A 57,671-nucleotide genomic window follows, 5' to 3' on the forward strand; every position below is an offset into this window, starting at 1 on the left:
AATAATAGAATCAAACCCCTTTATTTAAAACTTACACACTTTACGGGATAGTGTCCTATTTTTAAATTCTCAACAGGCATTCTTGAGACAGACTGCCGTTATAGGCTATTTTCTCACTCAGTCTATTTATTCTAAAGCGTTATATTTGGAGAAACCGTAAATCCAAAATGTCCAAAAAAAATTTTAACACTAACTTTTTTTTAGAAAAAACACACTTTCAGAAAGCTTTTGAGTTAGTAAAATTACAATTAGAAAATAAAAACAATTCTTTTAAAACTCTTGAACTAGAAATATATCGAAATCTTGATATTTTAAAAACATTCGATGTCGACGATTATTATAAAAAATATATCAAAAAAGACATTTTTTATAACCACGTAGATAAATTTTACAACATTTCTTATCTGATACCTAAAGGTTTCTATGGAGTTAGAAATTTTAACTTCCTTTCATTTGAAATGCTCATTCTCTATTATGCACTAGGTTTTTATCTACATGATCTTATAAATGAATCTTTTAAGACAATAGAAGAAAAAAAAGATAATCGAGATAATATAAATACATATTACGGTGGTAAGATTAATTTTGGCACCCCAAAAAATTCTGATTTATACTACTTAAAAGATTATATCCACTTCAATCAGTCAGTAAACGGTCAAATAAAAGATATACTAAGTAAAAGGAAAAAAGCAATTGTAATTAAATTAGATATTCAGGATTATTTCAAGAGTGTCGATTTCGATATACTTATAGAAATCCTTGAAAAATATTCTGTTCCATCCAATAGAAAAACTCATAATTTTGATCAAACAACTATTCAAGAAATAAAAAATTTATTTCTTTTTATAAATAAAAATAAAATTGGGCTTCCTCTATTTTCACAAAATATTATTTCCAATTTCCTCAGTTATATATACTTATACGAACTAGACAACTATATACAAAATTTAGATGTAGCTAAGGAAAAGGAATTTATATATGCTCGTTATGTCGATGACTTCTATCTTATTTACAAAAGAAACAAAGGTTTAAAAAATGATTTTATTGGAAATGAAATTTTTGAAATATCAACTGGCATCTCAAAATTTTTAGCAAGTGAGTTAAATTTAAAAATTAATAATTTAAAGTCTCAAGAATTAATCATATCTGATCAAGATGATTTCGATAAATTCATCAAAAAAGAAAAGGTTGTAAGCTTACCAGAAAACGAAGAAGAAGATGAGAAAACTCCTCAAGAAAAATTAAAGGAAATTCTAAATATAATTCGGAAACTTAAAAAGGATTATAAGTCCTATGGTAAAGCCTACATAAATACTGATGGTAATAATAAACTTAATGATATCTTTTCAAATAATTTAAAGAATTACTCCAATTCAACCACAGCAAAAAAAGAAATTGATAAAGTATTCAAGGACTGGAATCCTATACTAACTCTAGCGAATACTTCTACACTAACTTTTCTAATAAAATTATCCTCTTCAAATTCAGAATTCAAGAAATTCTTATTTGAACAAAATGAATCTAATTTTCAAAACCCTCAGTATCTCTATCTTTTAGAAAAATTTATTTTAAATAATAATTTAAAGGAATCTGATAAACAGAAAATTATTGAAATCAAAAGAAATAATTCATATCTAGAATTAATAAAAAAAGTTTTGGATTCAGATTATAAAATGGCTCTACCATCTAATTTCAATTTAAATATTAGAAATAAAGACTTAAAAACATATGATTCAATGTGCCAACAGTTGAAAATGCTAGTTCTGGCAGAAACCGAACAGAAATTTAACTTAGCTTTTAATCACCTACTAAACATTTTTCACCTTCATTGTTTCGAATTCGATAAGAATAAAAATGATAAGAAATTGAAAAATTACAATCAAAATTCTGTAACTAATTATCTAGATGACCTTGGTTTGTCCATTGAATACATAAATTTTTCAATTCAGTTTTTTAACCGGAGAAATAAAAATAATATATCACACCCAGGCGAAAAAGAAATGGAGAATTGGACTGTTGATAAAGAAGAATACTTAAAATTTAAACTAAAACTTAATGATGTTTTTGGTAAAATAGAAAACAGCCTATAACATGGTATAATTCAAGTTTTTTCTAAATTTAGAATGCTGTTTTTTATTTTTCGTGATTCTTTCTTGAAGTAGATTTCGCGGCTTCTTTCTCTGCCAGTTTTAATTTTAATGCCTTCATGTCATCACTAATTTTCCGGTCTACAATCTTAGCATAATGCTGTGTTGTACGTAGATCCTGGTGCCCCAGCATCTTACTAACAGATTCTATAGGCACACCATTGGTCAGAGTAATAGTAGTTGCAAAAGTATGCCGGGCGAGGTGAGTGGTGAGTGGTTTCTTTATACCACATAACGCTGCGATCTCTTTTAAAAAGGCATTGGATTTCTGGTTGCTCAATACAGGTAAAACGTATTTTCCGTCTTTTACTTCCGGATGGTCTTTGTAACGATCTAAGATTTCCTCGGCAACGGGTAGGAGTGGAATACTGCTCAGGGATTTTGTTTTGGTTCTCTTGATGCGAATCCATTTGCCACCATCGATGCCTTTAGTGATATCAGTGCTGCTCAGTTTTTTCACATCAGAGTAAGCTAGGCCGGTATAACAACTAAATACAAACATATCCCGAACCAGTTTAAGGCGATCCAGATGTAGATCTTTATCGATTAGCTTCTGTACTTCCTCTTCGTTTAAATATTCCCTCTCTACCGTTTCAAATTGCACCTTGTAATTATAGAACGGGTCGCGGTCCATCCACTGGTTAGCCAGGGCAATTCGAATGATCTTTTTAAAATTGTTCACATACTTCAAAGCGGAGTTATGGTTACATTCCCTTTTGGTCTTTAAAAAATACTCGAACCTGGTGATAAACTGATGGTTGATATCATTCATCGGGTAATCAGCGACCTTCAATTCTTCATTAATGAATTGTTCCACATGGTTATAACAGGTCCAGTAACGATTTGCGGTACTTTTAGAGATGCTTTTGCCCGAAAGCCGATCCATTTGTTCATTATGCTCATTAAAGACCTCCAGGGTCATTTTAGCCTTCTTTTTATTTACTCCTTTAAATTCATCAAGTATGCTTTTTGAGGAAACAGATTTTTTCTTCTCAATGAGGTCCTGGTGTATATTCTTGATTCTATTCCTAATTACATTTATGTAATTGTTCAATTCTATCGCTTCAGGGCTTTTTCCCAGCATTTTTTCAGATTTTGAATGCCATTTCCTGGGATCCACTTTGCGGTTAATTGTCATGGCAGACCGCTTATTATCTACCGATATTCTTAGGTAAATGTCACTCTCAGAAGATTTATTGCTTCTGCTTTTTCGAAGGTAAAAACTAAGTTGGTACGAAGTGCTCATATTTTTGGTCATAAAATTGGCACTTAAAATAGTGAAAAATGATATACGAAATGAAATTTTAATATTTCGTAAAGAATTGATATTAAGGGTTTATGGGTGCTTCTGGTGACCAATTTTTTCGGAAAAAATTGGTCACCAGATTGGTAACCAAAAATGTGTTATTATTTGATATTAAACGACATTCTTAAAAATGAAAAACCCCGTAAATCCTAGGATTCCGGGGTTTTTGATTGAGATTGATACTCAAAAAGTGGAGTCGGAGGGGTTCGAACCCTCGTCCAAACAAGCAATTCAGATGCTTTCTACACGTTTAGTTTTCACTTGATTGTCGATGCAAAGCCGGCCGAAAACCACCAACTTTACACGTATCCTCACTTAAGTTTCGGAAACTCATCAAGGCCCTGAGCTTCCTATATTTACTTTATCGGTGCCCCGGTTGCGAATGCCGTAAATCAAGGCCTTCGCGGGACATCTTGGCCTCCTGCCTTGCAGGAGTTAAGAGTAACCTACTATAATTCGGTTACGCAGCCAAGGCGTAGTTATTCTCGCCGTTTAAAAAAGTGTGAAACATGAGATTTAAGAGCTATATTCCGGCGCTCTACGTGCTTACAACTCAATTAGACTCGCTGTCAAAACCAAGTCGACCCCATAAAATAATGAACATCTTGAAGTACGAGTTCCGAAGTTAGAATTACGAATCTTTAATCATTCGTACTTCGTATTTTATACTTCTAATTTCAATGATGGCGTTCCGCTCCTGCTTGCGCAGTCGCGGCGGGCTATTCGCTTCAATCTTTTTAAGATGCTTTCTAGCTTTCGCTCGTAATCCCTTAAAAAGGATTTCCGCTGCTATCCCTAACGCGAATGTGAACGGTTAAAATTGTTTGATTTTAACCAGTTCGAATTCGTCCTGAATTTATTTCAGGACCTCTTCTAAAATCCGTCAAGCTGTTCCGATAGCTATCGGAATTGATTCAGCTTCTCAAAATAAGATTCTGAAACAAGTTCAGAATGACACCATTAAAAAATAAAATTTCAAAGAATACCAACTGTTATTTCCAGTTGGGCCAGCAAAGATACTCATTTCACTAACAATTAGCTTATCCTGTCTAATATTTCCTATTTCACCTCTCTCTTGGGAGAGGTCGGAACTACTTTTTGTAGTCCCGGGTGAGGGTTAAAAAAATTTTTCGGAATTTTTTTATTTATATCTTTGAGACACTACAAAACTACACAAAACCTATACCAAAATGATAAAATTTGCCCTGATCAAAGAACGAAAAACTCCGCCCGATCGCCGCGTCGTTTTTTCTCCACAAATGCTTAAAGAAGTGGTTTCTCAATTTCCGGAAGCTTCCTTTAAAGTGGAAAGTTCTGATATCAGGATATTTAAGGATCAGGAATATCGTGATGCAGGTTTTGAAGTTTCCGAAGATATTAGTGATTGTGAGGTGCTTTTAGGAGTAAAAGAAGTGCCCATCCCAAATTTGATACCTGACAAAAAGTACTTCTTTTTTAGTCATACTATTAAAAAGCAGCCTTATAATCGTGACCTGCTACGAGAAATTCTGGAAAAGAATATTGAGTTGTACGATCATGAGGTGATTACCGATAGAAATAATGCCAGGCTTATTGGATTCGGTAGGTATGCGGGTCTGGTAGGCGCTTATAATGGTATTCGGGCTATCGGGATTAAGGAAAGGAGATTTGAACTACCCCGCGCCGAAGATCTTCCTGATCTGGAGGCGATGCTGGCAGAATTAGGAAAAATTACGCTTCCAAACTATAAATTTGTACTAACGGGAAGTGGAAAAGTAGCCCGTGGAGCGAAAGAAATTCTTGATCATTTAAAGATTAAGAAAGTATCAGCAGCGGAGTATTTAAAGAATGAATTTAACGAACCTGTTTTTTGCTGTATCGATGTATTGGATTATGCCAAGCGAAAAGACGGGGCTCAGGGTAGTAGAATGGAATTCTATAAAGTTCCGGAAAACTATGAATCAGATTTTATGAAATTTGCCAAAACCAGCGATGTTTTTATTGCAGGTCATTTCTATGGAGAAGGGGCACCCATATTTTATTCAGAAGAGGATATTAAAAATGAAGATTTCAGAATTAAATATGTGGCTGATATTTCCTGCGATATTGCAGGGCCTGTGGCTAGCACAATCCGACCTTCAACTATAGCTGAACCATTTTATGGCTATGATCCTGAAACAGGTTCAGAAACAGATTTTATGAATTCCGAAGCTATCTGCGTTATGGCGGTAGACAATCTGCCTTGTGAACTGCCGAAAGATGCCAGCGAAGGTTTTGGGGAAATGTTTCTCGAAAATGTAATTCCTGCATTTTTCAATGATGATAAAGATGGGATCCTGGGACGTGCAAAAATGACCGAAAATGCCAGGCTTACGCCTTTATACTCCTACTTGGAGGATTTTGTAGAAGAATAGGTGTAAGTATTTTGATAATATTCTAAAAAGTAGCAAAAAATAATTCCCAGGCTGTAAGCTAGTAGGTCCCATACTGAGAAACTACTACCTAAAAGGATCATAACAACTGCAGGTGGTTGATATTGTAATACTTTAACGATGTTGATCAGCTGGAAGAATTCTACGGCAAAAGAAAAGATCAACACGATCAAAAGCCCTTTCAGTACAGAAATTCTGGAGACTGCCATCAGGAAACAGTAGAGTAGGATCACTACCAGGAAATCGCCCAGGTATGGACGAATAAAAAAGTCTGAAATATACATTTCGATCAGGATCTCGATGATCAGCAGGGCAAGAAATCCTAGTATATAATTAAGTTTCTTATTCCTTTTAAATCTCTGCATATATTAAATAAGAGCCAGTGATTAGAGTGATTAGACTGTCTCCTTTTAAAGATATCCAATAATCTTAATAATTATTCCAGTCTATTTTGCGTGAGACATACATCACGCCCGCCAGAATGATAAAAAGACCTATACTGCCCACTAATAAAGCATAGCTTTCTAATTGAATGATAATATAAATGAATGAATACAGCGCTAAAAGTGAAGCACCAATAAATAATGAAAATTTCCAGCCCTCAAGAATACTTTTAGAAAACAGGCTGATCATGAGGATGACAGAAATTCCGGCGATGAGATATGCTTTTAAAAAACTACTGTGTTCAGAAATAGAGATCAATAAAGTGTAGAACATCACCAGACCTAAACCTATCATGAGGTATTGGAAAGGATGGATTGGGATCTTACTAATGGTTTGTATTAGGAAGAATAGAAGGAAGGTGAGCCCGATCACCAAAAATCCATATTTTGTGGCTCGTTCACTCTTCTGGTATTCATCTACGGGAACCATAAGGTCCACTCCAAAAGAATATTGGGTTAGATCTGGTAAATGATTCTCGAACACCTGGGGGAATGGCCGGTTGATATCTAAAACCTTCCATTTTGCGTTAAAACCATTTTCAGTTATTTTGTCAGCATTAAAAGGTAGAAAATTACCTTTGAAACTGTTCGTTTTCCAGTCTGATTTTATGGTCGCTTCTGTGGTCTTGCCTATAGGGACAAAAGAAATTTCAGAACTCCCATTTATGGAGATCTCCATTTTAAATTCCAGCGGGTTATCCTTATTGAACTCCATTTCTGAAAATGCCGCGCTTTCCATGAGAAATAGTTCTTTCCCTGGAAGCTGCTCTCGATTCTGTGCCTGATATTTAGACGAGAAGGAATATATTTTATTGTTAATTTCAATATTCATCTGTTCATTTACTCCCTTCAGATTAGAAGTGTTTAAAATGATCTTTGTTTTTTCCCATAGAATATTCGCTTCCGGGTTATCCTCATTTTGTATTGCAGAAACTGAAAAACTACCCTTGAGCTCTGACGAACTTTTATATACCACTGTTTTATAGATTCCGCGTTTTTTCAATTCTGGATCCACGCTGGAATGAATGTTCAGGTGATCGGGAAAAAGATAAAGATGTTTAATTTCTTCAATAGTTTCCGTAGTCATTCCATTTTTTAAATTGGTAATTTGTTTCTCACGGAAAAGCCGATAAGGGATCTTGAGCACTGGACCGTATATAGTAACCGGTTCGCCCCATTTCTCCGTGATTTCGTTTACTACAGATTGCTTTCTTTGAGATCTTTCTTTGATGAGGTCTTCTATCATGGCGAGCGGGATTAGAAGAACTAAGCTTAAGATCCCGATGACAAACATCCTTGCGGTAATAGAGTTCTTTAACCAGCGTGCTATTTTGTTGGTATTTGATTCGTTGTTCATTTTTTGATTTTTAATGATGAATAATGGATGGAATCAGGCAGGTGCGCGGTCCATAGACCTTATTTCCTCTTGATAGGCTGAGGGTAGGACGAGTGATTTTAGTAGCCAGTCCAGTTTCATGATCCGGATGATCTTGTAAATCAGAATGACAGGATGTAAAAGGGAAAAACTTCTAAACAGCAGGAGTTGCCTAACCTTCTTCGGCGTGATGAGTATCTGTGTTTCAATGAGCAATCTATAGCGGAACCAACCGAGCTGTTGGCGATACCGTTTATATAAAGCTTCGGAAAAATTACCATAGTGAAGATGTTGCTCCAGATGATTTTTCCGCATGCGCTGAAATTGTTCAAAACTCTGCGGAAGATCTTTTATGCGCATACGCTTACCAAGTCGGTAGAATACCTGAAAGACTTCACGTTTTTCAGCAAGGCTTAAAGTTCTTTCCAGTATTTCATAGGACCTGATGGAGTAATCTATCAGCATAAGCAAGACATCACGGTATGCCCAATCTGGAATGTTCCTGCCACGACTTGTTTCTACTGAATTGTGTATGGTATTGATATTTTCAATGGCTTTTATAGCTGCCTGTTTTTCTGAAAAGACAATCTTACGGGCATAACTAACCGTAGAAAACAGCCTGCCGAGTGGATCCTGGGGAAGTTTTCCTGTGTAGAATAACCAGTCTACCGCTTTGTTTAAAGCGAATTCTGCAGAGGCTCCGGCAAAAATGAAAAGAATGGTATCGCCCTTTCCCCAGATTTCTCGAACAATAGAATTTTCCCTTACAAAGTATTCCATGATATGATTTAACTTCCTGCAAATGGAGTACCGAAGATTCCTACCGCCAACTCGGCCCAAATGACAAATAATATGAGTAAGATTACTGCACAGGCAATGATCCTGCTTTTCAAGGTTTTGAATTTATTCAGGGCAAAATTGATAGCGAGGCCGGTAAGGAATAACAGAATTCCCATAATTACAAAATCTGAACTGCTCCAGTCTACTTCATTCGAGACCTGCATTCCAATAAAAGGGATGAGTAAAATGCCGGCAACGGCCATCAGGATAATTGATAAATTTTTAGTTTTCATGATTAAATAATTTAGTTAGACAATTTTAAGTACTTTGAAATTCAAAGTTGATTAATAAAAAAATATAGTTGAATTGTTTATTTAAGTCACCGTGAATTCATTTCAGGGTCTATAAATTGTAACTCATTACTTTTGAATTAGATTCTGAAACAAGTTCAGAATGACGTTATTTTTTCAGTTTAGAACATTTAATTAATAAGCGATTCATATTTATTGTTTCAATTTAATGTTTAAATATTCAGTTCATTTTTAGTCTTTAAAAGCTTTTCAAGTGCATCAAGATGTTCCCTGAAAGCCTTTCTGCCTTTATCTGAGGCAATATATCTGGTATTTGGTTTTCTATCTATAAAAGATTTTTCCACTTTTATATAGTTTTGTTTCTCCAGGGCTTTGGTATGACTGGCAATATTACCATCGGTCGCCCCGAGTAGCTCTTTTAGCGTTTTAAAGTCTGCATGATCGTTCACCATCAATACACTCATAATTCCAAGTCGTATCCTATGATCAAAAGCTTTATTTATATTGCTTATAATATTCTTCATTCAGCAGTTTTTCTGTCATATTTATTATGCATCCAGATGCCGTAAATAATATGAAAGACTCCAAATCCAACAGCCCAGAAATAGATTCCGAAACCTATAAATTGGGTAGCGATTAAACCAAGGATTAGGTTTGCATACCCAAGGCTTTTAAGATCTGCAAAGGTATATTTACTTCCGTGAATTAAAGCCAGTCCGTAAAAAACTAACATTGCAGGAGCGATTAAACCAATAATGCCGTATTGCAATAGCACCAGGCAGAAAACTCCACCTGCTGCAAGAGGAGCAAAGAAGTTTATTAGCAGACGTTTACTGGTAGCATCCCATATTTGCTGATCATTTTTTCTCGCTTTTCTCGTGGTAAGAAGAATAGCAGTCCCAATGGCCAGTATCAAAACTGCTATGGCTACAAGAAACAATTGTTGGGTTAGATCAGGATTGATATAGGTTGCTGAATATGAAGTGTATTCTTCGCCATACATTGAATTATTTTCGTTTAATATCAATTTTGCGATCACTGCACCAATAAGGGCATAGCAGCCCGCGAATACACCAGAAAGTCCGCTAAGCGATATAAATCGTGACGAGCGATTCATCATATTTTTGATCTCGCTGAGGTCTTTAAGATACTTTTCGTTTTCCATTTTAAAGTACTTTGAAAAACAAAGTAAAATAAAAATCTTTAATCCAGGCCATAAAATTTTAATAATTTTAAAATCACTTTCAGTTTTAGCAATAATGCCGAACTTTATAGAAAATAAATCTTATGCGAAATCTATTTTTAATCATAGGTGTTTTATTTAGCCTTCCCGAAATGCAAAGTCAGGAGATGAAGCTTATGACCTACAATATTAAATATGCGAATGAAAATGACGGGGAGAATAGCTGGTCTAAGAGGAAGGACTGGATCACCAGTCAGGTTCAGTTTTATGAACCCGATATTATGGGAGTGCAGGAAGCAGTTAAATCGCAGTTGGATCATTTTACTGAAAATGTGGAAACCTATAAGGTCCTTGGAGTAGGAAGGGAAGGTGGGGACCAGGGTGAATTTAGTGCTATTCTTTATAAGGATGAACAGTTTGAGGTGCTTGAATCTGATACTTTCTGGCTTTCTGAGACGCCTGATAAAACAAGTAAAGGTTGGGATGCAGATTTTAAAAGGATTTGCACCTATGCCTTATTCCAGAATAAAGAATCTGGTAAAAAATTCTTCGTTTTTAATACACATTTTGATCATGTAGGCGATGAAGCCAGGCTAGAGAGTGCTAAACTGATCATTAAAAAAATTGAAGAATTGAATAAAGAGGGCCTACCGATATTTTTGATGGGCGATTTTAATCTGGAGCCTGAAACCGATGGAATTGCTATTATTCGTAATGCTCTGGATGATTCAAAAACGGAAGCCGAATTTACTTTTGGACCGAATGGGACTTTTAATGGCTACAATTTTTCTGAACCGGCCAAGCGGCGTATCGATTATATTTTTGTGAATGATAAAGTGAAAGTGAAAAAGTATGCGGTACTAACCGATTCCAAAGATCTCAGGTATCCTTCAGATCACTTTCCCGTAATGATCATGGCAACTTTAAAATAGATCAATAAAAAAGCCCTGCAATTTGCAGGGCTTTTCAATATTATAGATTTAAGCGTGGATCGTTGGGATCGTTGGGATCATTAGGTTTATCCGGGTTATTAGGATTTGCCGGATCATTAAGATCTCTTCTTGGGCTTGTAGGATCGTATGAACCAGGAGGAGTACCTGAATTAGTTTTTGGCCCATCCAGGGATTTATCATCCTTAAATTTCTGAATGATCTCCTTAAAATGTTCTCCTGCTGCTTCACGACCACCAAGACCGTAACTCAGGGCAACCGCCACAGCAATAGCTCCAAGGATTAAACCAAAAGCTAGTTCAACAATCTCATTGGCAATTCCCATAGTTCTCAAGGCAATAGCAAGGAATAACGCTAAAGATGCCCACCTTACCACACTCGCAATAAAATTATTGCTTCTGGATTTAGACATGGTATTGTAGATCATTATAGATATATAATTACCTACTGCCAGAATAATTAATCCGAAGATAATTTGACCGGTAACTTCAAGGATCTCATCAAGTATTTCAGAAAGTTGTGTAAGGTCTAAAATATCTACGGCGGTTATAATTCCGAAGAAAACAAGGAAGAAATAGATCAAATTAGCAATGATCTTTGAAAGAGACTGATTGGCTCCAATCATATTTTGGATTTGGATCTTTTCTGCTGCACGATCTAATCCCATACTTTTAAATAGATCTTCCAGGAAATCTGCCAGATACTTTCCTCCCCAGATAAACACCATCAATACTAATCCAGCAATAATGATTTCTCCTAGCATTTCAGTGAAATCATACAAAATGTCATTTGCAGGCTGGGAAATGGCATCTAATTGTAATGCATTGAAAGCCTGTATAAGAAATGGAATGAAAATTACGATGAAAACAATTTTTTTAAGGATATTAATGAGCTTGTTAGTATCCTTAAATCCTGTTTTATCTACCCAACGGTCCAAAAAGTTCCCACTTATACTTATGAGATTGGCAACAAATTTAGCCAGAATATAACCGATAAAGGCAATCAGGATAGCACCGATTAAATTAGGAATAAAGCTTAAAAATTCACCGACCATGTTTTCCAGGGGCGTGAGTACCTGTTCTACTCCCAGGATTTCCAGCACTACAAGAATCACGACGATCATTATGACATAGTACACGATATTTGCCAGAAAAACATTGGTGTCTCCAACGTCACTTTTACCAAATACCCTTTCGTCCCAATTGGTTTTTCGGAGCAATCTTACAATTAAGGATTTAATTCCTTTGGCTATTAACCATCCTACCAGTAATACCAGTAATGCACCAAGCAAATCAGGTAAAAAGTTAGCAACCTGATCTGCAAAATTTTCTAGTTGGTTTTCCATTTTTATATTCAAATTTTAGTTAGACCAATCAATTTAGATAGATTCCTTCAATTTAGGTGATTGATTAACAATTGTTTAAACAGCAGCAGGAGAATTATAGGAAAGATTTAGCATTTGACATAAAAAAAGCCCCGATAGCGGGGCTTTTATGGGGTGTTTGGAATTTGCTATAATGAATTAATCGTTTTTCTAATAGCGACAAGATTACTCAGCAGTTTTTCAAGATGAGCTAGATCAAGCATATTAGCTCCGTCACTTTTAGCATTTGACGGGTCAAAATGAGTTTCAATAAATAAACCATCAACCATATTTACCACGCCCGCACGGGCAATGGTCTCAATCATATCTGGTCTTCCACCGGTAACCCCTGTACGTTGATTGGGTTGTTGCAAAGAATGGGTAACGTCTAATACCGTTGGTGCATAATCACGCATGGTTGGAATCCCGCGAAAATCGACAATTAGATCCTGGTATCCGAACATAGTTCCTCGATCTGTTATCATTACTTGCTCATTATTGCAGTCGGTCACTTTGGTCACGGCATGTTTCATCGCCTCCGGACTCATAAACTGGCCTTTTTTAAGGTTTACGACCTTTCCCGTTTCAGCCGCGGCCACCACAAGATCTGTTTGTCTTACCAGAAAAGCAGGGATTTGAAGTATATCTACATATTCCGCAGCCAGCTTAGCATCATCTATTTCATGTATATCTGTAACCGTAGGTACTTTAAAGGTTTCTGAAACTTTACGAAGGATCTTTAGCGCTTTTTCATTGCCAATTCCTGTAAAACTGTCTATCCTGCTGCGATTTGCTTTTTTGAATGAGCCTTTAAAAACATAAGGAATGTTCAATTTGTCAGTAATGGTAACTACTTTTTCGGCAATTCTTAAAGCCATTTCTTCACCCTCAATAGCGCAGGGGCCAGAGAGTAAAAAGAAATTGTTAGAATCAATGTGTTTTAAATTCGGAATTTTACTTAGATCCATTTCTCAAAATTTGATGCAAAGATAAATGAATTAATAGCCGCTTCCAATTCAGCTGTTTTTTATAAAGCATAAAATCAAACCTAATTTTCCCTAACTTAGAAGGTGCTTTAATTCTAATACTGAAGAAATTATGGAAATTCATGAGTTTTTAATTCCTCAATTGCAACAGGAAGTTGCCCTGACCGAAAAATTTTTAAAGCGAATCCCGGAAGATAAAATGGAATGGCAGCCTCATGAAAAATCCATGACCATAAAACAAATTGCCAATCATCTTGCTGAAATTCCTGCCTGGATAACAGGAACTATGGAAGCAGAATCTCTGGATGTAAAAGGTTATAGCTCCCCCAGTTTTGATTCGGTTAATGATATTATTCAGGAGTTAAAACAGAATACCATTTCTGCTGAAACTTCATTGCGCAAACCCGATTCTGAATTTCGTAGGAGTTGGAAAATGACTAAAGAAGGAGAAACTTTGTTTGAAATGCCCAAATTTAATGTTTTACAGGCTATGGTGATGAACCAATTCCCCCATCACCGGGCGCAACTGGGGGTTTATTTTCGACTCCTGGATATTCCGGTGCCGGCAACTTATGGTCCCTCGGCAGATGAACAATAAAAAAAAGGTTTATGGGTGGGAGGCCAAAAATGAAACCCTCAAAATATCCCCAAGGAGATTTCGTTTCTTGAAATTTTTTATATTTCGGCTTCATAAAATTCAATATGTATAAGTATTTGGTGAATTTTTTAATCCTCGTTGGATTCGGGTTATTTTTCTATTTCAGAATAGGAATGGACTGGAAACTCTATATTTTGATTTTCGCTGCGTTGGTGCATCTCTCGATTTTCTTCATTAAACTTAAAAATGATCAAAAACAGACTGATTAACAGTGAATTAAATAATTTATAAACCACGCTGGTTTAGCGAAAAATAGCTGTACATTTGCAGCCTTAAAAATAAGGCTACATGACAGCTATAAGAAATATCGCGATTATCGCACACGTTGACCATGGTAAGACTACCCTGGTTGATAAAATTATGCATCACTGTGAATTGTTCCGTGATAACCAGTCTACAGGTGAACTTATCCTGGACAATAACGATCTTGAGAGGGAAAGAGGAATTACTATTACTTCCAAGAACGTTTCGGTTACTTACAAAGACACAAAGATAAACATTATTGATACGCCTGGTCACGCCGACTTTGGTGGGGAAGTAGAACGTGTTTTGAACATGGCTGATGGTGTATTGCTATTGGTGGATGCTTTTGAAGGGCCAATGCCTCAAACCCGTTTCGTATTGCAGAAAGCGATCGATCTTGGTTTGAAGCCATGTGTGGTAATCAATAAGGTAGACAAGGAGAATTGTACTCCAGATGAAGTTCATGAAAAGGTATTTGACCTGATGTTTGAACTTGGTGCTGAAGAATGGCAATTGGATTTTCCAACCGTTTACGGTTCTGCGAAGAACAACTGGATGAGTGACGACTGGAGAAATGAAACTGATACTATTGAGCCTCTACTTGATATGGTAATGGAGCATATTCCTGCACCAAAGGTAGATCTTGAGGGAACTCCACAAATGCTTATTACTTCTCTTGACTTTTCTTCATTTACCGGCCGTATTGCGATAGGTAGATTACAGAGAGGAATTTTGAAAGAAAATCAGCAGGTTTCTTTAGTGAAGCGTGATGGAAGCATCAAGAAAACAAGAATTAAAGAATTACATACTTTCGAAGGTTTAGGCCGAAGAAAGATAGAGGAAGTACAGGCTGGAGATATCTGTGCGATCGTAGGTTTGGAAGGTTTTGAAATTGGTGATACCGTTGCCGATTTTGAAAATCCTGAAGGATTAAAGACAATTGCTATTGATGAGCCTACCATGAGTATGCTTTTCACAATTAACGATTCGCCTTTCTTCGGAAAAGATGGGAAATTCGTGACTTCAAGACATATCAAGGAACGTTTGATGAAAGAGCTTGAGAAGAACCTTGCGCTGCGTGTTAACGAAACAGATAGTGCTGATAAATTCTTAGTGTATGGTCGTGGAGTACTTCACTTATCTGTTCTTATCGAAACTATGAGACGTGAAGGTTACGAACTTCAAATTGGACAGCCGCAGGTAATTATCAAGGAAATCGACGGAGTTAAATGTGAGCCTGTTGAAGAATTGACGATAGATCTTCCGGAAGATGTTTCTGGTAAAGCCGTGGAAATGGTTACCATGAGAAAAGGGGAGATGCTTTCTATGGAAGCTAAGGGAGATAGAATGAATATTCAGTTCCTTATTCCGTCTCGTGGAATTATTGGATTAAGAAACCAGTTGCTTACTGCTACTGCAGGTGAGGCGATCATGGCGCACCGTTATAAAGAATATCAGCCGGTAAAAGGTGGAATTCCGGAACGTCAGAATGGTTCTTTGGTTTCTATGGAAAAAGGAAAAGCAATTCCTTATTCTATTGATAAATTACAGGATAGAGGTAAGTTCTTTGTAGATCCGGGAGAGGATATTTATGAAGGTCAGGTAATTGGTGAAAACTCTCGTCAGGATGATATGGCGGTGAATATCACCAAGACAAAGAAGCTTTCTAACGTACGTTCTTCGGGAGCAGATGACAAAGCGAAAATTGTTCCGGCAATTAAGTTCTCCTTGGAAGAAGCTTTGGAATATATTCAGAAAGATGAATATGTGGAGGTGACTCCAAATCACCTGAGATTAAGAAAAGTGCTTCTTACTGAAAATGAAAGAAAAAGATCTAAAGCGATCTAAAACCACTTTCATCCTGAGCATAATTGGAGGTCATCCTGAGCGCAGTTGAAGGATAAATAAGAGATAAATAAATAAAAAGCCTGCCGTAAGGCGGGCTTTTTCATGAATAAAAATTTTTAAAAAAATGACTGAATTTCTAGGAGTTTCAATTACTGAATGGATAGGATATTTTGCCTCCTTCTTCGTCCTTCTTTCATTTCTAATGCGAAATATTGTGACCTTGCGTTATGTGAACAGTATTGGGTGCTTGTTTTTCGTAGCATATGGAGTTCTCCTGGATTCCTGGCCAATTATTATTACCAATGTCGCCATTGTAAGTGTGAATTTTTATTATCTGTTTATTAATAAGAGAAAGCCTTCTGAAGCTTAGGTCGCAGATCAAAAAAGGTGTTTATTTTTAGCGGCGATTGCAGCTCCCAGGATTCCGGAATTATTTCTTAATTCAGCAGGGATAAGAGGAGTATCTACCTTTAGATATTTTTCAAATTTGTCCCAGTCGTTAGAAATTCCACCGCCTACAAGAATAACATCAGGATTTAGAATTTTGTGAATATAATTCAGAAAAACATTGAAGCGTGAACCCCATTCCTCGTAGCTTAAATTCTGTTCCGTTTTAATGGAAGAAGCGGCCCATTCTTCAATTTTTTCAAAATCTTTATACGGAATCTGGCCAAGTTCAAAATTAGGGATGAGTTCACCATCTATATAAGCACCACTTCCCAATCCGGTTCCTACGGTGATCATCAGCACAAAACCTTCTTTTCCTCTCCCTGCTCCAAATTTTACTTCAGCAAGTCCGGCAGCATCGGCATCATTGATCACTGTAAATTGTGTTCCTGTCGTTTTTTCGAAAAGGGCATCAACATCAACATTTACCCATTCTTTACTTAGGTTTCCTTCATGTTTACAAATGCCATTTTTAACGATAGTTGGAAATCCACAGCCTACGATACCGGTATAATTAAAATGATCCAGCATTTGTTTTACAGCTAGAGCTATGCCTTCGGGTTCTCGTGCTTCGGGTGTAGGAATACGATGGGTGGCGGTGTTTATTTCTCCGGTTTCCACATTTACTATAGCCCCTTTTAGACTGGAACCACCTATATCTATTCCTAATATTTCCATCGATTAAGTTGAAGAGCTCACAAGGTATCAAAAATGTTATTCTTCAGGAAGAATTTTAGGAATGATTAAGACGATCAAATAAATTGCGGATGCTTTTAGAGGTTTATTACTTTGAATTAAGTAGAGATTACAATTCTACATTGAGACTGCTTCGTTTCACTCGCATTGACAATTGTTTGGGAGTCATTGCGAACGGAGTAAAGCAATCTCGCTTTATTACACCGATTTCTGAACCACCTCAAAAACACGTTGCCCATCACATTTTAAAGTTTTAGAAGGATATTTGAGTAGAAGCGCGTAATCATGTGTGGCCATTAAGATGGTGTTCCCATTTCTGCTAATTTCCTGGAGTACTTCCATTACTTCTACGGAAGTTTGTGGATCGAGATTTCCGGTAGGCTCATCTGCAAGGATGAGTTCTGGATCGTTCAATAACGCCCGGGCAATTGCCACTCGTTGCTGCTCGCCACCCGAAAGCTGATAAGGGTATTTAAAACCTTTGGTTTTCATTCCTACTTTGTCCAGTACTTCATCTATCTTACTGTCCATACCTTTCTGGTCTTTCCAGCCGGTAGCTTTTAAAACGAACAGGAGGTTATCCTTAATATTCCTGTCTGTAAGTAGTTTAAAATCCTGAAAAACCACCCCCAGTTTTCTGCGCAGGTAAGGAATGTCTTTTTCTTTTAAAGTTCTAAGGTTAAAATCCACAATATGGCCTTCACCTTCAGTAAGCGGAAGATCACCGTAAAGAGTTTTCATAAAACTACTTTTCCCTGTTCCCGTCTTTCCTATGAGATATACAAAGTCACCCTTGTAAACAGTGACATCTACTTCAGATAAAATAAGACTTTCGCGTTGGTAGATCGCTGCGTTTTTTAATTCCAGAACTGTTTCAGCCATGAATTTCTAACGTTGATTTGGGTTGTAAAATTATACCCAAATATACATTTTCAAAAGGCTTGACATACTTTTTTTTCCATTAACATAATTATAAAACTTTATCGGCGTTATAGAAGCAAGCTTTAAATTATCTTTGAATTCCAATCTAAAACACAATAAATGACACTTAAGAGAGCTTATCTGCTAGTCGTTTTTATATCTATCTCATTTTCGGCTATTTGTCAGCAAACTGCTACCTATACACATGATTTAGTTGACTTTAATCGTGCTCTGGAATTATATAATAATGAGCAATATCTTGCGGCCCAGAATCTTTTTGATGATGTGAAAGACAAGACCGATGATGAAAAGATCAAAGGAGATGCGGCTTATTATATTGCCAATGCTGCGGTAAGGTTGAACCAGCCCGGAGCCGACAGGTTAATGGAAAATTTTGTTACAAGATACCCCACCAGTACCAAAACAAATTCGGCATACCTGGATGTGGCCGATTATTATTTTCAAACCGGAAAATATGCACTTTCCAGAAGATGGTATGATCGTGTAGACGAAAAAGCCATGAGCAAAAAAGACCGGGAACGTTTTTATTTCAATAATGGATATGCATATTTCAGGGCTAATCAGTTCGAGGAAGCGCAAACTTATTTAAACCGGGTTCGTGATTCCAAAGGATATGGGGCTCAGGCAAAGTATTATCTTGGTTATATCGCTTATGAAGGTGACGACTATGAGGAAGCCAATGAATACTTTGAAGAAGTAAAAGGCAACGATCGTTATACCGAAGATCTTTCCTATTTCCAGGCAGATATGAATTTTAAACTTGGAAATTTTGAAAAAGCCATCGAGCAGGGACTTGAACAGCTTCCGAAATCTAACCGACAGGAAATTCCGCAGTTAAATAAGATTATCGGTGAGAGTTATTTCAACCTTGGTAAATATGAAGAAGCCATTCCTTATTTAAAAGGATATAACGGAATGGGCGGCAAATGGAATAATACCGATTATTATCAGTTAGGCTACGCCTATTATAAGCAAGGAAATTACGAAGCTGCCATCAATGAATTTAACAAGATCATTGACGGGAACAACGCCATTGCTCAAAACGCTTATTATCACCTGGCACAATCCTATCTGGAGTCAGACCAAAAGCAACAGGCATTGAATGCATTTAAAAATGCCAGTGAGATGGAATTTGATGCAAAGATCCAGCGGGATGCCATGCTGAATTATGCCAAGCTAAGCTATGAGATAGGAAACTCGTATGAGAGTCCGTCACAGGTATTGATCAATTATTTAAATAAATATCCAGATTCTGAACAACGCCAGGAAATGGAAACTTTACTTATAGATTCTTTCATTACTTCGAAGAATTACGAAGAAGCAATGCGATTGCTTGAGAACAACAGGAATTTTAGCGATAAACAGGCTTATCAAAAAGTGGCTTATTTCTACGGACTGGAACTTTTTGAAGAAGGTGATTATTACGCTGCAATCGAGAATTTTGACAAGGCATTAAAGGAACCAAGGGATCAAAATATCACAGCAAAAGCCACATTCTGGAAAGCTGAAAGTGAATATAATGTAAACAGGATGGATGATGCCATTCTGGGTTATCGCGAGTTTAAAGGAATGAGTGCTGCCAGGAATACAGATGAATATGAAGACCTTGATTACAACATTGGTTATGCTTACTTCAAAAAGAACGATTATTCGCAGGCTGTAAATTATTTTAAATCCTATGCTTCTAGTTCTAATGCTGAAGGAGCGAAAAAGAATGATGCGCTATTAAGATTAGGGGACACTTATTACGTTACCAGCCAGTACTGGCCGGCCATGGAGGCTTATCAAAATGCTATTAATAATGGGGTGAGCAATGCTGATTATGCCGCTTTTCAAAAAGCGATCAGCTATGGATTCGTAAATAAAAATGATACTAAGATTGAAGAATTGAACAGTTTTACAGGAAAATATCTGCGTTCTCCTTATCGTGATGACGCGATGTATGAACTGGGTAATACCTATGTGGCAAACAATAACAGCGATCAGGCGATACAATCTTATAACAGGTTGATCAGGGATGTTCCTGAAAGTGCATTGGTACCAAAAGCCATGTTGAGACAGGGGCTTATTTACTATAATAATAATGAAGGAAATAAGGCGCTGGAAAGGTTGAGAAAGATCGTTGCTGAATATCCTAATACTCCGGAAGCCAAACAGGCAGTTTCAACAGCAAGAAACGTTTATGTTGATTTGGGAAGAACCGATGAATATGCGAGTTGGGTTAGAAACATAGACTTTGTAGAGGTAAGTGATTCAGATCTTGATAATGCCACTTACGAGGCTGCAGAAAATCAATATTTAAATAATAATACAGCGAAAGCTATTGCAAATTTTGAAAAATATATTCAGAATTTTCCAAATGGGATCCACTCTATAAATGCCAATTTCTATCTGGCACAGTTGTATTACAGAGATGGGAAAATTGAAAAATCCATTCCGAATTATAAATACGTGACCAGCAAGCCTAAGAATGAATTTTCTGAACAGGCACTGGCAAGATTGTCCCAGATCTACCTGGAGAAGAAAGATTATACCCAGGCACTTCCATTACTTGAGAAGTTGGAGAAACAGGCAGATAATGAGCAAAATGTGGTATTCGCCCAGCAAAACCTGATGAAATCTTATTATGAAACAGGAAATTTCAGTAAGGCGAATGAATATGCTGAAAAAGTCCTGAATAATTCTTCCGCAGAAGCTGAAGCCAGGAACGATGCCAGGATTATGGTAGCCAGGGCTGCGATAAAATCCGGTAATGATCAGAAAGCACGTTCAGCTTATAAAGAAGTTCAGAAAACTGCTACCGGAGAATTGGGTGCAGAAGCGCTTTACTACGATGCATATTTCAAGAATAAAGATGGGAACTACGAAGCTTCGAATGCCGCGGTTCAAATTTTGGCGAAAGATTTTTCAGGATATAAATTATGGGGAGCAAAAGGTTTAGTGTTAATGGCAAAAAACTTTTATGCACTTGGAGACGCTTATCAGGCAACTTATATTCTGGAAAACGTCATCAAAAATTTTCAGAAATATCCAGAAGTGGTTCAGGAAGCACGAGCCGAATTGTCCAAAATCAAAGCCCAGGAAGCAAAGACCAATTCTTCCGTAGAAACAAATAACTAAACTTAATCTAATAGATTCACTGCTATATGCGATTTAAAGCGATCAAGAAACGTCTGTTTTTTACATTGTTCATATTTAGTGGGATCCTTTATGCCCAGGATCCTATTGGAAGTGAAACAGTAACTGTAGTAAAACCATATACTCCGTCGGTGAGGGATGCGAGCAAGATCAAAGCGACACCCACAAGAAATGATTCGGTGAGCCTTCAAAAGAAGCCCGTGCAATATTCTATATTTTCGGTTCCTGTTGCTTCAACATTTACCCCGGCAAAAGGAAGGGCCACTACGGTAGAGCGGGTAAGACCGCCAAAGGTATATGATAATTATGCGACCCTTGGCTTCGGAAATTACTCCAATGTTCTGGCTGAATTTTATTCCAGTATGGAAATAGACCGAAGCAGCAATTTTGGGATTTTCCTTACCCATAATTCTTCCCAGGGCGGAATAGAAGATGTTTATCTTGATGATAAATTTTATGACACAGAATTAAACCTGAATTATAATACCCGGAACCGGGATCTTTCCTGGCTGGCAGAAGTTGGCGCAGAACATCAATTGTTCAACTGGTATGGATTGCCAGAATATAATATTCCGGCAAATCCTGAGAATGATCCTACATTGAACAGCCTTGACCCGGCTCAAAACTATTATTCGGTATATGTAGGTAGTGAGATTGAGCTTTATGATTCATTCTTTGATAGTGCGAATGCACGTTTTCGCCATTCCGGAGATTCCTACAGCACAGCCGAGAACCATTTTACCGCAGAGGGACTTTTTGAAATAGAAATTGCTGAGGAATTGATAACTACAAAAATTGGGGCTGATATCGTGAATGGAAAGTTCGACAGGATGTATGATTCTGAAGTTGGTTATGATTACACCTTTATGAATTTTAATTTCACACCAAGCCTTCTTATTTTACGGGATGATCTTAGCATTAATTTGGGAGTGAATTTCGTATATGGGATGGATGTAGAGAACAGCGAGGGGGACTTTTATCTATATCCGGCAGTTTCTGCGAGCTACAGGCTGGCAGGGGATTATTTTACCGCTTATGCCGGTGTAGACGGAGATCTGCAGCAAAATTCCTATTATAATTTCTTTCAGGAAAATCCATACGTATCCCCGACATTGAATATAAAGCCCACAGATAATGAATATAAAGGTTACCTGGGAGGTAAGGGAAAACTTAGCAATGCCGTTTCGTATAATGTACGGGCAAGCTATCAGTCACAATTCAATAAAGCGCTTTTTAAAAGAAACTATGATGCTTCAACCCTGGAAGGCGAGCCTTATACCTACGGAAACAGCTTTGATGTAGTTTATGATAATTTAAAGACGCTGTCTTTTTATTCTGAATTGAATGTGGATGTAAATAGGAATTTCCGATTGGGAATTAATGCTGAATTTTTCGATTATAATACAGACGTTCAGGCAGAAGCATGGAACCTGCCTGCCATGAAAGCCAGTTTAAATGCCGATTATCAGATTACTGAAAAATGGTATACCGGCGCAAATCTATTTTATGTGGGGGAGCGTAAAGACGAGAACAGATCTATAAGCCTTGTTTTTAATGATCCTATTGTAACTTTAGACAGTTATTTTGATGCAAATGCCCATTTGGGATATCGTTTCAATGACCGGCTTTCAGCTTTTGTAAAAGGGAGTAACCTCCTGAATAATAACTACCAGCGCTGGTTAGATTATGATGTTCAGGGAATTCAAATCCTAGGCGGAGCTACCTATAAATTTGATTGGGATTAATTAATCCTTTAAAGGTTTTAATAAAGTACCCGGAGTATAAATTTTGTGATTTTTGATAACACGATCTATACTTCGGGTATTTTTTATGTATTCTAGAGGATTCTCATCCAGGACGATGATATCTGCCACTTTTCCTTTTTCAAGACTTCCAAAAAATTTCTCAAGTTCAAAGAATTTGGGTCCGTTAATGATGGAAGTTTGGAGTGCCTGCGCGGGTGTTAATCCTGCCTCCACTAATGCTTCTAATTCCGCATGAAGGGATTCACCCGAATATACAAACGAATTAAATGCCCCGGAATCTGATCCTGCCAGGATGTTTACACCATTTTCAAACATGGGAACTATCATGGAAGCTGCAAGTTCCTTCATTCGCTCCCTCATAGTACTACCAGAAGCTTTGGCACGTTTGGCGCTCTCAATCCTGCCTTTATAGGTTTCCTGAATACCTTTACCTATATAATTTCTAAGTGAATCCTGGCTGTGATCTTCATCAGCTACGTTTGAAAGTACTTTACCAATGTGTAAAGTGGGGGTCACGCTTACATTTTCAGAAGCTAGTTTTTGATAAACCTGTTTGGCAAGATCTTTATCAAAAGTGTCAAAAATATAGGGCATCATACCATATCCCAGGTCGGTTTTTGAAAGACTGTCGGCAATTGGAGAACCGGCTTTGGCGATATAATACATATGTTCCACTCCGTCCAGACCAAGATCGATCGCTTTCTGAAGATTTGCGCTAAGCGGCACATGGCTGGTAGTTTTAAGCCCTCTTTTTTCGGCTTGTTTAAGGATCTCGTAGTAAGTTTCTTCCCTTAAACTTCCATCATAGATTTTTACATAATCCACCTTCATATTTTCCAGGGAATCCAGGGCATGATTTATTTCTTCGGAAGTGCTAACTGGTAGAGACCCTTCCCAGGCAGGATTTTCTCCATCCAGTTTAGGGCCTGATGAAAAGATATCGGGACCGGCCAGCGAATTTTCTCCAACCTGTTTTTTCCAGTTCAGGACCGATGTCGAAATATCACCGCCGGCGTCCCTTACTGTGGTTATTCCAAACGCCAGAAATAATCCCAGAAGATCCTTGTTTTCTTTGCGTAAGGAATCACCGCCCCTAAAATGTACATGCATATCCCATAAACCTGGCATTACATATTTATTATTTGCATCCAGTTTTTCGTTTGCTTTATGGTCGTCAAAATCTTTCATATCACCTACCAACCTGATTGTGTCGTTTTTTATAGCGATAAACTTTTTATTCTGAATCTCATTATTTTGAACATCTACAATTTTCGCATTGGTGATAATAAGGTCAAACTTCGGGTTTTCGTTTTCTTTATTTTCCTTACAAGAGAAAATCAGAAGCAGGATAATAAAGCTAATTGCTATATTTTTCATCATAATATTTATTTATAAGCCATTCCGAGATATGCTACCCAGTGTGTTGGTTTAGAGGGAGCGGTGGTCCCCATCCCCAGGTCTTCCACTTTTATATGTTCATTTTTAAGGCTGGAACGGTAATCCAGCATTTCTCCGTGTAATTTTCCGTTACCGGTCAACTTACTTAATTCATTCGCTAAAAGAAGACCGAATGGAACCGAATAACGTCCGCACCAGGTCCATTTATATTCCTTATAATTATCTGTCTGAACGGTATAGCTATTAAAAGCTTTAATCTTAGCCTGACTTAATTCTCCTTTTAGCGTTTCCTCAATAATCTTTAAATCTTTCTGATGCGCTTTTTCATTTCCTTTTTCGTCAGTTCCAAAAGGAGCAAGATCACTTCCGGCCCAATCTTCACTGCCGTAATGAATGGCATCATTGGAGATCACCACCGCAAGATCTCTTCCATAATCAAGATTTTTATTTTTCATTATTTCTAAGATGCTTTCTGAAAGCATCTTAGAATATCTTTGCATATCTTCAAATTTCATATAGGGGACAAGAATTGGGATTATTTCTATCTCCTTATTTTGATATTGCAGAAAAGGGAGGATTGCTTCCAACGAATGTTCCAGTTGCATCATGCTATCATGAACCACATAAGACTCCTTCTCAAGATGCTGAAGTAATTCATTTCTCAATGCTGAAATTTTCAGTTCTCCGTAGGGTGCTTCCCATGAGTTAAAGGAACCCAATATCAATTTATCCTGAAGATCATAATTTCGAGCACGATGAGCTACACCAATTAGTACAACGATATTTGCTTTTATTCCAGAGAGCGTTTTTGCATAAAGTCCTGCAGCATATTTATAATCATCATGAGGATTTATAACCGCCTTATAAATTTCCTTATTCTCAGTTTTATCTGAATCGTTTATACGGGCAACAATGCTGTCCATTTGCCAGTGGTTTTTTGCAAAACCTATGGAATCATGAAACTTTCTAATTTTAGTACCAGGTGAATTCTGGGCTGTTGAATTCAGAAGGATAAGGGAAAATATCAGAAAGCAAGTCGATTTTAATTTCATGGAACATTTGATTTCAGAAAGCTCTAAAATAGGACTTTTATTAGAAATTCTGCAATGAGTTGTGGTACTCCTTATATGAGGATGCTTTTATAATTTGAGCTTCTCTATAGATTTCTAAAAAGCTTTCTTTATTTTTAGCCAAATTTTTAAAAAAAATGAGAAAAATACTCGAACTATTATTTTGTAGCATTATTCTGGTTAGCTGCGGCTCTCAAAAGGAAGAAGCAGATCTTTTAATTTTTAATGCCAATGTTTATACGGTAGATGATGAATTCGGTAAAGCAGAGGCTTTTGCCATTAAAGATGGAAAATTTCTGGAGATAGGACCTTCCAGTGCTTTAAAAGATAAATATGAGTTTACTGAAGAGTTAGACGCGCAGGGAAAACCGGTATATCCGGGATTAATTGATGCTCATGCACATTTTTATGGCCTTGGAATGCAGCAGCAACGAGTAGATCTTACCGGTACTAAAAGTTTTGAGGAAGTAGTAGCGAAGATTGTTGAATTCCAGGAGAAGAATAAAACAGATTTTATCGTGGGACGAGGATGGGACCAAAACGACTGGCAAGTGAAGGAGTTCCCGGTAAAAGATACGCTGGATGAACTTTTTCCAGATACTCCCGTGGCGGTGACCAGGATAGATGGGCACGCCATGCTGGTAAACCAGGCGGCGCTGGATAAGGCGAATATCACTACAGAAACAACCTTTGATGGCGGGGATATTGAACAAAAAAATGGAAAGCTTACTGGTATCCTTGTAGATAATCCTATGATGTTAATTGAAAAAATCACCGAAGATGTAGATCAGGAAGTGCAGGCAAAAGCCTTGCTGGCGGCTCAGGAGATCTGTTTTGGATATGGCTTAACCACGGTAGATGATGCCGGGCTTGATAAGGCAGTTATTGAATTAATTGATAGTTTGAACAATACTGGCGACCTGAAGATTAGGTTATATGCTATGCTTAGCAATAGTAAAGAAAACCTTGATTATTATTTAGATAAGGAACCATACAAAACGGATCGTTTAAATGTTAGATCTGTTAAATTTTATGGAGATGGCGCCTTAGGTTCCAGAGGTGCGGCTTTAAAAGAAGAATATTCAGACAGGCCAAATCATTTTGGAGCTTTGCTTTCTCCAGTTTCAGAATTTAAGGAAACAGCGGCCAGAATTGCTAAATCTAAATTTCAGATGAATACCCATGCTATTGGTGATTCTGCCAATTACCTGGTTTTAAAAACCTATGATTCGCTGCTGGCAAATGGCGACGAAAGAAGATGGAGGGTAGAACATTCGCAGGTAATAGATTCCGCAGATTTTAAATATTTCAGTAAGAATATTATTCCTTCTATCCAGCCAACGCATGCTACCAGTGATATGTATTGGGCTGAAGAAAGGCTGGGAGAGAAAAGGGTTAAGGGAGCCTATGCTTATAAAAAGTTGCTGGACCAGGCAGGGATTGTCGCCCTCGGAACTGACTTTCCGGTGGAGCAGGTTAATCCGTTTTTAACTTTTTATGCATCGGTAGACCGTCAGGATACAGACAATTATCCTGAAGATGGTTTTATGAAAGATCAGGCATTAACCAGAGAAGAAACCCTTAAGGGAATGACTATTTGGGCCGCGTATTCCAATTTTGAAGAGGAAGAAAAAGGAAGCATTGAAGTGGGGAAATTTGCAGATTTTGTGATCCTGGACAGAGACCTTATGGAAGTGGCGATAGATAGTGTTCCAGATACTAAAGTGATTTCCACTTTTGTAAATGGAGAAAAGGTGTTTAGTGGAAAATAAAAACTGAAATACCTGCAGGGTTTTTAAAACCTTGCAGGTCTGTAAAACCTGGCAGGCGTAATAAATCTTGCAGGTCTCTTATTTCAATTAAGTATCTTTGCAACTTATTAAAAAAATAAAGAAATGAACGACGGATTATATGCTAAATTCCATACCTCCAAAGGAGAGATCCTGGTAGAGTTGGAACATGGGAAAACTCCCGGAACAGTAGGAAACTTTGTAGGTCTTGCAGAAGGGAAAATAGAAAATGACCCTAAAGACAAGGAAGAACCTTATTACGACGGATTGAAATTTCATCGAGTAATCCCCAATTTTATGGTTCAGGGAGGAGATCCCCAGGGAACAGGTGCCGGTGGCCCGGGATATCAATTTGATGATGAGATTCATCCTGATCTGAAGCACGATGCTCCGGGTAAACTTTCCATGGCCAATGCCGGACCGGGAACTAATGGAAGTCAGTTTTTTATAACTCATGTGGAAACACCATGGCTCGACGGAAAACATACGGTTTTTGGAAATGTTGTAGAGGGGCAGGATGTGGTAGATAAGATCCAGCAGGGAGATAGTTTAGAAAAAGTAGAGATCATCCGTGAAGGAAAAGATGCTGAAAACTTTAATGCTGTAGAAGCTTTTCAATCTTTTACTGCTGAAAAAACCAAAAGGGAAGAAGCAGAAAAGAAAAAAGCTGAAGCGGAAGTAGAAAAACTGGCAGCCGGATTTGAAAAAACAGATAGCGGACTTCGTTATAAAATCATCCAGAAAGGAGATGGGATAAAAGTTGAAAAAGGAAAAACAGTATCTGTGCATTATAAAGGTCAGCTTGCTGATGGAACTGTATTCGATTCTTCTTACAAGAGAAATAAACCACTGGAATTTCCAATTGGAGTAGGCCATGTAATTCCAGGTTGGGATGAAGGAATCCAATTGCTCGAAGTTGGAGACAAAGCCAGGATGGTAATACCTTCAAATCTTGCTTACGGAGAAAGAGGAGCCGGCGGAGTAATTCCTCCAAATGCGGTACTTATCTTTGATGTGGAATTAATGGCTGTGAAATAGATTTTTCAGTTCTATTTAGCTTAATGTGATTACGTCGCCCTGAGACCCATGATAAAAAATTATCTAGCGTAGGAAATTGACATATTTTAATAAGTTACTTGTTCATTTTTTCCATTGATGAAAAAACGAACCAAAAAAATCTAGGCTTACGAAACTCTATCTAAATTTATCGTTCAGCACCTAAATTTTAGGAACTCGCCATTGAGATGATTTTTATAGAAAATTTGTTTAGCTCAAACAGCCTAAAATTTCACGGTGCTTACACTTCAAATTTTACGATAAATTTTCGATAGGCCGGGGAAATGGAGGCTCTTAAAATTAAGTATTTAACTTTATGATTACTAATTTTAGAAATACGTCAATGGTAACTTGTTTCAGGGTCTTAATGAATATACTTGAGATGCTGAAACAAGTTCAGCATGACGATCAATTTAGTTTCTCCTTTTTAAAAACTTAATGGGATAATAGAAACTTAAAAAAAAATGAATAATATCTAATCATAAAACGCGCTGAATTCTCAGCGCGTTTTTTTATTTTTAAGAATGACTAAACAAGAACTTGAAGAATTAGAAAGTCTAAAATATCCTATTGGGAAATCTGAGATCCCGAAAGATATTTCTTCAGAAGATATTAAAAGGTGGATCACAGAGATAAGCGAATTACCTGAAAAGCTGACAAAAGCCGTTAACCCCCTCTCAAAAAAACAATTAGATACCACGTATCGGCCAGAAGGCTGGACCTTAAAACAATTAGTACATCATATTGCCGATAGCCACATGAATGGGCTGCTACGATTTAAATGGGCGCTTACCGAAGATGAACCCACCATAAAAGTGTATAACGAAAAATCATTTGCAGAGCTTAATGATTCAACTTTAGCGCCTGTAGATATCTCTCTGGATTTCCTCAGGGCATTGCATGCGAGATGGGTGATCTTACTGGAGAATATGAGTTCTTCCGATTTTGAAAGGACTTTTGTTCATCCACAATCAGGAACCAGGTTTAAGCTCAAGGAAATGCTGGCACATTATTCCTGGCATGGCCGGCACCATTTTGCCCATTTAAGTAACCTGATAAAAAGCAAAGGCTGGCAATAATGCCAGCCTAGAAATATTTATAAGAAAAATATTTATTTCTTTAATTCGGGTTGAGCCGTAGTTCTTAAATAAGGTTTTACCACTTTATAACCTTTCGGGAACATTTTATCTGCGTCCTCATTACTAACCGAGGGACTTATCACCACATCCTCGCCATGTTTCCAGTTTGCCGGTGTAGCAACCTTATTATAAGCAGTAAGTTGAAGCGAATCTATTACCCGTAATAATTCATCGAAATTCCTGCCGGTACTGGCAGGATAGGTCAGCGTCATTTTAATACTTTTATCTGGCGCAATTACAAATACAGATCTTACGGTAAGAGTGTCATCAGCATTGGGGTGGATCATTCCATAAAGATCAGACACTTTTCTGTCTTCATCTGCGATAATGGGAAAATTCACCGTAGTATTTTGAGTCTCATTAATATCTTTAATCCAGCCTTTGTGGGATTCTACTCCATCCACACTTAGCGCCATCACTTTTACATCACGTTTTTCAAATTCAGCTTTATAATTGGCCACGGTTCCTAATTCTGTAGTACAAACCGGGGTGTAATCTGCGGGATGCGAAAATAGTATTCCCCAGCTATCGCCCAGGTAATCATAAAAATTGATTTTTCCTTCTGAAGTTTCAGCATCAAAGTTTGGGGCTTTGTCTCCTAATTTCAAATCACTCATAATCAAGATTTTTTGTTTTATTAATTAATAACCTATTAAGTCTATAGGTTTATAAAAGTAAAGAAAATATTATCCGAAAATGGAAAGCTCACGTTAAATTAATCTTTCCATTTTATATTACAGCCCATGCTGGGTTTCTGGTCTTCAGCTACTTTTCGGTTATTCAAAATGGCATCCATCGCTTCCCGAAGATCCCTGCCATTGGGGTGTATACCATTTCCCGGCCTGCTGTTATCCAGCTGCCCGCGATAAATCAGTTTTAATTTATCATCAAAAAGAAAAAAATCGGGTGTACATGCGGCGTCATAAGCTTTGGCTATTTCCTGGGTTCCGTCAAAAAGATAGGGGAATGAATACTGATGCTTAGCTGCATGTTCTTTCATCTTTTCCGGGTTATCCTGAGGAAATTTCTTTACATCATTGCTCATTATTCCGGCAAAGCCAAAACCTAACTGCCTGTATTCATTCGCAATTCGAACAATTTCTTCATTCACATGTTTTACAAACGGACAGTGATTACAAAGAAACATAATTAAAGTCCCTCGTTCCCCTTTAACTTCATCCAGCGTTAGTAGATGATCTGTGATGGTATCCATCAGCTTGAAATGGGGAGCTTTTGTCCCTAATTTTATCATATTTGAAGGGGGAAGTGACATCTTTTTTCATAAAATTAATTATTAATACCGAATATTCTTTATTTTGAGGTTCTTAAAAATGAGAGATGGAAGAAATTAACTGGAATGATTTTGAAAAGGTAGAGATGCGAGTAGGAACGATTACTTCCGTAGAAGCATTTCCAGAGGCCAGAGATCCGGCTTATAAATTAGTGATCGACTTTGGGGAAGAGATTGGGGAGAAGAAGTCTTCGGCACAAATTACCCGCCGTTATACCAAAGAAGAATTGCCTGGAAGACAAATTATAGCCGTAGTGAATTTTCCTGTGAAACGCATCGCCGGTTTTAAAAGCGAGTGCCTGGTTTTAGGAGTGTTGGGAGAGAATAAAGATGTTGTTTTGCTTTCTCCCGATCAAAAAATGCCAGATGGGTCAAAAATAGGATAAACTACATTTCTTCTTTAAATTTATGGTGTTCCTCTAATAGTTTTTGATGTCTTTATTATGGCCATAAAGCACCATGATTTCATCTTTATAAAGCACGGTGTCTGCTCTGGCAATTCCCTGAACCGATTTCCTTTTCAGTATTTGCGCCAAGCTCATTTTTTGTTCCGGATCCCAAAAAACAGTACCCCAAAGTAAAACTGGCTTAGCTTTTCTTCTTCATGTTCTGCATGCCTGAAACCGAGATCGTAAAGAGCTATTATAAGGGTGAAAAGGCTTAGCAAAAATGAAAAACGGTTGAGGTTGGTTAAAAACCTCTCGTTTTTGAGCCAGCTTCGAAATCCTGAAAATTTCACTTAGGGGTAGTTTTTTTGTATATATCAGAATGATTTTCTCAAGCAAAAAGTCCGGAAGGGAGACTTCCGGACTTTTAAAAATCTTTAGTCTTTCACAAAGTTATCCAAATTTGATCCAAGACTATTAAAATTCTCCTAAACTCTATACTGATTTCTACATCTCATCTCCGAAGAAAATAGCATTCATCAATAATTTATTTGTTCCATACCAGAAGGCCCGGAAGTTGGTATTATCGGTAAAAAGCATTACTTCGCCACGGCCAAGGCTCTTGTGTTTAAATGGTACTGTATTGGCTATAGAATCAAGGTTTGGTTTACTTATATAGCCGCTTAAAAGGGGCTTTTCAGTATATTGGATTGGGTTGTTATAGCTCTGTTCATCTTCCTCTATAAATATGGTGGTATTCCTGAACATGGCAATTTTGTCATCTTTGTAGCCAAAAGCGATAGGATGGCTTCTGTCAAGTTTTGCTTCAAAAATAGCGCCTCCTATTACCTGAGCTCCTCTAAAATCACCACGTTCTCCAAAACTTACATCCTCGGCAGTCATTTCATTTTCTTTGGTTTTAAAATCTATGAATTCATTCTTTTTCATCCAATTTACTGCATTTCTGTAAGCGATAATGGTTCCTCCGTTTTTGGTCCATTCTTTTATTTTAGGAGCAAAATCCTTGTCAATTCCACTTCCCCAGGCGGCAGGGAGGATAATATCTGTATATCGGCTAAGATCTGCCCGGTCCAGTTCATTTACATCGAGTTTAGTGATCTTCATATTGTACCGCTGATCGAATAAATGCCAGATTTCACCGGCGTCATAAGGAGTGATCGCACCACCAACAATAATAGCTACTTTTTGCGGTTGAAGCGCTCTAAACTGGTTACTTCCAAGATTTATTCCTTTGGTCATCCCGGTTTGAATGGCAGAAATCTCTACACCACTTTCTTTTGAAATTTCTTTTAAATACTCGAACAAGGCTGTTTTATCCAGTTTTTGATTTTGAACCGGTATCATGATGGTTCCGTAGCCATATTTTGTTCCGTCCAATGAAAAATCATCCATGGCAACCTTAGCTCGAAGGCCTTTCTCCAGAATAATATTCAAAGCTTTGGGTGCCATATAGTTGTTCCAGTTCAACAGGTACGCATACTCACTTTCCTCTGGTAATTCAGGAGAGGGAAAAGAAAGTTCGTCAATTTTATTTCCTGCATTTTTCATGGAAGCATCTTCCGTAAAGTCGAGATTGAACGCAAGAGGAAATGTCCATGCCGAAATATCATAAAAAAGACTGTCCTGGAAACTTGTTCGTTTTTCGAACATTGCCTTTACAAGTCTGTGCTGACGCTGATTTTTAGGCACTATATAAGAGGATCCTTTTTTGAAATTGATGTTATTCTCCTTAAAATCTTCCCCGGGTTCATATACTTCAATTTGATGTCTTTTTAAAATTTCTGCGAGTTTGTAAGCACTTACAGGATCCTTTGTATTTCCAAATGCATAGGCTCCAGATTCAGCTGAACTTCTTGCATTCTTAAAGAAGTTACGTTGATAATCCAGCAACTCTTTTCTCATGTTTTGCGCGGCTTCCAGGGTAGAAAGTGCTGCGGTAAACTGATTTCTGATGGTGAAAGGGAAAGTTAAAATTCCATTATCGGTTTCCTGGGCATGACCCCTGGAACTTCCCTGTTCAAATAAAATCCCTATGCTACCGTTAATGTCTGGGAATGTAGATCCTTTTCCGTAGTAGAAATCATCATAATTCTCTTCCGTATAATATAAGGAACCAATTTCATCAAAAGCATTAGCGTGATAGGTACCAATTTCCCGGGTAAGGTCCTGGTTCATCTTTGGAGTCAAGGGATGTGTCCTTGAAGGAATCCCCGGCTGAAAAAAGAAGGTAGAATTTGATCCCATTTCATGGTGATCTGTCAGGATATTGGGATACCATTTATGAAAAGTTGAAATCCTCGCCTGTGATTCCGGAAGCTGAACGGGCAGCCAGTCACGGTTCATGTCAAACCAGTAGTGATTGGTTCTTCCACCAGGCCACACCTCGCTGTACTCACGATCCTGGGGATCTGGATTAATATTTTCACTTTTATTGGTATTTGCCCAATAAGCAAAGCGTTGTAAACCATCAGGATTAAATGAAGGATCCAAAAGGATTATCGTATTATCCAATACTTCTTCAATTTCATCACCTTCAGCAGCGGCTAAATAATAAGCGTAAAGTAGGGCAGCGTTGGAACCGCTGGCTTCGTTTCCATGGATAGAAAAACCCTGGTTAATTACAGAGGGCATTTCGCCTGTATCCAGTGATTCTGAGTTTTCCTCCACCAGTGAAACATGCTGGTTTCTTATTTTTTCAATATTCGAAAGATTTTCTTCCGAAGAAATCGTTAGTAGGATCAAAGGCCTGCCTTCATAAGTAAATCCGCGATTTTCCACCTGAATGCGTGGCGAAGCTTCCGCAAGCTTATTCATATACATCAAAAGCCGGTCGTGGCTTACGTGCCATTCTCCGGGAACAAAGCCTATAACTTCCTGCGGGGTGGGGATGTCAGCATTATAATTTACATCGGCGGGAAGGTAATAATCTAAAGTGATTTCCCTGTCTTGCGCCTGAATTGAAAAAATTGAAAATAATAGAAGGATACTTGTAAAAATTCGCATTGTTTTTATTTTGAAAAATCTAATATAAAAAAAACCGTCCTGATATGGGACGGTTTAAAAATAACTGAGGGTATTTTTTAAATATCGTCAAAACTTACGTCTGTAAATTTATCAGCGGTTGAAGCGGTAGCAGCAGATTTTTTCTCACTGGTATCTTCATCATCATCGTATTCTTTTTTGAAATCTTTTTGATGGCGCTCACTTATCACCTCTTCTCCTTTTTCATTCACGATATAATCTGTCATCTCCTCAAGGATCTCTCTAAAACCATCAAAATCTTCTTTGTAAAGGTAGATCTTATGTTTCTTGTAATAGAAGGAGCCATCGTCATTGGTGAATTTCTTACTTTCTGTGATGGTAAGATAATAATCGTTGGCACGGGTAGATCTTACGTCAAAAAAATAAGTTCTTCTTCCTGCTCTTAAAACTTTAGAGAATATTTCTTCTTTCTCCATCATTCCCTTGTCGCTCATAAAATAAATTCTTTAATAGGTTTGTTATTGTGGAGTTCAAAAATCTAAAAATTTTTAACATCTAGCAAAATATTTTCACATTTCTTTTTCATTTAGTTGTTTTGCATATAGTTCTTTATAATATCCCGTAGCTTTCATTAACTCATCATGTGTGCCTTGCTGAACTATTTGCCCGTCTTCCAGAATGATGATCTTATCTGCATTTTTTGCTGAAGAAATTCGATGGCTAACTATAATGGTTGTTTTATCTTTTGAAATCTGGAACAGATTATTTAGGATTTCCTCTTCGGTTTCAGTATCTACTGCGGAAAGGCAGTCGTCAAAAAGTAAAATTTCAGGTTCATGGATTATGGCCCGTGCAATGGAAACCCGTTGTTTCTGACCTCCCGAAAGTGTGATTCCTCTTTCTCCAAGTACGGTATCATAGCCTTTGCTGAAGCCCATAATATTTTTGTGCACCGAAGCATTTTGAGCAGCTTTTATAATCTCATCTTCGGTCGCCTCAGTCTTTCCAAACTTTATATTGTTCCGAATACTATCGCTGAATAAAAATGCGTCCTGCGGCACATAGCCGATACTTTCACGCAGGCTTTCCAAATTTAGCTGCTGAATATTCTTAGCATCAATTAAGATTTCGCCCTGATCTATATCATATAACCTGCCAATAAGTTCCAAAACTGTGGATTTCCCGGAACCTGTTTTCCCTATGATAGCTAAGGTTTCACCTTTTCTTACCTTGAAAGAGACATTTTTTAATGCTGTAATATTGGTATCGTCATATGTGAAGCTCACATTTTTAAAGTTAATATCTCCGTTGATCGTGTCTGGTTCTATTTTGGGATTTGTGATCTCCGGTTTCTCACTAAGAAATTCATTAATCCTTTCCTGGGATGCATCGGCCTGCTGCACAAGGGAAGTTACCCATCCTATAGATGCTACCGGCCAGGTAAGCATATTAACATATAAGATAAATTCTACCAGTACATCAATATTTGCAATTTGGCCTGAAATGAGTTGTCTTCCGCCGATATAGATCACGATAATATTACTAATCCCAATCAATAACACCATTAGCGGAAAGAAGAACGCTTGCACTTTAACCAGGTCTATATTCTTGTCCCTGCTTCCGTTAGAAAGATCGGTGAAATTAGTATTGGTTTGAGGTTCAATTCCGTAGGACTTTATCACGGCGATCCCACTAAAACTTTCCTGGGTGAAGGTATTCAATTTGGATAAATACTGCTGTACAACGGTACTTCTTTGATGTATAGCCACACTTAGCTTATAGATTGAAAAAGCAAGGATAGGTAAGGGGATTACGGTGTATAAAGTGAGTTCGGGCGCCGCCTGGATCATAAAGATAAGCACTACAATTGTAGAAGTAAAGGTGGTCACACTATACATGATCGCCGGTCCCAGGTATAATCTTACCTTGGAAACATCCTCACTAATACGGTTCATAAGGTCGCCGGTTCTGTTCTTTTTATAAAAATTTAAAGATAGATCCTGATAATGTTGAAAAACCTCATTTTTAAGATCATATTCCATGTGCCTGGAAACCACGATAAAGGTCTGTCTCATAAGAAACGTAAGAAAAGCAGCAATGAGTGTGGTTCCTACAATAAGTGCAATATTATAAGCCAATTCATTTTTCACCACAGAAATATCGGTTACAGTACCATTGATGTATTTTTCAATAATCACAGTACTTTTACCTATGAGAGGAATGTAATAAATGGCAAATATCCTGGCAGCGATGGTAATGATTAAGCCTATCAGTAGTTTCCATTTGTATTTGTAGAAATATTTATTGAGATGCTGAAGATTTTTCATTCAGGATATTTAGCTTTAATTGAGAATTCAGTAATTTAACACGTTTTAAATCACCAATTTTTAAAATATTATTATTTTTGCAACGAATTTTTAGTCAAATTCAGAATCTGAATAATTTAAAAATCAACAAATTATGCAAGTTGACGTTCTAAACGCAAAAGAACTAAAAAAGTCTGCTCCGGTATTCGGACAGGTGTCCTTTGATGAACACGAGCAAATCGTGTTTTGCAACGACAAAGATACAGGTTTAAAGGCAATTATTGGTATTCATAACACTGTTTTAGGTCCTGCTCTGGGCGGTACCAGGATGTGGAATTATACCAGCGAATGGGAGGCGGTGAATGATGTTTTGCGTTTGTCCCGTGGGATGACTTTTAAAAGCGCGATCACGGGATTGAACCTTGGTGGCGGAAAAGCAGTGATTATTGGAGATGCTAAGAAAGATAAGACTCCGGCACTCATGAAGAGATTTGGTGAATTCGTACATTCTTTAGGTGGTAAATATATCACAGCTGAAGATGTTGGGATGGAAACTTCAGATATGGATACCGTGAGAGAGGTAACTCCTTACGTAACCGGAATTTCAGAATCTAAAGGTGGAGCAGGAAATCCTTCTCCCATTACTGCGTATGGTGTTTTTATGGGGATCAAAGCTTCCGCTAAATTCAAATACGGAACAGATGATCTTGAAGGCAAAAAAGTATTGGTGCAGGGAATTGGACATGTAGGAGAGACCCTTGTAGAATATCTTGTAAGTGATGGCGCAGAAGTATTCATAAGTGATATTAATGAAGAACGGCTGGAAGAAGTAAGTGAAAAACATGGAGCCTATATATTTACAGACCACGATATATATGGTGCAGATATGGATATATACGCACCCTGTGCTCTGGGAGCCACTATCAACGATGAAACTATCCAGAGACTCAAGGTAGATATCATTGCGGGAGCGGCCAACAACCAGTTAGCAGATGAGGTTTCCCATGGTGAGATCCTTCAGAAAAAAGGTATTGTCTATGCTCCGGATTTCCTGATCAACGCAGGTGGAATCATAAATGTATATGCTGAACTGGAGAATTACGATAAGCAGGAAATTATGCGTAAAACAGAGAATATCTATAACACCACGCTCAAAATTCTTGAAAAAGCATCTAAAGATGACATTACCACTCATTTTGCGGCTTTACAAATCGCAAAGCAGAGAATTTTAGATAGAAAAAATCAAAATTTAAATTAGTCAGTTCTAATTAATTGATATTTTTGCAGGGCGAAAGGGAAATTCTTTCGCCCTTTCTAATTTCTAAAAGTTCTTTTACAATTATGTTGACAAGAAGACATATCAGGGTTAAAGTAATGCAATCACTATACGCTTTTAACCAAAGCCAGAATGATAACCTTGCCACCGAAGAGAAATTCCTGCTGAAGAGTATGCAGGAAATGTATGATCTATATCTGCTTCAAATAAGTTTGATCACCGAAGTAAGAGAACATGCTGAAACTTATTTAGAAAAATCCCAGCAGAAACATTTAGCGACCAGCGAAGAGAAAGATCCTAGCAGGAAATTCGTAGACAACCAGGTTTTTCAAATTCTGAATGAGAACGAAAGCATACAAAATGCACTGGAAAAACACAAGATAAATCACTGGAAACAGGATGATGAATATGTGGCGATCATCTGGAATGAGGTGAGAAACAGCCTGGCTTATCAGGAATATATGGAAACCCGGGAAAGCAGTTTTAAAGAGGATAAGGATTTTATAATTCACATCTTTAAAGAAATCATCGCTCCTAATGAAAAGCTTTATGAATACCTGGAGGATAAAAAACTTACATGGGTAGACGATCTTCCGCTGGTGAATACTGCGATTTTGAAATTTCTTCAGAAGCTAAAAGAATCTACAGGAAGAGAGAAGAGAATTACCCAGTTGTTTAAAAATGAAGAAGATAAGGAGTTTGCTCTCAAACTTTTCAGAAAAACATATTTAAACGATGAGGACCTTTCCGAGGAAATGCTAGGGAAAACTCCTAACTGGGATAAAGACAGGATCGCTGAAGTTGATATGGTATTAATTAAAATGGCGATTTGCGAGTTTTTGAAGTTCAGCAGTATTCCGGTAAAGGTTACTATTAATGAATATCTGGAAATTGCTAAAGAATACAGTACTCCCAAAAGCAGTATTTTTATAAATGGAGTTTTAGATAAACTCTCTAAAGAATATCAAACTGAGGAGAAGCTAAATAAAACCGGAAGAGGTCTTATGTAGTTAAGATTTTTTATTATTTTTATCAATTAGAAATTAAACAAAATAACTTCACCATGAAAAAGACAATTTTAATGTTTGCGGCAGTAGGAGCTATGCTGTTCACCGGATGTAAAGATAATGCTTCAGATAAGGTAAAAGCTGAAAATGTAGAAGCATCTGCTGAACGTGACGCACAGGACACACAATATCCTGAAATCAGCTTTGAAGAAACCGAATTCGATTTCGGTAATATTGCCAAAGGTACAAACGTGGAGCACGTATTTAAATTTGAAAATACGGGAAATGCACCCTTAGTAATTACCAATGCAGCCAGTTCTTGTGGTTGTACGGTACCTACCTATCCTAAAAATGAAACTATCGCTCCTGGAGAAACCGGAGAGATGCTGGTTAAATTTAACGGATCTGGAAATGGGCAGGTTACAAAAACAGTTACTGTATCTGCAAATACAGAATCAGGAAAAGAACAAATTAAAATTAAAGCTTTTGTAGAAGCTGACGAAAACGCGAGCTAAAAGCATATATGGATCAATTAACGCAGTTTGCACCAATTATTTTAATGTTTGTGGTGGTGTATTTTTTTATGATACGCCCGCAAATGAAAAAAGCGAAACAGGAAAAGAATTTTGCCGCCGAGCTTAAAAAAGGAGATCGGATTATCACTAAAAGTGGGATGCATGGCAAAATTATAGATTTCAGCGAAAAAAATAATTCGGTGATTATTGAAACCGGAGCAGGAAAAATCACTTTCGACCGTTCTTCAATTTCGATGGAAATGAGTCAGAAACTTAATGAACCACCTGCAAAGGCGAAAGATAAAAAGTAACAGTGAAGAATATAATCGAAAAAAAGCAGCTAGATATAGCTGCTTTTTTTATTCTATAGAGAGTAAATAGCCTGAGGCTTGCCTCGTTAGTAAATGTTGTAAAGTTTGAAAACGTTTCCCTCTAAAATGCTTAGTGGGCTTGCCCCAAAGAAATTTTACTTAGCAATTTTTATATTTATCATGTAAACCAGTTCCTTTCTTGATCATAGGACTAATTTTTTCAATCCGGCTGGATTTAGTAGCTGGCCTTTTGGCTTCTGTAATATAATCGGCATATTCGCCCTGCTTTCCCGGTGTTAGCTTATCAAAACTTTTCTTTAATCCGGGGTCATTTAAAAATGCCTCCGCCAGTTCTTCGGAAATAACTACCTTTTTTATCCTAACCGGTTTTATTTCTTTTCCTTCCCGCTGATTTTGAATTGCTTCTTTTATATAAGGCAATAAAGCTGAAGTTTTAATTTCGTCTCCTTTCTCAAAGCGTATCTGTCTCAATGCTTTTGTTTTTCCTTCCTGTGCATTTACGAGAAGAGCTGTATTTTCTTTTAATAAAGCGCCATTAAAGAACCAAATTCCAACATGGTTTTTAAAAGCACCAATTCCAACCACATTTTTATCGTTAAAAGTGTACACAGGTGCTCCCCATTTAATTTCAGGTTTAAGATCTGTGCTTAAGATCATTTCATGAAGCTGTCTAAGTTCTTTTTCCCAATGCCTATGGACAGAGATATATTCTTCCGCATTTTTTACAGCCATGACTTTAGGTTTTAGTTATTCGTATTTTTTTGCTGTAAGTTCTGCTAATTTAACGATAACTTCCGCGGCTTTTTGCATACTTTCAACAGGAACATATTCATATTTTCCGTGAAAATTATGTCCGCCAGCAAAAATATTAGGACAGGGTAGTCCCATAAAACTTAGCTGAGCTCCATCGGTTCCACCTCTAATAGGTTTAATAATAGGCTTTACATTAACTTCTTGCATAGCTTTTTCAGCAAGATCAATGATATGCATAACAGGTTCTACTTTTTCCCGCATATTGGCATATTGATCTTTGATCTCTATACTAATGCAATCCCTTTCATATTGAGAGCAGATATCACTCACCAGATCATGCATCATCTGTTTCCTCGCCTCGAAATGAGTCTTGTCATGATCTCTAATAATATATTCCAGTTCAGTTTCTTCCACATCACCTTTAATACTGCTTAGATGGAAGAAGCCCTGTCTACCTTCGGTATGTTCCGGAGTTTCTAATCTTGGCAGAGAATTGATGAAATCCTGGGCGATATACATGCTATTGATCATTTTATCTTTGGCATAACCCGGATGCACACTTTTTCCGAAGACCTTTACAACCGCACTTGCAGCGTTAAAGTTTTCGTATTCAAGTTCGCCAATCTGGCTGCCATCCATGGTATAGGCCCATTCTGCACCAAATTTCTCCACGTTGAATTTATGCGCCCCCCGGCCAATTTCTTCATCTGGAGTGAAACAGATACGAATTTTACCGTGTGGAATTTCAGGATTGTCTACCAGGTATTCCATAGCCATCATTATCTCGGTAATTCCGGCTTTATCATCGGCTCCTAAAAGCGTTGTGCCATCTGTGGTGATAAGCGTTTGACCTTTATATTGCTGAAGATCTTCAAAGTACTCCGGGGAAAGAATGATATTTTTTTCAGGATTTAGGACGATATCCTTCCCGTCATAATTTTCAATGATCTGGGGATTTACGTTGGTTCCGGAAAAATCTGGAGTGGTATCAAAATGGGAAACAAAGCCTATTACCGGAACCTTATGAGGAACATTGGCTGGCAAGCCTGCCATAACATAAGCATTTTCATCTATACTTATATCTTCAAGCCCTATTTCCTTAAGCTCCTGAACCAGTTTCTTAGCAAGATTCCATTGTTTTTCGGTACTGGGAGTGGTATCGCTTTTAGGATCACTTTGGGTATCTATCTTTACGTAGCTAATAAACTTATTGGTGAGTCTTTCTTTATTGATCATCCTGGAGTTTTAATTAAATGTCTGCCGGTCTTTTTGTTTAACCAGTACGATAACAAATATAATTTAACCTCAAGCTACTTTTCCTTAAACTTATTTAAAAACTGGTAATAATTTATGAATTATCCCTTTATGTTAAAAAAATTAAATATCAGTATTTATAATATTAAAATATTAATTATAATATTCTTAAAATGAGACAATTGTTATTAGTTAGTTAAAATTTTAGTATATATTTAGAAAATTAAACCAGTTAAATATGAAAAGTTATTACGTAGTAATTTTATCGTTTTTCTTTTGTTGGATGACTCAGGGACAGGTTCAAACCATCACCGGTACAGTGCTGGATGAAAATTCTGAACCTCTTTTTGGAGTGACTGTAGCTGTAAAAGATACCAACAGGGGAACTAGCACAGATATGGATGGTACCTATTCGGTAGAAGCCGAATTCGGACAAACCCTGGTCTTCACTTTTGTTGGTTATGATGCTCGCGAGGTATTAATAGACCAGGAAGAAATAAACGTCACCATGGTTTCGGGAATGGCTCTTAGTGAAGTGGTGCTGGTTGGATCCAGACGTCCCAGCAGGACAGTGGTAGAATCTACTGTACCTATAGATGTACTTGATGTTCAGGAAATGGCGGTTGCGGTTCCACAGGTGAATCTTAACCAGATCCTTAATTATGTAGCACCTTCCTTTACTTCCAATACGCAGACAATTTCCGATGGGACAGATCATATAGATCCTGCTTCCCTGCGTGGGCTTGGTCCAGATCAGGTGTTGGTCTTAATCAATGGAAAAAGAAGACATAATTCTTCACTGGTAAATGTAAATGGAACTTTTGGGAGGGGTAGTGTAGGAACAGATTTAAATGCGATTCCCGCATCGGCAATCAAAAGGATTGAAGTACTTCGGGATGGAGCAGCGGCCCAATATGGTTCAGATGCTATTGCCGGAGTTATAAATATTATTTTGATAGATCAAACCAATGAGCTGAATTTTAACGTGACCACGGGAGCTAATTTCTCTGAGAATGCCAACGAACAAACCGGAGGGGTAGACGGAGAAACGGTGAACGTCGCTGCCAGTTATGGGGTTCCTTTAGGTGACAATGGAGGTTTTGTGACTTTCGCGGGAGATTTTGATTACCGGGAAGATTATAACAGGATGAAAGAATGGGAAGGATCTATCTTCAATGCTTATAATGCTATTGAATTTCGAGCTGCCAATAGTGGTGCCAATATAGCTTCCCTTACAGATGACCAGATAAAACAATTTGCACAGCAGGTTTCATATTTCAGCAGCGATTTTCAGAATGATATTAGCAACGCGCCAGACCGGGCGGCATTACAGGACCTTTTAAGCCTGGATGTTACAGAAAATGAGCTGGATGCGCGTGGTCTGGATAGAACAGATTTTAATATGCGGGTAGGACAATCTGCTTTAAGAGGTGGGAGGTTTTTTGCGAACATGAGCCTTCCTTTAGACGAAGCGGGAACAGAATTATATTCTTTTGCCGGGATGAGTTCACGTAGAGGGAACTCTGCAGGATTCTATAGATTACCGAATCAAAGCAGAACATATACCCCTATATATATAAATGGATTTTTGCCCGAAATTAATTCCAAGATCAAGGACCAGTCTGTTGCTGTGGGAGTAAGAGGCGAGATCTCAAACTGGAATGTGGATTTTAGTAATACCTGGGGGAAAAATGAATTTCAGTATTTCATCTCGAATACTGCCAATGCCTCGTTGCAAAGGGCGAGTCCAACATCTTTTGATGCCGGGGGATTCTCGTTTATCCAGAATACCACCAACCTGGATGTTAGCAGGTTTTATGATGAAGTTTTCCTCGGGTTGAACCTTGCTTTTGGAGCAGAACACAGGTTTGAGAACTATGAAATTGTAGCGGGAGAGAAAGCTTCTTATGAGCAATACACTCAAAATGGAGATGTAGTACTAAGATCTGATCAGGATCCTGCAAGGGATTTCTTCGGAAATGCCAGGCCAGGTGGATCACAGGTATTTCCTGGATTTAGCCCTAAGAATGAATTATCCAGAGAGCGTAGCAGTATTGCCGGTTATTTTGATATTGAAGTAGACTTCAGTGAAAGATTTCTGGCAACTTTTGCGACGAGATTTGAGGATTATTCAGATTTTGGTTCAACCCTTAACTTTAAATTATCTTCCAGGTATAAACTAACCGATAATATAAATATTAGGGGTGCAGCCAATACAGGGTTCAGGGCGCCTTCCCTACATCAGTTATATTTTAACTCTACTTCTACGATCTTTGATAACCAGGGAAATCCACAAGAAGTGGGGACTTTTTCAAATGATAGCCGCCCCGCAGAACTGTTGGGTATTCCGCAGCTCAAGGAAGAAACATCCAGGAGTATAAGTCTGGGTTTTACAGCTAAGATTCCAGATGCTAATCTGTCTTTAACAGTAGATGGGTATTTTGTCGCTATAGATGATCGCGTCGTTTATACCGGCCAGTTTAGTGGGCCGGGAACAGGTACAGAATTAGATAATTTGCTGGCCCAGGCGAATGCCACAGCAGCCTCATTCTTTGCCAATGCTATAGATACAGAATCTAAAGGTCTGGATATGGTGCTAACCCATAGCGCCATTTTCAATGATAATTTTAGTCTGAAATCTGATCTAGCGGCGACACTTTCTAAAACTCAGAAAGTAGGTGATATCAACGCTTCTGAAGTTTTGGAGCGTGCAGGTTTAGTGGATACCTATTTTCCTGAAGACAGCCGGGTTTATCTTGAAGAGGCGGTTCCAAGAACTAAGGTAAACCTTACTAATAGCCTGACTGCAGGTGATTTTAATGTCTTTCTTAGGAATGTTTATTTTGGTGAAGTGACTGAAGCCTCTACCATTATAGAAAATCAGCAGGTATTTGACTCGAAGCTGGTCACAGATCTTTCCGTTGGATATCGCGCTACCGATGCGCTGACATTAACTCTTGGTGCCAATAATATTTTTGATATCTATCCAGACAGGGCAGCCGATGAGTTTGGCAATCGTAGTTCAGGTAGGTTCGATTGGTCCAGGAGAGCTCAGCAATTTGGGATTGGAGGTCGTTTCCTTTTCGCTAGGGTAAGCATTAATCTGCAATAGGATTAAAATGGACAAACATAAGAAAGCAGCTGAAAGGCTGCTTTTTTATGTTTGTGTTAACTGGAATAGAAGAAGGTATGAGCTTTTCATTTATCTAAATTCAATTACTTTTGCGTAAACTTTCCAGAAATGTATAAGTCATTAATAAAACCTGCGCTTTTTAAATTTGATCCCGAAGAAGTTCATTATTTCACCTTTAATTTTTTGCGACGCTTCTGCAAATTGCCGGGTGCTGTATCATTTTTAAGGTCAAAGTATGAGCTAAAAGATAAAAGGCTGGAAAGGGAAGTTTTCGGATTAAAATTTAAAAATCCAGTAGGCCTTGCAGCAGGTTTCGATAAAGATGCTAAACTTTATAATGAGCTTTCAGCTTTAGGATTTGGATTTGTAGAGGTTGGAACGGTTACTCCAAAGCCACAGGTTGGGAATGAAAAACAAAGGCTTTTTAGGTTGAAGGAAGATTCGGCTATTATAAACCGAATGGGTTTTAATAATCATGGGGTAGAAGAAATGGTGGAGCGGCTTAAAAAAAATAAGGATGTGCTTATTGGAGGTAATATCGGAAAGAATAAAGTCACTCCTAATGAGAATGCCAAAGATGATTACCTGTATAGTTTCGAAGCGCTTTTTGATCATGTAAATTATTTCGTGGTGAACGTGAGCTCACCTAATACTCCTAATCTAAGGGAACTTCAGGACAAGGAGCCGTTAAAAGATCTTCTGAATACACTTCAGAAAAGGAATGAGCAAAAGAAAAATTCCAAACCTATATTATTAAAAATTGCTCCAGATCTAACCGATGATCAGTTAATGGATATTATCGAGATCGTTCAGGAAACTAAGATCGCGGGTGTAATTGCAACGAATACTACTATTTCCCGGGAAGGTTTAAAATCTGAAAATAAAAATGAAATGGGCGGACTTAGTGGCAAGCCACTTACCAAACGATCTACCGAGGTCATCAGGTTCTTATCTGAAAAAAGTAATAAATCCTTTCCCATTATTGGAGTTGGCGGAATTCATACGGCTGAGGATGCGATTGAAAAACTGGAAGCCGGAGCCAGGCTGGTGCAGCTTTATACCGGGTTTATATATGAAGGCCCGGCACTTATAAAAGCGATCAATCAGAAAATTTTAGAGAAAGGTCTTTAAAATATGTGGGATCAAATTATTCCTTTTTTAACCGCTTCCATCCTCCTTACTTTTTCTCCCGGCCCGGATATCATTTATGTGCTGGTAAGATCGATGGTATATGGGTATAAGCAGGGAATTATGACTGCTCTCGGTTTGGTCAGCGGAATTTTGATCCATACCAGTTTGGTGGCTTTCGGTGTTTCCGCGGTTATCAAACAGTCTGAAAATATATTTCTTTTTATAAAAGTCCTGGGCGCACTTTATTTGCTCTACCTGGCCTATCAGGTTTACAAAAGTAATCCCGAAATTGCCTTTTCTTCCGATGATATTACTGATAAAAGTATGTTCAGTTTATATAAACAGGGATTTATCATGAATGTTTTAAATCCCAAAGTCGGTATTTTCTTCCTGGCATTCTTTCCCGGTTTTCTTTGGGATCCGGATGGAAACACGATTTTGCAGTTCTACATTCTTGGCGCAGTTTTTATGTTGCAGGCATTCTTTATTTTTAGCAGCGTTGCGGTACTTGCAGATAAAATTTCGGTATATATAAAATCCCATCCTAAAGCTGGAATATTCTTAAAATGGATGCAGGTGGTAATTTTCATACTAATAGCAGTGTTAATTCTGGTTTAAAAGATGAAGAATTGAGTATGATTATTTCTGAAATTCCTGTTTGAAATTAATTATTATCAATAAATCTATATTCTTTTTCAATTTTCACTAAAATGCTATCTTTGGGCATATGGGTAAAGTGAAGCTTATCGAGTGTCCCAGGGACGCCATGCAGGGAATCCGGGATTTTATTCCTACGGAAAAAAAAGTACAGTATCTTCAATCTCTCCTGCGTTGCGGATTTGATACCATAGATTTCGGAAGTTTTGTATCCCCAAAAGCTATTCCTCAAATGAAAGATACTGCCGAAGTGCTTTCTCAGCTGGATCTTTCAAAGACTGAAAGTAAACTCTTGGCAATTGTGGCGAATACTCGCGGAGCTCAAGATGCTTCTAAATTCCAAGAAATAGACTATTTAGGTTACCCTTTTTCAATCTCTGAAAATTTCCAGATGCGTAATACGCACAAGACCATTGCAGAGTCTGTTGAGGTTTTACGTGAAATCCTGGATATAGCCGATGCCTCCGGAAAAGAAGTAGTGGCTTATTTAAGTATGGGCTTTGGAAATCCTTATGGTGATCCATGGAACGTGGAAATCGTAGGGGAGTGGACAGAAAAACTTTCTGGGATGGGTGTAAAGATCCTCTCTTTATCTGATACCGTAGGAACTTCAACACCAGATATCATTGAATATTTATTTTTAAATCTTATCCCGAAATATCCTAATATCGAATTCGGTGCACATCTGCATACCACGCCTTCTAAATGGCATGAAAAAGTAGATGCTGCATATAAAGCCGGTTGCTATAGGTTTGATGGAGCTATCCAGGGATTTGGCGGCTGCCCTATGGCAAAAGATGAGCTTACCGGGAATATGCCATCAGAAAAAATGCTTTCCTATTTTAATGCTGCTAAAGCCGATACCAACGTCAAAATGACCAGTTTTGAGTCAGCTTATAATGAAGCGTCTAAAATATTTAGTGCCTACCATTAAGATTTTATATTCCTTATTTTTAATTTCTACTTTATTTTTTTTAGATCAACTGAATGATATTTAGGGAATTATACGTTTATTATTAATTGTATTTATGGCTTTTTCAACTGCCATTGAAAAAAGTTATTTAAAATTAATCTAAATAAACTTGCTGTAACTGGAACGGGTTTTTATATTTGCGCCCGAATACTATTTTAAACCAGTCTAAATAAAGCAAAATGAGAAAACTGTTATATTCAGCAGTATTAGCAGGAGCAACTTTAGTTTCCTGTTCTTCAGATGATGATTCTTTAAATCCTGAAGGAGAAAATAATTTAAACGTACCAGCAACTTATAATTTCGAAAGAGATAATGTTTCAAGCGTAAATTTCAGCGGACAAACGACCAGACTTCAAATGACTGGAGAGATCCTTTCAAATTTCAACGATTTTGACAACAATTCAGAAGAACTTCTTTTGAATATGTTTTCAAATGAAAATTCACCTTTTGAAGATGCCAGTTTAAACGAATCTTCCAAAAGCGTAAAATCTAAGGTTGCTGCATCAAATTTCTATTTTTCTACAAACACCGTGGAAAGCACCGAGATCAAAAATGATTTTGAGTCTTATATTTCCGGGCAGATGAATATGGTGAAACCTAATAAAGATCAACTGGCTGAACCTGGTGTCGCGGGACAGATTGGAGATGATGGTAGCACTCGCTATGTAAATGCTAAAGGATTAGAGTATAACCAGGCTTTTGCAAAAGGATTGATTGGAGCACTTTTATTAGATCAAACTTTAAATAATTACCTGTCTGTAGCTGTACTTGATGAAGGTGATAATAGAGCAAATAATGATGCGGGAATAACCGAAGATGGTAAAGCTTACACCACCATGGAACATAAGTGGGACGAGGCTTATGGATATGTATATGGTGATCCATCTATTCCGGCTGCAGATCCAAATTCTGTTCTAAATGATAATGATGATGCTTTACTCTTTAAGTACATGGGAAGAGTAGAAAACGATGAGGATTTTGCAGGTATTGCTAATGAAACTTTCGAAGCATTTAAGACAGGAAGAGCAGCAATTGTAGCTGGAGATTATTCTACAAGAAATGAGCAGATCGAAATAATTCGTGAAAACCTTTCAAAAATTATCGGTATCCGTGCGGTATATTACCTGCAAAATGGTAAAAACGCGATTGAAAATCAAAATTACGGTGCTGCGTTCCATGATCTTTCAGAAGGATTCGGATTTATCTATAGCCTTAGATTTACGCATAACCCGGCAACCGGAGCACCTTATGTTTCTAAGCCACAAATTGATACAATTATAGATCAATTACTGGCAGGAAACGGATTCTGGGATGTAACTCCCGAAATGCTGGACACCATGTCTGAGGAAATTGCTGCAGGCTTTGACTTTAGTGTGGAAGAAGCTGCTGAATAAATAATTAGCCGGAGCCGGAAGTTTTTTCTGCTCCGGTTTTTAAAATTTAATACCATGAAGATTTCAAAATTATTGCTAATAGCCTGTTTGGTTTTTGCTGCCTGTTCTACTGAGGATGATGGTAGAAATGATAATGGTGGAGGTACAGATGATTCTTTTGATCGGGGAGCTATGCTCGCCAATTGGGCAGATAATATCATACTTCCGGCATATGAAGATTTGAATAGCAATACTCAAAAACTGGAAGAACTTACCCAGTCTTTTGTGGATAACCCTGGAAATACTGAATTAACTGCGCTAAGAGCTCAATTCAAGGTGTCTTATCAGTTATTTCAAAACGTTTCTATGTTTGATATGGGGAGAGCCGAGGAATTAGATTACAGGAGATTTTTAAATACCTATCCTCTTAATGCGGTAGATGTAAATTCTAATATCACCTCCGGAAGTTTTAATTTGGAATTACCATCAACTTATGACGAACAGGGATTTCCAGCTTTGGATTACCTGCTTTATGGTATAGCTAATACTAAAGAACAAACAATTTCAAAATATACGGAAGATGAAAATGCTGAAAATTACAGGAATTATTTATTAGCTGTAGCCAAACGTATTAATAGTCTTACTGCTGAAGTTACTGCCTCCTGGCAGGGTGATTATAGAAATACTTTTGTAAATAATACCAGTTCTTCCAGCAATGGATCTGTGGATCGTTTGACCAATAAATACGTGATGTATTTTGAGAAATTTCTAAGATCTGGTAAAATTGGTTTCCCTTCAGGAGCTATTACAGGAACACCTTCCCCAATTAACGTAGAATCTTATTATTCTGAAGATTTTTCCAAGCAGTTATATCTTGAGGCTTTACATAGTTCTAAAGATTTCTTTACTGGTAAATATTTTGGTACTTCCGGTTCTGGAAAAAGTTATCAGGCATATTTAGAAGCTTTGGGTAGAGGGGATCTTGCAGATGATATTTTAGCTCAATTTAATGCTATTGAGTCTCAGTCTGGAGATCTTGATCCAAGCTTAAGAAACCAGGTAGAAACGAATAATACCCTGATGCTGGAAGTGCATGATGAACTACAAAAAGAAGTGGTTTTGCTGAAACTCGATATGCTTCAGGCGCTTTCTATTAGCGTGGATTATGTAGATTCAGACGGAGATTAGTTGCAGATAAATGAATCTGTCCATTTCTAAATATCTTAATTCTTATACCGAAGCAGCCCCACTGGCAGTTTTTAGAATTGGATTTGGAATAATGATGTTCATTAGTATCATACGATTCTGGCTGAACGGATGGATTGAAAAACTTTATATAACTCCGAAATTTCATTTTAGTTATTACGGATTTGAATGGGTGAAACCGCTTGGCGATTTCACCTATTTACTTTTTATAATATGTGGTCTGGCAGCGCTTTTCGTAGCTTTTGGATATAAATATCGCATAGCGATCATCACATTTTTCCTGAGCTTTACCTATATCGAGCTCATGGATAAAACCACGTATCTCAATCATTATTATTTTGTAAGTATCCTTAGTTTTTTACTCATCTTCCTGCCGGCGAATACTTATTTCTCCCTGGATGCCTGGAAGAACCCTAAAAATGCCTTTCAAAAGATCCCGCGCTGGTGTATAGATACCATTAAACTTTTACTCGGAATAGTTTATTTTTATGCGGGTCTCGCTAAACTAAATTCAGACTGGTTGCTAAAGGCTATGCCTTTAAAAATATGGCTGCCTTCCAAATATGATCTTCCTTTTCTTGGAGATCTTATGCAGCAGGAGTGGGTCGCTTATGCTTTTAGCTGGAGTGGCATGTTGTACGATCTACTTATTCCTTTCCTTTTATTATACAAAAAAACACGCTTGGTAGCTTTTCTGGCAGTAATAGCCTTTCACGTGATGACCAGGGTTTTATTTCCTATTGGTATGTTCCCCTATATCATGATCGTGAGTGCGCTCATATTTTTCAGTCCGCAAGTACACCATAGAATCCTGAAAATGATTTCTTCCTGGTTACGTATAGATAAATCAAAATTTGATAATAAGAAGATGCCTTATAGAAAACCAGCACAGAGAAAACTTATTCTTTCTGTGGTAACTGTTTTTTTCGTGATCCAGTTACTATTTCCCTGGAGGTATTTGCTTTATCCTGGTGAATTATTCTGGACAGAAGAAGGTTTTAGATTTTCCTGGAGGGTGATGTTGATGGAAAAAGCCGGTTATGCCGAATTTAAAGTGGTAGATGCAGAAACCGGGAAACGATTTTATGTGGATAATGCCGATTTTTTAACCCCGTTTCAGGAAAAGCAAATGTCTTTTCAGCCCGATATGATTTTGGAATACGCACATTTTCTGGCAGAACATTTCAGAAAAGATGGTCATAAAAACATTGAGGTCTATGTAGATAGCTATGTGGGGTTGAATGGAAGAAAAAGTACTCCTTATATAAGCCCCGATGTTAATTTGCTTAATTTCGCGGACTCGTTTGAACGCAAAACATTTATTTTACCCTTCGAAGATGAAATTAAAGGTCTTTAGCATATTTTTCTTTTGTAGTCTGTTGATGAATGCACAGTATTCTCTAAGCGGAAAGGTGACTTCTTCTGAAACAGGTGATCCGGTACCCGATGCCGAGATCTGGAATAAGACTACAGGAAAACTAACTGTAGCCAATTCCAATGGAGAATTTGAAGTAGAAGATCTGGAAGAAGGATCTTATGTGTTCGCTGTTTTTAGTTATGAATATGAAATTATAGAAAGGGAAATTCAGGTTTCAGAAAATAGAACAGTCAATTTCCAACTTTCTCCTCTCGCCGAAAGTCTAAGCGAGGTAATGATTACCAATAGAAGAGAACAGATTTTTGCCCTCAGAAAACTTAGAAAAGTTGAAGGTACGGCTATTTACGCGGGTAAGAAGAGTGAAGTTGTTCTATTGGATAAGGTCTCTGGAAACCTTGCAGCGAACAACGCGAGGCAAATCTATAGCCAGGTGGTAGGTTTGAATATTTACGATAATGGCGATGCAGGTTTACAATTGAATATTGGAGGGCGCGGTCTGGATCCCAACAGGACCCAGAATTTTAATACCAGGCAGAATGGCTATGATATTTCAGCTGATGTATTGGGTTACCCGGAAAGTTATTATACTCCACCGCCGGAAGCCCTTCGGGAGATACAGGTGGTGCGGGGAGCGGCTTCTTTACAATATGGAACGCAGTTTGGCGGACTCATAAATTTTAGGTTTAAGGAACCGGTTCCAGATAAAGAAATTGAATTGGTGTCTAGGCAGTCTGTAGGCTCCTACGATCTTTTTACCAGCTTTAACAGCCTTAGCGGCACGGTCGGAAAATTTAGCTATTACACTTATTATAATTATAAAGGCGGAAAAGGCTTTCGGCCTAATTCAGGATACGATTCCCATAACGCATTTGCCCATCTTGGATGGAAATTTAATGATAGAACAAATATAAGTTTTGAGTATACCTATCTTGATTATTTAGCACAGCAACCGGGTGGATTAACTGATAATCAATTTTATGAAAATCCCGATTTCAGCAATAGGGAAAGAAACTGGTTTGATGTGAACTGGAATCTTTTCGCACTGAAACTGCAACATGAACTAAGCGATAAAACAGATCTTAGTTTGAATATCTTCGGACTAAATGCAAGTAGAAAAGCCGTCGGTTTTAGACAAAACAGGGTGGCATTGCCGGATGATCCTGAAGAGCCAAGGGAATTATTGATCGACGATTTTTCGAACTGGGGAGCCGAAGCGAGGGTGCTTACGCGCTATAATTTATTTGAGGAAGAGTCCGTTTTATTGCTGGGAAGTAAATATTATCAGGCATTTAATGAGCAGCAGCAAGGTCCGGGAAGTGCTTCTGCAGGCCCCGATTTTAATTTTGCCTCGGAAGATTTCCCAAATTATGAGCGGCAATCACAATTTGAGTTTCCTAATAGTAACCTTGCTTTCTTTGGAGAGAATATTTTCAATGTCACCAATAACTTTTCCATAACCCCGGGCTTTAGATTTGAATATATAAATACTGAAGCAGATGGGTTTTATAAGAATATTGTAAAAGATAATGCTGAAAATACGTTGCTGAATGAAACCAATGAAGATGACCGTGAGTTTGAAAGAAGTTTTATTCTTCTTGGAGTTGGGAGTAGTTATAATTTAAATCCTTCTAACGAGCTTTATGCGAATTTTTCTCAGAATTACCGGTCGGTTACCTTTAACGATATCCGGGTGGTAAATCCAAGCTTCCAGGTAGATCCAAATATTAGGGATGAAGAGGGTTTTACTTCAGATATAGGAATTAGAGGTAGATTGAAAGATTTTCTTTCCTACGATGCCAGTATTTTTGCTTTGAGATATAATGACAGGATCGGGGAAACCTTAAAACCGGAAGAACGCGTAAATGCCTCAGGAGATCTGGAGCAAACAGGTAGACTGGTAAGGTTCAGGGGAAATATAGGAGATGCTTTTATCTATGGTCTTGAAACCTTTGCAGAATGGAATATTAGGAACAGCCTTTTTCAATCTGCAGAAAATTATAGAATGAATGCTTTTGTAAATGCCGCCTTTACAAAATCTGAATATATAGACTCTGAACAGGTGAACGTGGAAGGTAATGAAGTGGAGTTTATCCCGGCAGTAAATTTAAAGACGGGAATTAATTTTGGTTATAAAAATTTCCTGGCCGGTTTGCAATACACTTATTTAAGCAAACAGTTTACCGATGCCACTAATGCCCCACAGATAAAAAATGAGAATAACCGGGGAATTCAGGGAGCAGTTCCAGCCTATGGAATTTTAGATTTTTCGAGTTCCTATAGCTTCGGAAAGTTTAAAATAGAAGCGGGAATAAATAATCTTTTAGATAATTCTTATTTCACGCGCAGAGCCACAGGTTATCCGGGGCCGGGAATAATTCCGGCGCAACCAATCACCTGGTATACAACCTTGCAGGTAAAACTTTAAAATTATGCGCTTGCCTGTGGTGCCCAATGATTACACAGCATGCCCGGCGCAGCTTTTTGTGGATTTGCGCAGGTAGGTGAATGATATCTACTGCAATTAAGGCAATTCGGTTCATCTTTAATGGCAGCTTTCATCTTAAAACTGTCACAGGTATGTTGTTCTCCAACGCTGGTTTCGTGCCTGGTGCAAAAATTATTTTTGAAGCGTTCACAATTCACACAGCTATTTCCTAATCGTATACTCATAATTTTAATTATTTAAAGTCTTTTAAATTTACAATCAAAGCATTTAAGAAACAATATAAATAGCTAAGGTGCAGGTTTCTATGCCTAATGTTGATTTCTTTTTAAAATGTTTATCCGTATTTGTACCTAAAGATAAATTTTGTCATCTTGAGCGTAGTCGAAAGATAGACAAAAGACATCTCGACTGCGCTCGATGTGACATAGAATGTATCAGATTTTGTGTTTAGGTTTCTTACGAATAGGCACATATTTTAAAATTCAGATTCTCTCTTAGGACCGGCTAATAATAAGTTCTGAAAATTTTCAAAGCAGGTTTTCCTCTCTTAACACATGAGAGTCTCATTTTCTCATATATAAGTCTTACATTTGCATGCAATTAAATCCTTAATTGCAATGACTGCACACGATTCAAAAATACTTGGCGACGGACTTACTTATGACGATGTACTTTTAGTACCTGCTTATTCTGAAGTTCTCCCAAGAGAAGTAAGTATTCAATCCAAATTCACACGTAATATTTCAATTAATGTGCCTATCGTTTCAGCAGCGATGGATACCGTGACCGAATCCCGTATGGCGATTGCCATGGCCAGGGAAGGTGGTATTGGTGTGTTGCACAAGAATATGAGTATAGAGCAACAAGCGCTGAAAGTGCGAAAAGTAAAGCGTGCTGAAAGTGGAATGATCATAGATCCTGTAACCCTTCCGATCTCTGCCAGGGTTAGGGATGCCAAGGAATCTATGAAAGAACATAGTATTGGTGGAATTCCGATTGTAGATGATAACGGTAAACTCCTTGGAATTGTTACGAATAGAGACCTAAGGTTTGAGAAGAACTTAAACCGCCCTATCGCTGAGGTGATGACTTCAGAAAATCTTGTAACGGTTGCGGAAGGAACCTCTTTAGATGATGCGGAAGATATACTTCAGGAAAATAAAATTGAAAAGCTGCCTGTAGTAAATAAGGATGACAAGTTAGTGGGATTAATAACTTTTAGGGATATCACCAAACTAACTCAAAAACCCATGGCTAACAAAGATAGCTATGGCAGGCTGAGAGTTGCGGCTGCCGTGGGAGTTACTGGTGATGCTGTAGATCGTGCGGAAGCTTTGGTAAATGCAGGTGTAGATGCAATTATTATAGATACGGCCCATGGACATACCAAAGGAGTGGTTCATGTATTGCAGGAAGTAAAGAAAAAGTTTCCTGAACTGGATGTGGTAGTTGGTAATATAGCCACTGGAGAGGCTGCAAAATATCTGGTAGATGCAGGGGCAGATGCAGTTAAAGTAGGGATAGGTCCTGGTTCTATTTGTACTACCCGTGTGGTTGCCGGCGTTGGATTTCCTCAGTTTTCTGCTGTTCTGGAAGTTGCTGCGGCTATTAAAGGTAGCGGAGTTCCTGTAATTGCTGATGGAGGAATTCGTTATACGGGAGATATTCCAAAAGCCATTGCTGCGGGCGCAGATACTGTAATGTTGGGATCATTATTGGCCGGTACAAAAGAATCTCCCGGCGAAACGATTATATACGAAGGAAGAAAATTTAAATCTTACCGCGGAATGGGATCTGTTGAAGCCATGGAAAAAGGTTCAAAAGACAGGTATTTCCAGGATGTGGAAGATGATATTAAAAAATTAGTGCCTGAAGGAATTGTAGGACGTGTTCCTTACAAAGGAGATCTGGAAGAAAGTATCCACCAATTTGTTGGTGGGTTAAAGGCCGGAATGGGATACTGCGGTGCTAAAGATGTGGAGACGCTAAAAGAGACCGGGAAGTTTGTAAGGATTACTGCTGCCGGAGTTCATGAGAGCCATCCGCATGATGTTACCATTACCAAAGAATCCCCTAATTATAGCAGGTAATATAAATAGTTAGACATAAAAAAACCCGCATCTCGCGGGTTTTTTTATTTGAAAATAAATTAATTTTCAACAGTATTTTCAACAGTATTTTCAACAGCCGGTTTTGGATCCTTGGCTTCTATACCCAATTCATCCATCACTTTTAAGGTAATATCATCTTCGGCTCTGGAGAAAGCAAGACCACTTGCTCCTGCATGAAATATTTGCGTAAACCCTTCTTCAAGAATTATCTTTTTCATTGCCACATCTATCTTTTCATATAACGGCCCGGTTAATTCATTACGCCTCATTTGGATTAATAGAGAAGCTTTTTGACGGAAACCTTTAATATCATTTTCAAGCTCGATAATTTGGCTTTCTTTTTCTTTTCTGGCTTCTTCTTCCAGGCTTTCACTGGTGTCCTGATATTCTTTTACCAAAGTTTCATATTCCTGAATATTAGCTTTAAGATCTTCCTGAAGTTCTTTATTATAGGTTTCAAGATTTTTATTGACCTCGGTATTATCAGGCATTTGGGAAAGTATATATTCGGCATCTATAGTGCCAATTTTTGATTGTGCATTCCCTGAAAATGCTATAAACAATAAAAGAATTCCTAAAATTACTCGTTTCATTTGTGTTATTTTTCGCAAATATAACAGCCTGAATAAAATATAGCTAGATTTTTTACTTTAAAAATAGTGATTACTCATTCTTTACGCTTTTTCCATCTTCTACAAAAGCCTTAAAATCGTCCATATATTGTTTGGATTGCTTTTTAAATGCTCCTGGTATAAACCAGCCGAATAACTTCATGAATCCGCTAAATTTAAATTCATTATCTGCAATCCAGTGGGTGTTATTTTCAGGGGTTTCGTTAAACCGGTTTTTCTGAAAATTGTAGACCCCTTTTGCTTCATACGTAGCACTGAATTCCTGAGGTAAGTTATTTTTTAATATGGTTTCGGTCATTTCAATTTCTCTCTTTCCAATTTTATATTTCAGGAGATTTTGGGAGCCATTAGCACCGAGCTCTCCGTTGATGGGTTTCATAAAAATAAAACCTCGCTGCCAATGTTCTATATTTTCCGGCTTTGAAAATTTTTCTATCACCTCATTTCTAGGTCTGTTGATAGTAATTTGCTGTTGATATTTCATAACTAACTGGTTTGTTGAAATCTAAAGATATAGCAGAAATAAATTCTTCTAAAATTTATAATTTAAATCTCTGGTTTTCGTTATGCCTTTAGCTTGCAGAACCTTAACTAATTCTTATTTTTGCGCAGATGAAGATTTTACTTTTGAGTGAATCTCTTCTGGCATTTATTTTGAGAGGTGCTAAAAAAATTGATTTTGAAGAAACGCTTTCTTGGGTTTATTGTAAGTTTTGCAGCGCTATGTATGGTAAGTTGCAATTATTTTGAACAATCTGATGATCGCAAGGTTGTGGTAAGGGTAAATGATTCATTTTTATATGAAGAAGATATTGCGGCCCTAATAAATGAAGGTACTTCGCCAGAAGACAGTACCCTAATAGTATCAAATTATATTACGCGCTGGGCCACACAGCAATTATTGATAGACCGGGCAGAATTGAATTTACCGGAATCTCAACAGGAAGAATTCAATAGCCTGGTGAATAATTACCGAAATGAGCTTTACACCAATGCGTATACGGAAGCTGTAGTTTCCAGGGACCTGGATACTTCGTTAAATTCCAGTGAGGTAGAGGAATA

General features: G+C 37.7%; 50 protein-coding genes and 1 other RNA gene (1 of these 51 running past the window's edge). 26 read left to right on the forward strand and 25 right to left on the reverse strand.

Features of this window, described 5'->3' with window-relative positions; all coding sequences use genetic code 11:
- Positions 1-167 precede the first annotated feature (167 nt).
- Entirely contained in the window at positions 168-2,090 is a 1,923-nt protein-coding gene (locus tag Q1K34_RS12555; RefSeq protein ID WP_300439360.1) for a reverse transcriptase domain-containing protein, read from the forward strand.
- Positions 2,091-2,133: 43 nt separating this feature from the next.
- Here Q1K34_RS12555 and Q1K34_RS12560 read toward each other — a convergent pair whose 3' ends face one another.
- Complete coding sequence (locus tag Q1K34_RS12560) at positions 2,134-3,393, reverse strand: site-specific integrase (RefSeq protein ID WP_300439363.1); 1,260 nt, start codon at positions 3,391-3,393, stop codon at positions 2,134-2,136.
- Positions 3,394-3,641: 248 nt separating this feature from the next.
- Positions 3,642-4,041, reverse strand: a transfer-messenger RNA (tmRNA) gene (gene ssrA / locus Q1K34_RS12565).
- A 602-nt stretch (positions 4,042-4,643) separates the two neighbouring features.
- Between ssrA and Q1K34_RS12570 the strand changes: the two genes are divergently transcribed.
- The gene (locus Q1K34_RS12570) at positions 4,644-5,846 is read left to right on the forward strand and encodes an NAD(P)-dependent oxidoreductase (protein WP_300439366.1); all 1,203 of its coding nucleotides are present in this window, start codon (positions 4,644-4,646) and stop codon (positions 5,844-5,846) included.
- On the opposite strand, the gene Q1K34_RS12575 is transcribed toward Q1K34_RS12570, so the two are convergent.
- From Q1K34_RS12575 to Q1K34_RS12600, 6 genes are all read right to left on the reverse strand, one after another.
- Positions 5,819-6,229: a DUF2809 domain-containing protein gene (locus Q1K34_RS12575; RefSeq protein WP_300439369.1), complete on the reverse strand. Its 411-nt coding sequence runs from the start codon at positions 6,227-6,229 to the stop codon at positions 5,819-5,821. The two genes, Q1K34_RS12570 and Q1K34_RS12575, sit on opposite strands and share 28 nt — an antisense overlap.
- Before the next feature lie 64 nt (positions 6,230-6,293).
- A complete protein-coding gene (creD, locus tag Q1K34_RS12580; protein WP_300439372.1) occupies positions 6,294-7,664 on the reverse strand; it encodes a cell envelope integrity protein CreD in 1,371 nt (456 codons plus the stop codon).
- 33 nt (positions 7,665-7,697) lie between these two features.
- Positions 7,698-8,462, reverse strand: coding sequence for an oxygenase MpaB family protein (locus Q1K34_RS12585; RefSeq protein ID WP_300439375.1), 765 nt, complete (start codon positions 8,460-8,462; stop codon positions 7,698-7,700).
- Positions 8,463-8,470: 8 nt separating this feature from the next.
- Positions 8,471-8,755, reverse strand: a complete 285-nt coding sequence (locus Q1K34_RS12590) for a hypothetical protein (protein ID WP_300439427.1) — start codon at positions 8,753-8,755, stop codon at positions 8,471-8,473.
- A gap of 230 nt (positions 8,756-8,985) precedes the next feature.
- Complete coding sequence (locus Q1K34_RS12595) at positions 8,986-9,297, reverse strand: transcriptional regulator (RefSeq protein ID WP_300439430.1); 312 nt, start codon at positions 9,295-9,297, stop codon at positions 8,986-8,988.
- Positions 9,294-9,938, reverse strand: a complete 645-nt coding sequence (locus tag Q1K34_RS12600) for a hypothetical protein (RefSeq protein ID WP_300439432.1) — start codon at positions 9,936-9,938, stop codon at positions 9,294-9,296. Before Q1K34_RS12600 ends, Q1K34_RS12595 begins: the two co-directional genes overlap by 4 nt.
- 122 nt (positions 9,939-10,060) lie before the next feature.
- Between Q1K34_RS12600 and Q1K34_RS12605 the strand changes: the two genes are divergently transcribed.
- Entirely contained in the window at positions 10,061-10,888 is an 828-nt protein-coding gene (locus Q1K34_RS12605; RefSeq protein WP_300439435.1) for an endonuclease/exonuclease/phosphatase family protein, read from the forward strand.
- A 40-nt stretch (positions 10,889-10,928) separates the two neighbouring features.
- Here Q1K34_RS12605 and Q1K34_RS12610 read toward each other — a convergent pair whose 3' ends face one another.
- Both Q1K34_RS12610 and kdsA read right to left on the reverse strand, forming a co-directional pair.
- A complete protein-coding gene (locus tag Q1K34_RS12610; protein ID WP_300439438.1) occupies positions 10,929-12,251 on the reverse strand; it encodes a mechanosensitive ion channel in 1,323 nt (440 codons plus the stop codon).
- A gap of 167 nt (positions 12,252-12,418) precedes the next feature.
- Positions 12,419-13,237: a 3-deoxy-8-phosphooctulonate synthase gene (kdsA, locus tag Q1K34_RS12615; protein ID WP_300439441.1), complete on the reverse strand. Its 819-nt coding sequence runs from the start codon at positions 13,235-13,237 to the stop codon at positions 12,419-12,421.
- Positions 13,238-13,367: 130 nt separating this feature from the next.
- Here kdsA and Q1K34_RS12620 point away from each other — a divergent pair, with 130 nt between their 5' ends.
- The 3 genes from Q1K34_RS12620 to Q1K34_RS12630 all read left to right on the forward strand — a co-directional run bounded on the left by Q1K34_RS12620 (position 13,368) and on the right by Q1K34_RS12630 (position 16,374).
- Positions 13,368-13,853 carry a DinB family protein gene (locus Q1K34_RS12620; RefSeq protein WP_300439444.1) on the forward strand — a complete coding sequence of 162 codons (486 nt, stop codon included), beginning with the start codon at positions 13,368-13,370 and terminating at the stop codon, positions 13,851-13,853.
- Positions 13,854-14,201: 348 nt separating this feature from the next.
- Complete coding sequence (gene typA / locus Q1K34_RS12625; RefSeq protein WP_300439447.1) at positions 14,202-16,004, forward strand: translational GTPase TypA; 1,803 nt, start codon at positions 14,202-14,204, stop codon at positions 16,002-16,004.
- A 124-nt stretch (positions 16,005-16,128) separates the two neighbouring features.
- Positions 16,129-16,374, forward strand: coding sequence for a uroporphyrinogen decarboxylase (locus Q1K34_RS12630; protein ID WP_300439449.1), 246 nt, complete (start codon positions 16,129-16,131; stop codon positions 16,372-16,374).
- 8 nt (positions 16,375-16,382) lie between these two features.
- On the opposite strand, the gene ppgK is transcribed toward Q1K34_RS12630, so the two are convergent.
- Positions 16,383-17,129, reverse strand: a complete 747-nt coding sequence (gene ppgK, locus Q1K34_RS12635) for a polyphosphate--glucose phosphotransferase (RefSeq protein WP_300439451.1) — start codon at positions 17,127-17,129, stop codon at positions 16,383-16,385.
- Between the two features lie 216 nt (positions 17,130-17,345).
- Entirely contained in the window at positions 17,346-18,029 is a 684-nt protein-coding gene (locus Q1K34_RS12640; protein WP_300439453.1) for a cell division ATP-binding protein FtsE, read from the reverse strand.
- Between the two features lie 159 nt (positions 18,030-18,188).
- Between Q1K34_RS12640 and Q1K34_RS12645 the strand changes: the two genes are divergently transcribed.
- Together Q1K34_RS12645 and Q1K34_RS12650 are read left to right on the forward strand one after the other, a co-directional pair.
- Positions 18,189-21,209: a tetratricopeptide repeat protein gene (locus Q1K34_RS12645; RefSeq protein ID WP_300439456.1), complete on the forward strand. Its 3,021-nt coding sequence runs from the start codon at positions 18,189-18,191 to the stop codon at positions 21,207-21,209.
- A 26-nt stretch (positions 21,210-21,235) separates the two neighbouring features.
- Positions 21,236-22,972 (forward strand): TonB-dependent receptor, encoded by a 1,737-nt coding sequence (locus Q1K34_RS12650; protein ID WP_300439459.1) that lies wholly within the window; start codon positions 21,236-21,238, stop codon positions 22,970-22,972.
- Here the strand turns inward: Q1K34_RS12650 and Q1K34_RS12655 are convergent, their stop codons facing one another.
- Both Q1K34_RS12655 and amrB read right to left on the reverse strand, forming a co-directional pair.
- Entirely contained in the window at positions 22,973-24,373 is a 1,401-nt protein-coding gene (locus Q1K34_RS12655) for an amidohydrolase family protein (protein ID WP_300439461.1), read from the reverse strand.
- A gap of 5 nt (positions 24,374-24,378) precedes the next feature.
- The gene (gene amrB, locus Q1K34_RS12660) at positions 24,379-25,314 is read right to left on the reverse strand and encodes an AmmeMemoRadiSam system protein B (protein ID WP_300439464.1); all 936 of its coding nucleotides are present in this window, start codon (positions 25,312-25,314) and stop codon (positions 24,379-24,381) included.
- A 284-nt stretch (positions 25,315-25,598) separates the two neighbouring features.
- On the opposite strand from amrB, the gene Q1K34_RS12665 reads away from it, so the two are divergent.
- The 3 genes from Q1K34_RS12665 to Q1K34_RS12675 all read left to right on the forward strand — a co-directional run bounded on the left by Q1K34_RS12665 (position 25,599) and on the right by Q1K34_RS12675 (position 29,386).
- Positions 25,599-27,233, forward strand: a complete 1,635-nt coding sequence (locus tag Q1K34_RS12665; protein WP_300439466.1) for an amidohydrolase — start codon at positions 25,599-25,601, stop codon at positions 27,231-27,233.
- Between the two features lie 123 nt (positions 27,234-27,356).
- The gene (locus Q1K34_RS12670) at positions 27,357-28,289 is read left to right on the forward strand and encodes a peptidylprolyl isomerase (protein WP_300439469.1); all 933 of its coding nucleotides are present in this window, start codon (positions 27,357-27,359) and stop codon (positions 28,287-28,289) included.
- A gap of 542 nt (positions 28,290-28,831) precedes the next feature.
- Entirely contained in the window at positions 28,832-29,386 is a 555-nt protein-coding gene (locus Q1K34_RS12675) for a YfiT family bacillithiol transferase (protein ID WP_300439472.1), read from the forward strand.
- A gap of 32 nt (positions 29,387-29,418) precedes the next feature.
- Here the strand turns inward: Q1K34_RS12675 and Q1K34_RS12680 are convergent, their stop codons facing one another.
- Together Q1K34_RS12680 and Q1K34_RS12685 are read right to left on the reverse strand one after the other, a co-directional pair.
- The gene (locus Q1K34_RS12680; RefSeq protein ID WP_300439475.1) at positions 29,419-30,063 is read right to left on the reverse strand and encodes a peroxiredoxin; all 645 of its coding nucleotides are present in this window, start codon (positions 30,061-30,063) and stop codon (positions 29,419-29,421) included.
- Between the two features lie 98 nt (positions 30,064-30,161).
- Positions 30,162-30,719 carry a thioredoxin family protein gene (locus Q1K34_RS12685; protein ID WP_300439478.1) on the reverse strand — a complete coding sequence of 186 codons (558 nt, stop codon included), beginning with the start codon at positions 30,717-30,719 and terminating at the stop codon, positions 30,162-30,164.
- Between the two features lie 65 nt (positions 30,720-30,784).
- Here Q1K34_RS12685 and Q1K34_RS12690 point away from each other — a divergent pair, with 65 nt between their 5' ends.
- Positions 30,785-31,123, forward strand: coding sequence for a tRNA-binding protein (locus tag Q1K34_RS12690; RefSeq protein WP_300439481.1), 339 nt, complete (start codon positions 30,785-30,787; stop codon positions 31,121-31,123).
- Positions 31,124-31,156: 33 nt separating this feature from the next.
- Here the strand turns inward: Q1K34_RS12690 and Q1K34_RS12695 are convergent, their stop codons facing one another.
- The 4 genes from Q1K34_RS12695 to Q1K34_RS12710 form a co-directional block, all read right to left on the reverse strand.
- Positions 31,157-31,279: a hypothetical protein gene (locus tag Q1K34_RS12695; protein ID WP_300439484.1), complete on the reverse strand. Its 123-nt coding sequence runs from the start codon at positions 31,277-31,279 to the stop codon at positions 31,157-31,159.
- 351 nt (positions 31,280-31,630) lie between these two features.
- Positions 31,631-34,147 carry a M14 family zinc carboxypeptidase gene (locus Q1K34_RS12700; RefSeq protein ID WP_300439487.1) on the reverse strand — a complete coding sequence of 839 codons (2,517 nt, stop codon included), beginning with the start codon at positions 34,145-34,147 and terminating at the stop codon, positions 31,631-31,633.
- Positions 34,148-34,224: 77 nt separating this feature from the next.
- Entirely contained in the window at positions 34,225-34,620 is a 396-nt protein-coding gene (locus Q1K34_RS12705) for a PUR family DNA/RNA-binding protein (protein WP_300439490.1), read from the reverse strand.
- A gap of 75 nt (positions 34,621-34,695) precedes the next feature.
- Complete coding sequence (locus Q1K34_RS12710) at positions 34,696-36,453, reverse strand: ABC transporter ATP-binding protein (protein WP_300439493.1); 1,758 nt, start codon at positions 36,451-36,453, stop codon at positions 34,696-34,698.
- Between the two features lie 133 nt (positions 36,454-36,586).
- On the opposite strand from Q1K34_RS12710, the gene Q1K34_RS12715 reads away from it, so the two are divergent.
- The 4 genes from Q1K34_RS12715 to yajC all read left to right on the forward strand — a co-directional run bounded on the left by Q1K34_RS12715 (position 36,587) and on the right by yajC (position 39,541).
- Positions 36,587-37,690, forward strand: a complete 1,104-nt coding sequence (locus tag Q1K34_RS12715; RefSeq protein ID WP_300439495.1) for a Glu/Leu/Phe/Val dehydrogenase — start codon at positions 36,587-36,589, stop codon at positions 37,688-37,690.
- Positions 37,691-37,773: 83 nt separating this feature from the next.
- The gene (gene nusB / locus Q1K34_RS12720) at positions 37,774-38,718 is read left to right on the forward strand and encodes a transcription antitermination factor NusB (protein WP_300439498.1); all 945 of its coding nucleotides are present in this window, start codon (positions 37,774-37,776) and stop codon (positions 38,716-38,718) included.
- Positions 38,719-38,771: 53 nt separating this feature from the next.
- On the forward strand, positions 38,772-39,230 hold the full coding sequence (locus Q1K34_RS12725) for a DUF1573 domain-containing protein (RefSeq protein ID WP_300439501.1): 459 nt from the start codon (positions 38,772-38,774) through the stop codon (positions 39,228-39,230).
- An 8-nt stretch (positions 39,231-39,238) separates the two neighbouring features.
- Entirely contained in the window at positions 39,239-39,541 is a 303-nt protein-coding gene (gene yajC, locus Q1K34_RS12730; protein WP_300439504.1) for a preprotein translocase subunit YajC, read from the forward strand.
- A gap of 159 nt (positions 39,542-39,700) precedes the next feature.
- On the opposite strand, the gene Q1K34_RS12735 is transcribed toward yajC, so the two are convergent.
- Positions 39,701-40,294 carry a DUF1801 domain-containing protein gene (locus tag Q1K34_RS12735; protein WP_300439507.1) on the reverse strand — a complete coding sequence of 198 codons (594 nt, stop codon included), beginning with the start codon at positions 40,292-40,294 and terminating at the stop codon, positions 39,701-39,703.
- Positions 40,295-40,309: 15 nt separating this feature from the next.
- Positions 40,310-41,551 carry a peptidase T gene (gene pepT / locus Q1K34_RS12740; RefSeq protein ID WP_300439509.1) on the reverse strand — a complete coding sequence of 414 codons (1,242 nt, stop codon included), beginning with the start codon at positions 41,549-41,551 and terminating at the stop codon, positions 40,310-40,312.
- 256 nt (positions 41,552-41,807) lie between these two features.
- On the opposite strand from pepT, the gene Q1K34_RS12745 reads away from it, so the two are divergent.
- From Q1K34_RS12745 to Q1K34_RS12780, 8 genes are all read left to right on the forward strand, one after another.
- A complete protein-coding gene (locus Q1K34_RS12745) occupies positions 41,808-44,681 on the forward strand; it encodes a TonB-dependent receptor (protein ID WP_300439511.1) in 2,874 nt (957 codons plus the stop codon).
- Between the two features lie 129 nt (positions 44,682-44,810).
- On the forward strand, positions 44,811-45,833 hold the full coding sequence (locus tag Q1K34_RS12750) for a quinone-dependent dihydroorotate dehydrogenase (protein WP_300439513.1): 1,023 nt from the start codon (positions 44,811-44,813) through the stop codon (positions 45,831-45,833).
- A 3-nt stretch (positions 45,834-45,836) separates the two neighbouring features.
- Positions 45,837-46,451, forward strand: a complete 615-nt coding sequence (locus Q1K34_RS12755; RefSeq protein ID WP_300439515.1) for a LysE family translocator — start codon at positions 45,837-45,839, stop codon at positions 46,449-46,451.
- 109 nt (positions 46,452-46,560) lie between these two features.
- Complete coding sequence (locus Q1K34_RS12760) at positions 46,561-47,424, forward strand: hydroxymethylglutaryl-CoA lyase (protein WP_300439517.1); 864 nt, start codon at positions 46,561-46,563, stop codon at positions 47,422-47,424.
- A gap of 218 nt (positions 47,425-47,642) precedes the next feature.
- The gene (locus Q1K34_RS12765; protein ID WP_300439520.1) at positions 47,643-48,857 is read left to right on the forward strand and encodes a DUF4856 domain-containing protein; all 1,215 of its coding nucleotides are present in this window, start codon (positions 47,643-47,645) and stop codon (positions 48,855-48,857) included.
- 54 nt (positions 48,858-48,911) lie between these two features.
- Positions 48,912-50,024 carry an imelysin family protein gene (locus tag Q1K34_RS12770; RefSeq protein ID WP_300439522.1) on the forward strand — a complete coding sequence of 371 codons (1,113 nt, stop codon included), beginning with the start codon at positions 48,912-48,914 and terminating at the stop codon, positions 50,022-50,024.
- 10 nt (positions 50,025-50,034) lie between these two features.
- The gene (locus Q1K34_RS12775) at positions 50,035-51,399 is read left to right on the forward strand and encodes an HTTM domain-containing protein (RefSeq protein WP_300439525.1); all 1,365 of its coding nucleotides are present in this window, start codon (positions 50,035-50,037) and stop codon (positions 51,397-51,399) included.
- Complete coding sequence (locus Q1K34_RS12780) at positions 51,380-53,845, forward strand: TonB-dependent receptor (RefSeq protein WP_300439529.1); 2,466 nt, start codon at positions 51,380-51,382, stop codon at positions 53,843-53,845. Before Q1K34_RS12775 ends, Q1K34_RS12780 begins: the two co-directional genes overlap by 20 nt.
- A gap of 2 nt (positions 53,846-53,847) precedes the next feature.
- Here Q1K34_RS12780 and Q1K34_RS12785 read toward each other — a convergent pair whose 3' ends face one another.
- Positions 53,848-54,090 (reverse strand): hypothetical protein, encoded by a 243-nt coding sequence (locus Q1K34_RS12785; protein ID WP_300439532.1) that lies wholly within the window; start codon positions 54,088-54,090, stop codon positions 53,848-53,850.
- Positions 54,091-54,483: 393 nt separating this feature from the next.
- Here Q1K34_RS12785 and guaB point away from each other — a divergent pair, with 393 nt between their 5' ends.
- Entirely contained in the window at positions 54,484-55,956 is a 1,473-nt protein-coding gene (gene guaB, locus Q1K34_RS12790) for an IMP dehydrogenase (protein ID WP_300439535.1), read from the forward strand.
- Positions 55,957-56,015: 59 nt separating this feature from the next.
- Here guaB and Q1K34_RS12795 read toward each other — a convergent pair whose 3' ends face one another.
- Complete coding sequence (locus Q1K34_RS12795; protein WP_300439538.1) at positions 56,016-56,570, reverse strand: OmpH family outer membrane protein; 555 nt, start codon at positions 56,568-56,570, stop codon at positions 56,016-56,018.
- 70 nt (positions 56,571-56,640) lie between these two features.
- Positions 56,641-57,093: an SRPBCC family protein gene (locus Q1K34_RS12800; RefSeq protein WP_300439541.1), complete on the reverse strand. Its 453-nt coding sequence runs from the start codon at positions 57,091-57,093 to the stop codon at positions 56,641-56,643.
- 195 nt (positions 57,094-57,288) lie between these two features.
- Here Q1K34_RS12800 and Q1K34_RS12805 point away from each other — a divergent pair, with 195 nt between their 5' ends.
- Positions 57,289-57,671, forward strand: partial view of a peptidyl-prolyl cis-trans isomerase gene (locus Q1K34_RS12805; RefSeq protein WP_367183333.1) — the 5' portion only. The gene runs 478 nt beyond the window's last position; only the first 383 of its 861 coding nucleotides appear in the window; the start codon lies at positions 57,289-57,291; its stop codon lies beyond the right edge, outside the window.

This window comes from Christiangramia sp., from assembly GCF_029937855.1.
Lineage (GTDB): Bacteria > Bacteroidota > Bacteroidia > Flavobacteriales > Flavobacteriaceae > Christiangramia.

Coding starts and splice junctions, on each gene's coding strand:
- Q1K34_RS12560 (WP_300439363.1), bottom strand. CDS start 3,393: ATGAGCACTTCGTACCAACTTAGTTTTTACCTTCGAAAAAGCAGAAGC.
- Q1K34_RS12650 (WP_300439459.1), top strand. CDS start 21,236: ATGCGATTTAAAGCGATCAAGAAACGTCTGTTTTTTACATTGTTCATA.
- ppgK (WP_300439451.1), bottom strand. CDS start 17,129: ATGGAAATATTAGGAATAGATATAGGTGGTTCCAGTCTAAAAGGGGCT.
- Q1K34_RS12690 (WP_300439481.1), top strand. CDS start 30,785: ATGGAAGAAATTAACTGGAATGATTTTGAAAAGGTAGAGATGCGAGTA.
- kdsA (WP_300439441.1), bottom strand. CDS start 13,237: ATGGATCTAAGTAAAATTCCGAATTTAAAACACATTGATTCTAACAAT.
- yajC (WP_300439504.1), top strand. CDS start 39,239: ATGGATCAATTAACGCAGTTTGCACCAATTATTTTAATGTTTGTGGTG.
- Q1K34_RS12610 (WP_300439438.1), bottom strand. CDS start 12,251: ATGGAAAACCAACTAGAAAATTTTGCAGATCAGGTTGCTAACTTTTTA.
- amrB (WP_300439464.1), bottom strand. CDS start 25,314: ATGGACAGCATTGTTGCCCGTATAAACGATTCAGATAAAACTGAGAAT.
- Q1K34_RS12665 (WP_300439466.1), top strand. CDS start 25,599: ATGAGAAAAATACTCGAACTATTATTTTGTAGCATTATTCTGGTTAGC.
- Q1K34_RS12675 (WP_300439472.1), top strand. CDS start 28,832: ATGACTAAACAAGAACTTGAAGAATTAGAAAGTCTAAAATATCCTATT.
- Q1K34_RS12710 (WP_300439493.1), bottom strand. CDS start 36,453: ATGAAAAATCTTCAGCATCTCAATAAATATTTCTACAAATACAAATGG.
- Q1K34_RS12630 (WP_300439449.1), top strand. CDS start 16,129: ATGACTGAATTTCTAGGAGTTTCAATTACTGAATGGATAGGATATTTT.
- Q1K34_RS12725 (WP_300439501.1), top strand. CDS start 38,772: ATGAAAAAGACAATTTTAATGTTTGCGGCAGTAGGAGCTATGCTGTTC.
- Q1K34_RS12555 (WP_300439360.1), top strand. CDS start 168: ATGTCCAAAAAAAATTTTAACACTAACTTTTTTTTAGAAAAAACACAC.
- Q1K34_RS12780 (WP_300439529.1), top strand. CDS start 51,380: ATGAAATTAAAGGTCTTTAGCATATTTTTCTTTTGTAGTCTGTTGATG.
- Q1K34_RS12570 (WP_300439366.1), top strand. CDS start 4,644: ATGATAAAATTTGCCCTGATCAAAGAACGAAAAACTCCGCCCGATCGC.
- Q1K34_RS12755 (WP_300439515.1), top strand. CDS start 45,837: ATGTGGGATCAAATTATTCCTTTTTTAACCGCTTCCATCCTCCTTACT.
- Q1K34_RS12715 (WP_300439495.1), top strand. CDS start 36,587: ATGCAAGTTGACGTTCTAAACGCAAAAGAACTAAAAAAGTCTGCTCCG.
- Q1K34_RS12800 (WP_300439541.1), bottom strand. CDS start 57,093: ATGAAATATCAACAGCAAATTACTATCAACAGACCTAGAAATGAGGTG.
- Q1K34_RS12575 (WP_300439369.1), bottom strand. CDS start 6,229: ATGCAGAGATTTAAAAGGAATAAGAAACTTAATTATATACTAGGATTT.
- Q1K34_RS12655 (WP_300439461.1), bottom strand. CDS start 24,373: ATGATGAAAAATATAGCAATTAGCTTTATTATCCTGCTTCTGATTTTC.
- guaB (WP_300439535.1), top strand. CDS start 54,484: ATGACTGCACACGATTCAAAAATACTTGGCGACGGACTTACTTATGAC.
- Q1K34_RS12595 (WP_300439430.1), bottom strand. CDS start 9,297: ATGAAGAATATTATAAGCAATATAAATAAAGCTTTTGATCATAGGATA.
- Q1K34_RS12745 (WP_300439511.1), top strand. CDS start 41,808: ATGAAAAGTTATTACGTAGTAATTTTATCGTTTTTCTTTTGTTGGATG.
- Q1K34_RS12775 (WP_300439525.1), top strand. CDS start 50,035: ATGAATCTGTCCATTTCTAAATATCTTAATTCTTATACCGAAGCAGCC.
- Q1K34_RS12600 (WP_300439432.1), bottom strand. CDS start 9,938: ATGGAAAACGAAAAGTATCTTAAAGACCTCAGCGAGATCAAAAATATG.
- Q1K34_RS12620 (WP_300439444.1), top strand. CDS start 13,368: ATGGAAATTCATGAGTTTTTAATTCCTCAATTGCAACAGGAAGTTGCC.
- Q1K34_RS12765 (WP_300439520.1), top strand. CDS start 47,643: ATGAGAAAACTGTTATATTCAGCAGTATTAGCAGGAGCAACTTTAGTT.
- Q1K34_RS12695 (WP_300439484.1), bottom strand. CDS start 31,279: ATGAGCTTGGCGCAAATACTGAAAAGGAAATCGGTTCAGGGAATTGCC.
- Q1K34_RS12760 (WP_300439517.1), top strand. CDS start 46,561: ATGGGTAAAGTGAAGCTTATCGAGTGTCCCAGGGACGCCATGCAGGGA.
- Q1K34_RS12590 (WP_300439427.1), bottom strand. CDS start 8,755: ATGAAAACTAAAAATTTATCAATTATCCTGATGGCCGTTGCCGGCATT.
- Q1K34_RS12795 (WP_300439538.1), bottom strand. CDS start 56,570: ATGAAACGAGTAATTTTAGGAATTCTTTTATTGTTTATAGCATTTTCA.
- Q1K34_RS12605 (WP_300439435.1), top strand. CDS start 10,061: ATGCGAAATCTATTTTTAATCATAGGTGTTTTATTTAGCCTTCCCGAA.
- Q1K34_RS12645 (WP_300439456.1), top strand. CDS start 18,189: ATGACACTTAAGAGAGCTTATCTGCTAGTCGTTTTTATATCTATCTCA.
- Q1K34_RS12700 (WP_300439487.1), bottom strand. CDS start 34,147: ATGCGAATTTTTACAAGTATCCTTCTATTATTTTCAATTTTTTCAATT.
- Q1K34_RS12705 (WP_300439490.1), bottom strand. CDS start 34,620: ATGAGCGACAAGGGAATGATGGAGAAAGAAGAAATATTCTCTAAAGTT.
- nusB (WP_300439498.1), top strand. CDS start 37,774: ATGTTGACAAGAAGACATATCAGGGTTAAAGTAATGCAATCACTATAC.
- Q1K34_RS12670 (WP_300439469.1), top strand. CDS start 27,357: ATGAACGACGGATTATATGCTAAATTCCATACCTCCAAAGGAGAGATC.
- Q1K34_RS12770 (WP_300439522.1), top strand. CDS start 48,912: ATGAAGATTTCAAAATTATTGCTAATAGCCTGTTTGGTTTTTGCTGCC.
- typA (WP_300439447.1), top strand. CDS start 14,202: ATGACAGCTATAAGAAATATCGCGATTATCGCACACGTTGACCATGGT.
- Q1K34_RS12585 (WP_300439375.1), bottom strand. CDS start 8,462: ATGGAATACTTTGTAAGGGAAAATTCTATTGTTCGAGAAATCTGGGGA.
- pepT (WP_300439509.1), bottom strand. CDS start 41,551: ATGATCAATAAAGAAAGACTCACCAATAAGTTTATTAGCTACGTAAAG.
- Q1K34_RS12750 (WP_300439513.1), top strand. CDS start 44,811: ATGTATAAGTCATTAATAAAACCTGCGCTTTTTAAATTTGATCCCGAA.
- Q1K34_RS12680 (WP_300439475.1), bottom strand. CDS start 30,063: ATGAGTGATTTGAAATTAGGAGACAAAGCCCCAAACTTTGATGCTGAA.
- Q1K34_RS12785 (WP_300439532.1), bottom strand. CDS start 54,090: ATGAGTATACGATTAGGAAATAGCTGTGTGAATTGTGAACGCTTCAAA.
- Q1K34_RS12640 (WP_300439453.1), bottom strand. CDS start 18,029: ATGGCTGAAACAGTTCTGGAATTAAAAAACGCAGCGATCTACCAACGC.
- creD (WP_300439372.1), bottom strand. CDS start 7,664: ATGAACAACGAATCAAATACCAACAAAATAGCACGCTGGTTAAAGAAC.
- Q1K34_RS12735 (WP_300439507.1), bottom strand. CDS start 40,294: ATGGCTGTAAAAAATGCGGAAGAATATATCTCTGTCCATAGGCATTGG.
- Q1K34_RS12685 (WP_300439478.1), bottom strand. CDS start 30,719: ATGTCACTTCCCCCTTCAAATATGATAAAATTAGGGACAAAAGCTCCC.